Source organism: Myxococcales bacterium (assembly GCA_022563535.1).
GTDB lineage: Bacteria > Myxococcota_A > UBA9160 > UBA9160 > UBA4427 > DUBZ01.
This window is the reverse complement of record JADFNE010000021.1, coordinates 1-57,671: the sequence shown is the minus strand read 5'-3', so window position 1 is coordinate 57,671 and position 57,671 is coordinate 1. Positions and strand designations below refer to the sequence as shown.

The following is a 57,671-nucleotide window of genomic DNA, read 5'->3' as shown; positions in this document are numbered from 1 at the left end:
TGCAGGATGAAGTAAAGATCCGAGAGATCTACGGTCGCTCGGCCGACTACGTATCCCCTCGGCCCGTCTGGTATTCGACCGGCAGCAAGCTCGTCGAATCGATGAGTCTGTCGACCGAAACCGGCGTCGCGCGCACCGGGATCACGATCTACGACCTCGGCGAGGACGGCCTCCCCACGGCGCGCACCGACGCGAGTTCCGGGCTGCACGTGGGACGGGGTCGCTGGCGGTTGAGCGAGCCCCGGCGAATCAAGCTGGGATCCGACGGTATCCCCATTCGAGTCTCCGCATCGCCCTACGTCCAGCTCGGCGAGACGTTCGTCGCCGACGTCGACACCCACAACCTGACCCTGGGCGAGCTCACCAATGCAATCGACGACGCCCGCGCCGAAAAACTCGACTCGACCGAACTCGAAGTCGAGCACCAGACCCGGCTCGCCAAGCCGCTGGCCTGCTTCCTGTTGCCCCTCGTCGTGTTGCTCTACGCCGTTGGCGGCTCGCCCTTCCCACGTCCTTCCGCAACCCTTTCAGCGAGCGTTGCCATTGGCGTGGGCTACGTCCTGGTTACCGGATTCGCAACCTCCCTCGGCTACGGCCACACGCTATCCCCCGCGCTCGCGGCGTGGACGCCTACTTTGCTGTGCGGGGTACTGGCGGGCATTCTCGGTTGGCGGGTGTGGGTGCGTTCTTGAGGGGGGTGGTTTTGCAGATTGGTGAAGACCACGCGCGACGGGCCGCCAGCATGATGTTCGAGATGGAGCCCGGCGAGCTGGGGGAGGACGAGATCACCGACGCGATCGGCGAGCTCACGAACATGATTGGAGGCAACCTCAAGGCGTGTATGCCGCAGCCGACCAGCATTGGCCTGCCGAGCATAGTCGAAGGCAAGAACTATTCCCTGCGCATGCCCGGCAGCCGCGAAGTCACTCGTGTCGGCTTCGAATTCCAGGGCGCCTCGGTGATCGTCGCGCTCCTGGAAGTCGAGGAGTCGAATAAAACTTCGGCCTGCCAGAACACAGAGGCCAGCTGACAACTTTCGGGTGTCGGCAGAGGGGTAGTGGTCATGATCGATCTAGACGCACTCATTCGAGAATCGGGCGAACTCGAGCCGCTGCCGGAGACCGCTGCGCGACTCGCAAGGATCTTCTCGGACGAAGACTGGGATATCGATCAGGTCGTCTCCGGAATCTCACTTGATCCAGCCTTGACCGCGCGCCTGCTGCGCGTCGCCAACTCTGCTGCCAACTCCGGCGCTGAGCCGATTACGACGGTGGAACGAGCCGCCATGCGAACAGGGGCTGGCACCATTCTCTCGCTAACAGTCGGCACGGCCGTCGGGGCCTGCATGAAACAACCACTGCCTGCCTACGGTGCGCCCGCGGGCAGCTTGTGGCGTCACTCCGTGGCTGCTGCCCTCGCGGCCGAACTCGCAAGTCTCTTGTGCACGGAGACGATCCCCCCGAGGCGTTCACGGCTGCGCTTCTCCACGACATCGGTAGGCTGGTTCTCAGTCCGCATCTGGAGCCGGAGCTGCTCACCCTCCTCGCAAGATCGCGGGGCAAGGGAGGCCTCGATGAACGGCGCGCGGAAATCGAGATCCTCGGAGTGCATCACGGTGAGCTGGGCCAGCTCATCGCACAGCGTTGGGCGCTACACGAGGTCATCGCCATAGGGATTGCCTTTCATCACAATCCCGAGGAAGTGGTGGAACCCAAGGAGCGGCTGCTGTGTGACACCGTCTGCGTGGCCGACGCGGTGGCAAAGGCGATCGGTTTCGGTCTGGACACGTCAGAAGAGGAGATCTCGCATCATGCGGCGTCGCGCGAGCGGATCGGTCTGACTGACCAGGGCTTCGAAGAACTCTGCGGACTGACTGAGGAGCGCGTGGAATCGGTCCTCGCCTGGTATGAATAGTTCGATCAGTTATTCCAACACGCCCACATACCGCTGCACAATCTGATCAAAACCAAAATCCGCCGCCCGTCTCCGCAGTGTGTCAGCCTCCGGCGGCGCGTCGAGGGTATCGAGCATCGCCTGGGCCAATGCCTCGGCGTTTCCGACTTCAACCAGGCGGCCGATCTTGCCGCCTTGCAGGATTTCGGCGGGGCCACTTGGGCAATCAGTGCTGATCGCTGGGGTTCCGCAGGCGAGGGCCTCGATCAGCGCGCTCGGCATGCCCTCGGAAATCGATGAAAGCACGAAGAGGTCGGCTCGTGCGATGGCGGCGAAGGGGTTCGGCGTAAAGCCGGGGAGGGCGACGTGCTCTCCAATACCGAGCGCTGCGATCCGGTGTTCGAGGGTGCGACGCATCGGGCCCTCTCCGTAGACCAGCAACCGAGCTGGCCGATCGCGCACGACCTTGGCGAATGCGTCGAGCAGCGTGAGTTGATCCTTTTTTGCCACGAGTCGTCCGATTTGAATCAAAGTGGGTCGGTCGCGTTCCGCGAGCCATGGGTGATCCGGCTCCTCGCGAGCGCGTTGCGCCGCGAAGGCAATTTCGACCGCGTTCGGAATGACCTCGATGGGGGTTTCGATTCCCAGCGTAGAAAGATTGTCTGCGACTTCACTTGCCACTGCGATGATCACCTGCGCGCGGGAGTAGAACCGCGGCACGAGAAGATCGCGCGGTCGACGACGCAGTCCGCCGTAGCGAGCGTGATGGTCGATCCGCAGCGTGTTGCTCTGGCGCAGCACGACCTGTGGACTGTGCTGCGCCCAACGCGTGGCGGCGATACAAGCGAGATTGGGGGGCACCGAGGTTCCGAGCAGGACCGCTGGCCGGCACTCATCGATCCAGCGCGCGAGGCGAGGAATCGTCAGTGCAACGCGCAGCTTGTGAGGTGCGGGCCATCCGCGCGGAGCCAGATCGATCAGTCGCAAATTGGGCATTGGATCGGCGGCGAGTGCGTCGCGCAGGGTCGTTTCGGCCCCCGCAGCCAGGATGTCCACCTGGCCTCCGCGCGCGACCAGAGCCCGTGCAACGGCCAGCAAAAGTCGTTCCCGGCTGCCCATGTTGCGGGCGCTCAAATAGATGCCGTAGCGCGGCCGTTCCGTTCGCTGCTGAGACTCAGCGAGCGGGCTCATTTTGCTATCGGCTCATCCGCGAAACGCGCCAGGAACTCGCAGTCGCGTATGCGCGCACGAACGTCCCGCAGCAGATCGCTCGACCATTCATTGGCGGAGCTGGTTTTCCGCGACTTGGCAAAGACCCGTTCTGCACATGCATCGAGGTAGTCCGGGGGAGTGTCCGTAAGTCCCAGAGTTTCGACTAGCGAGCCCAGCACACCGCGCGGGTCTTTCGTCAGATCGTCGAGGTAGACGTCGATCACACGTTCGCCCTCCGTACGCCTGAGCGCGACGACGGCTTCGACGTGTCGAAAATAAACGTTGGCCGCAAAGCGCAGACTGGTGCGCGTGCGCCGCGCCTTGGTCGTGATGTTGTCGAAGGGGTTGCGGATCACGTGCATCCAGCGCACGGGTACGCCCAAATGCTCACGCAGCCGCTGTGGGAACTGGGGATCGCTGCGCAGCAACCGCGTCGTGCCGTTCGCCTTCTTGTCGCCGAGGATCTGCAGGCGACGAACGCGCCCCTGCATTTGCCCGGGCACTTCGTAGTTGTAGCCCGAATAGCCGCGGCCAAAGTGGTGAAAAAAATAGGCGTTGAGCGCGATGGCGCGCTGTACTCGGGCAAGTGATGCCCCCGCGGCCAGATGCTTCGCGGCGTGGAGTTCGTGGGAGATGATTGCGTTGGGGTGTGCGTCGATCAATGAGCCCACCAGCGAATGACCGCTGCGCGAATAGCCGACGAAGAGCAGCAGGGTTTCCGGTGCCTCGGTGGGCAATTCGAGATCGTCGGGAGGGGATGCTCCGTCGTCGAGCCATGTTGCGATCTGGTCGTAGCTGCCCAGGGATTCCCGCGCTCGTTGTACCTCGCGTATGAGGCGGCCATAGACGAGTACTGCTTCGCTCGCGCCGGCCGATTGCACGAGTGCGTTGGCTTGTCGTCGCGCCTTGTTGACGGCCGCCCAGTCGCGCAGGGATGCTGCGGTCGTATCCCAGGCGCGGTGACCGAGATCGCGCGCAGCCCTCATCCGGCGGGCGCAGCCAAGCCGCGACCCCTCCACAGGCGGGCGCGTAAGAAAGCGCTCACTCCCCAGTTGCGCTGGCGCAAATCGTCTTCGAGTGAATCGATATGGCGCAGCAAGGGGCGCATCGTTTCGAGCGACGTTTCGATCCCCGTCCACTCACTCAGCCACTGCTCGTGTGCTGCGTTTCCGGGCTCGACCTCATCCGATGCGAAGCGAAGCAGCCAGCGATAGCCCTCCCGGGTGGCTGCGTTTGTCTGCGGATCGTTCGCGAAGGCGTCGAAGCCCGTGGCGCTGTGCCGCAAGTCGGGGTTTAAAAACTCGTCAGCGTATTCGCGGATGCCGCGTTCGATGTCCTCGGTCACCTCGATCTCGAGCACCCGAGCCATGCGTCGTAACTCTCGCTGCGGATCGTCCAGCAGGCGGTCGAAGTCGACGACCACGCAGCGCCGGTCGAAAAGTCGGCGGTAGTAGGGCACCACCTGGGTGAGCCATTCGACGTCGCACTTCTCGCGCACGCCACGCAGAGCGTCGAGTTTGCGGCGCGAAGCTGCGACGTCGAGCGGGTTGCGGACAGCCATGACGTAGTAGACCTGTTGCTGCAGGGCTTCGAGCGTCTCTTCCCAGAAGGGCAGCATGCGAATGACTCCGCCGCACTTGAAGCCCCAACACTCGGCGTCGGCGAAACGATTGCGCACGATCTTTGCGAGTCGTTCGCGGAAGGGGGCCAGGTCGACGCGCTCCCAGTCTTCGGCCGCAAGCAACCGCACGCTCGAGCCGTTGCGTCGCAGGCCGAAGGCCTCGTGAAGCTCGTAGTTCAAATCGAGAATATCGAGGTCCTCAAAGAAGCCCTTCGGGTTTTTCGACGATCCCCGCTTCAGATTGCTGCCGAGATCCACCCCCAAAGCCGCGACCGCCCGGGTGAGGGCGCTCGTCCCGCTGCGCCCGGGCCCCACGACGACAATCGCTTTTTGCCGAGCGGTAGCTGTCTTTGTGTCTTCGATTGGAGATGTCATATTTACCACTAGATACCGGTCCGTGCGCGAAAGCGCTCGCGTATGCTGTCCTTGCGGTACTCGACGATGAAGACCTTGCGCATCTCGCCCTCTGGGCAGCGGAGTGGCTCGACGCCGTGCCACGAATGGTCGGTGCGCAAGAACAGAAGACTGCGGTTTCCCGTCGGTTCGCAATCGATGCGAGCGGGGAAGTCCTCGAACTTCGGAGCCGACGTGTAGCCAATTGCGCCACCGTCGTCGAGAATGACCGTCGCGCCGCCCCAGCTCGGATCCCACTTTGTTTTGTCGTTGAAGTAGAAGATGTGTGAGCCGAGCTTCCACGCTGCGTCGCAGTGCGGCGAAACAGAACATCCAGTCGGGGTGTAGTGCCAATGACAGGTGAGGAAAAAGTCTTCCCGCTTCAGCAGTTCCCTGACCTTCGTCATGTAGGGCTCGCTATGGAGTTCATCGATGAAATCCTGCCACAGCGGCGAGAGTGGGATGCCGGGCTTGTAGTCGAGGGAGAAGCGGTCGTGACTCGCCTGTCCGTAGCGCCGCCGCCTGCCCACGATCTTTCTGAAGATCTCCGGTTGTGGCAACTCGTCGAGCAAGCGCGAATACACCGACTCGCGGATCAACCGCTGTGGCTCGAACCAGGGATAAGGTTCGGCGGCAGCGACGACGTCCGCGCGGATCGTGGCGAGCGCAGCCGGGTCCATGCAGCCTGCGTCACTCACTCGGTCGCCCCCACGACTGGCCGTGGCCAGGGCTTGGCCGCGGGCTCGTCGGTTGGCTCGATGAGCGCGCGCACCCGAGCGAGCACCCGTTGATCGTCGGTGGGGCTGGCGGCGTCGCAGCCACCGGCCGCCTCTACTGTGAAGAGCCGCTCGTGAAACGCCTCGAGATCCCGCGGCGGCACCCACAGTCCGCGCAGGGTGAGGGCTCTCGTCAGCCCGCCGGCGAGTCGAGTCGCCGATCGATGCAGCCCCACGAGCAGTCTCGAGAGCCACCTGGGGTCGAGGGTCACGATCTCTACGCTGCGTCGCGTCTTCACCGCATCGGCAATCATCGAAGCGCTCTCACCGGTCACCACGAAGTGATCGGCGAGATCGAGGAACGCCGAATAGGGGTTCGAGGGATCGCCGGGCTCGTACGCATGGACAAAGTTTGGCGCGGGCAACGCTTCCCGAAGGGCGTCGGCGACGAAGCTGGGCGTGCGCGGACTGGTCGTCGCGAGGATCGAGCCGCCGCGCGACACGGCGCGGGTCGCGGTCTCGACGATTCGTTTGAAAGCCTCGTTGCCCAGCCGGTACGAGCCGCTATTCCCGCCGACGAGCAAGGCCGTCCAGGGCCGCGGCATCTTCGAAAGTTTCTTGCTCCAGAATGCCGTGTGCTCGGGATCTGACGTGGTAATCCCGAAGGGCAGCGTGGCATTCAACACATTGGGCGCCTCGGGCAGGCCGTACTGCGGAGTGGTCACCACGAGATCGAAGCAGCGCAGGGACGCGACGGGTCGCCCGAGCTGAACGCTGTGGGTGACCCCGCCTGAAACATGGACAACGCGACGCACTGTGCTGACGCTGCCGCCTGCGATCCCGATCACGAGGTCGGGCCATGCTTCGGGTGCGTCGGCGGGCAGCCGCAGGGGTTTCCGATCGAGGCCGAGGAAGTCTTCGATGCGATCGAGGATCATGCGCGGAACGGTGTTGCCCTCGAGCGCCAGCACGCGGAAAGGCAGCTCCAGCGCCCGTGCGAGGGCGATGACCTGGGCATTGTCGCCCGCTCGACCCTCCGTGAGGACCCAGATTCTCGCGTGCCCCGCACCGTGTTGCAGCTGCGTCATGAGCGCCTTCGACATGAGTGTTAATTCGTGATCTCGAAGCTATTGGGTCGAGGTCCACCCAAGGGCGGCCGGCATGAGCGTCGCAGAAGAGAGTGGAAAAATATAGCCCGTTTTGACGCTCGCGTGATGGTCGCCCGGTGGAATCGTCCGAGATGACGCAATGAAAGGCGAGTGAAGGCGCTTCGCAGGGCCCGGAGGGAAATGTTTGCTAGCCGTTGCTCGAGCGACCGTTCTTCGGCGTGAGCGGCACAGCAGGACTGCCAATGATGGAATCCAGTTCCCGTCGTGCCCAACGCCCGCCATCGTGGTCGAACTTCGCGAGAGTCTGGGTCGCGGCCGTGAATGCATGGCGCTGCCGATCGGCGTCCGACATGGCGATCGCTTTGAGCGCAACTGCGGGTCCGACAGCGGCGAGCCCGGCGAACCCCAGGGCGCGATGGAGCAGCCCCCGGCGGGTAACGCGCTCGTTCGATCGCAGCAGTACTGCGCCACCCGCCAGCATTGCCAAGTTTGCGACCACTCGATCGTTGGTGATCTCCTCTCGATCGATTTCGGCTTTGGCCTTCTCGAGCAATCGACGAGCGTTCGAGATGATATTGGGGCCTGCGGCTCTGCGCACTTCGACGGGTTGCACTGACGTCGTGGGCTGGAGTTCGAACGTGAGGGATATACCGAAGTGATCGGATATCGGTCGCGGTCGACCGCGGAGATCGAAGGTTTTGTCAAAGACTCGTCGCGATGCGATCGGTTCGAGAGCCAACGCCGATCCATTCTCAACGAAGACGTAGTCGATCCTTCGGTCATCGCTTTCGATGCCACGCTTGTAGAAATTTTCGCTCGAGATCGTGCTCGGAGGGTGATCAAAGGCGAGGGCCGCATCTCGCATGCCCGAGAGCCCCTGCCAAATGACGTACTCCGCATCGCCCTGATTGCAATTGAAGTCGCCTGCGACAATGACCGGCTCACCCGAGACTGGAAGCGAGTCGGCTAGCTGAAGCAATTGAGCCGTTCGCACGGCGCTGCTCATGAATTTCTGGTTGCTTCTATAGGAGGCGTGCAGATGAGTGTTCACGAGCCAGACCGGCCCCTGCTCGGTCTTGAGCCTGACGCTTGCGAAGCCCTTGCCACCCAGGTACTCACCGCGATTCAAGCGTCCGAGTGTCCCGGTCAAGTGAAACCGTTCGAAGCGCGGCTGATCGAAAGGCAGACGGGAGATGATGAGCAGACCTCCGCCCGCACCGTCAGCCGGATTCCAGTGGTGAGTGAATCCGGCTCTCCGGCCCCCATCCACCAGGATCTTGCGGATCTCCGCCGTCCAGGCCTCTTGGAATACCAGTACGTCTTCCGTGCATTCCATCAGCGACCGGGCCAGTTCTTGCATCCGCGGCAAGACGTGTTTGGCGAAGGGTTCTGGAAGACCCCAGACGTTCTGAGTCGCGATTTGAAGTCTCGTTGCCAAATGATGCTCCGGGCTCGCCGCGTCGATGAGGGCTGGGCAACATCACAACGCTGCGATCCCCCAGAAGGGGTGCAAGACACAAGCCAGTGCGTCGACAGCAGTGCGCAGGTGAAAAACGCTTGGTTTACATGCCGTCTGGGCGCAGATCCGCACGAGAGTTTCCGATTTGCGCCCTCGCGAGAAAGGGGCTCGGGGAGAAGGTGACTTCCCACATAGGCTGGTGCGGACCTCACCGCGCAAACCCGGGCTGGTCTAGTCCCGCGGTCAGGCAGTCGGTTTCAGGGCATGTACGCCTGGCCGCCGTCGACTGCAATGCTCTGACCGCTGATGTAGGACCCGGCCTTCGAACACAAGAAGGCAGCGACCTCGCCGATATCTTCCTCACATTCTCCGATGCGGCCCAACGGAATGGTCGCGACGAACGCGGCGGCTTCTTCGGGATTGTTGTCGATCCACCATTTGAGTCCCGGTGACTTGGCGTGTGGGAGAATGACGTTGGTTCGGATGTTGTCCGCTCCCCATTCGGAAGCAGCGGCCCGGCTGAACGCTCGGATCGCCTCCTTGACCGCCGCGTACGCGCCGTAGTTTGCGGTGTCCCAGCGCCGGGCCACCGTGCTGGCGAGATTGATGATCGAGCCATCGCCCTTCAAGTGTGGATAGCAGAGCTTCATCATGCGGAATGTCGCGAGGGGGCCGGACGACCAACCGTCATTGAGCGATTCTTCCGAGACCGAGTTGAGTGTTCCCAGCGGAACTTGCTGTGCGTTGTTGACCAGGATCTGGATTCCGCCGAGGGTGTCCACCGTTTGTTCGACGCATCGCGCGAGGTCTTCGAGGTTCTTGACGTCCCCTTCGACGGCTAGCGCCACGCCGCCCCGTTCCTCGATCAACTTTGCGCTCGCTTGAACCTTTGCGAGGGTTCGGCCGAACAGTGCGACCTGTGCGCCGTGTCGGGCGAGGGCCAGTGCGATTCCCTGGCCGACGCCCTGTCCAGCTCCGGTCACAATCGCGACCTTGTCAGCGAGCATATCCGTTTGTGCGTCGCTTCCCGTGCCGCCCATGAGAACTCTCCACTTGGCCTTACCCGATTGCGTTTGACGAGTATTCTAACCGCCTTTTACAGTCCGGCCGAGTGCGCGCTGCGAGGGAAAAGGCGTTGCAATGCCCCGCTCTACACGGCGGTCGAGATCGAGAATATCAGCGATTTCCTTTCGATCGGCGCCGCCGCGCTCGGCGCGGTGTGGAAGATCTCGGCGGAGCCGTCGCCAAGAAAAGAAGCTCGACCCGGACGCGATGTGCTGAAATCAAGTGGTTGTGATCGGGTCAATTCCGGTGCAAAATGGTCTGGTCAACGATCGTGCAGACACGCGCATCGGTGTTGCTCGGGCCCTTGGGATCACGGAGAATCGCGCAATGACAGAGACGGCAACGCTCCAGTTTGGTGACAAGACGGTGGAACTGCCCATCGTGGCCGGGGTGCACGGCGAAAAGGGTATCGACATCACGAAGCTGCGAGGACAGACCGGGCTCATTACTTTCGATCCCGGTTACGCAAACACCGGCTCCTGCACCAGCGCCATTACCTACATCGACCCCGTGCGCGGCGAGCTGCGCTACCGAGGCATTCCGATCGAAGAACTCGCAGAGCACAGCAATTTTATCGAGGTCGCATATCTGTTGATCTACGGGGACCTGCCCACTCGCGAGGCGCTCGCGCAATTCGACAATTCAATCCGTCATCACACCCTGCTGCACGAAGATATGAAGGACTTCTTTGGCGCGCTCCCGAAGGACGCCCATCCGATGGCGGCGCTGTCCGCCGCAGCGGGTGCGCTCTCGACCTTCTATCCAGACTCTCTGGAACCCCGGGATTCAGCTCAGGTCGAAATTTCGATGCACAGACTGATCGCCAAGATGCCGACCCTGGCCGCGTACGCGTACAAACACTCCATCGGCCAACCCTTCATGTATCCCCGGGACGAACTCAGCTACGTCGGGAGCTTTCTCCACATGATGTTCGCGAATCCATGCGAAGACTTCGATCCGGATCCAGTCGTGGAGCAAGCCATCGAATTGCTGCTGATCTTGCAGGCCGATCATGGACAGAACTGTTCGACCAGCTGTGTCCGCCTGGTGGGTTCGTCGATGTTGAACCTCTTCGGCACCATTTCGGCGGGGATCAACGCGCTTTGGGGCCCGCAGCACAGTGGTGACAACCGCGCGGTCATTCAGATGCTGGCGCAGATTCGCGACGAAGGGATCTCGTGTCGCGACTTCCTCGAGCAGGTCAAAAAGGACGGCGGCGGCGATGCATTGATGGGCTTCGGGCACCGCATCTACGAAAAGTACGATCCGCGTGCCGGCCTGATCAAGACCACGTGTTTTGACTTGATGGATCGGCTCGGGGTGCACAGCAAGCTGCTCGAGGTTGCGATCGAACTGGAAGAGGCGGTGACGAAGGACCCGTATTTCGAAGAGCACAATCTCTTTCCGAACATTGAGTTCTACTCGGCAATCACCTACAACGCGGTCGGATTCCCCTCTGACATGTTTACCGTGCTCTCGGCGATGGGTCGGCTGCCCGGCTGGATCGCCAACTGGATGGAACTCCACACGGATCCAAACTTCAAGATTGCGCGGCCGCGCCAGATCTATACCGGCCTTACCCAGCGGCCCTTCACTGGGATCGATCAGCGATCCTGATCGGCAGCCCGTCGCTCCAATACCTGCCGGACACGCTCCAGGTCTTCCGGGGTGTCCACCCCGATTGACTCGTCGGCTTCGAGCAGCGCCATCTGGATGCGATGGCCGTGCTCGAGTGCGCGAAGCTGTTCGAGCCTCTCGCAGCGCTCCAGTTCGGTGGGTTCGAGCTGGGTGAATTCGAGCAGGAAATCCCGCCGGTAGGCGTACAGCCCGATGTGTTTCATCCAGGGGCCCGGTGCGTCCGAGTCTTCCCGGGGCAGCGGGATCGGTGAGCGTGAGAAGTAGAGCGCGCGGCCCTGCAGGTCGGTGACGACTTTGACGACGTTGGGGTTTCGGGCCTCGCGCGGGTCGGGCAGGGGCGACATTGCGCTGCTCATCGAAAGCTTCGGGTCGAGCAAAAGGGGGGCAATGACGGCCTCGATTGCGTCGGGGGAAAGCAGAGGTTCGTCGCCCTGAATATTGACCACGATCGAAACATCTTCGAGCCCCCGGACTACCTCCGCGAGCCGATCCGTGCCTGTAGGGTGGGCGGGGTCGGTCATGACCGCCTCGCCGCCAAATTCCAGCACGGCGTCTCGAATGCGCTCATCGTCGGTGGCCACCAACAGCCGTTCCAGCGAGGGGGCCCGCAAAGCGCGTTCGTAGACGTGCTGTATCATGGGCTTGCCAGCCAATTTGGCCAGCGCCTTGCCAGGCAGGCGATGTGACGCGTAGCGCGCAGGGATGATTCCGACGATGGGGTGCATAAGTTGGCCCGACGGTACCGTCCCCGGTTGAGCGAATCCAGCGAGTGAACGATACTGCGAGATATATGAAGATCCGACCCAGCCAGCCAAAATTGTCGAGTGCCCCGGCACCCGCTAGCGACGAACCCCTGAATCAGGCCACCCGAGACGCCATTTTGGCTCGCGGTCGGGCGGTGCTCGATTCGGAGATCGATGCGGTCCGCGCCGCCCGCGGCCAGCTGGGCGAGGCCTTCGTGGACGCCGTGAATACGCTGTACCGGTGTCGCGGTCGCGTATGTGTGACGGGCATTGGCAAGGCACGCCTGATCGGTGAGAAAATCCAGGCCACCATGGCCAGCACCGGCACCCTCGCTTACAGCTTGCACCCGGTGGAAGCACTGCACGGTGATCTCGGAATGGTGCACGCCGACGACGTGGTGATTGGCTTGTCAAAGAGTGGCGGGTCGGAGTTGTCTGCACTGCTGCCGCTGCTCAAGCGCCAGGGCTGCAAAGTGATCCTGCTGACCGCCAACCTGGATTCCGAGGCAGCGAAGTACGCCGATCACGTTCTCGATATCGGTGACACCGCCGAGGCCTGTCCACTGGGATTGGCACCCAGTTCGTCGACCGCCTCCATGCTGGGGCTGGGAGATGCTCTGGCGCTCTCGGTGATGGAACTCCGTGCGATCAATCCCGAGCAGTACGCATTCTATCATCCGGGCGGGGCGCTGGGGCGCTCGCTGATGCGCGCCCACGAACTCATGCGCGTGGGTGTGGACTGTCCGGTCATCGATTCTGAAGCCAGCCTGGGAGAGTGCTACGAGGCAATCCTCAAAGCGCCCCGGCGAGCGGGTGCCGCCGCGGTGGTAGACGGTTCCAAGCAGTTGGTGGGAATCGTGACCCACGGTGACTTCTTTCGTCTGTTCAAAAAGCGAGACCTCGCCGCGCAACTGCCCGTCACCGAAGCGATGAGCCACAATCCGGTGCACGTTCAGCGCGACGACATGGTGATCGATGTGCTGAAGATCATGCGAAAACATGCGATCGACGAGATCCCGGTCGTGGACGAGGCAGGACACGTCGCCGGCATGATCGACGTGCAGGATCTGATCGCCCGGGGCTTCTCGGTGTTCGACACGAGATAGCCCTCACGCGCCGGCTCCCCGCCCCGAAGCTTCCAGTGGTTCCAGTTCGAAGCCACTGTCGAGCCGACCGTCTATCTGCAGCCGCAATCGCGGTGTCGCGAACGGTGTGCAGGGGAGCGGTGCCTCCCAACAGCGATCGCCCTTGCGAGGGATATTGAGAATCAATCCCGACCGGGTTCGGAATTCTTCCGTCTGGACTCTCTGTACGGGATAGCGTCCGTCGCTGGGGCCCGGTCGAATGTACGCACCGCCAACCCTCGAGCCCATGTAGCCGACAAACGCCAGGAATCCGAGGGTGCAGAGCGCCGCGCCGCCCCTCGCAATCATTCGTCCCAGATCGGATCCGTCTCCGGCGGTCCTTCGCCGGGGCATGGCTGCGAGCAAGCCCGCTGCGCAGGCCCATAACGAACTCCCGAGAAAACGCGGATCCGGTGCGACTGCAAACCAAACCAGTACCGCGAACGCGAAGGGCCCGATGAGCGGGGGCTTCAGACTCGACACGGTCGTGCGACGCAGGCCAAGCCACAAGAGCCCCCAGGCCGATAGCGCCAGGGGAAACAACAGCAGTGCAACCGAGTCCGAACTTCGAAGCCGGTCTTTGAACCAGGGAACGATCCAGTCGGCGTTTCCCATTACGTGATCGGGAGATTGTCCCGGCGCTCGTGCCCAACTGCGAATCCATCGGAGCTCGCTTTCGACCCGGGCTTCGGGCACCCGCCACGGCACATCGACCGCGAAGAGCGTGCTGGGGTAGGCGGGGTAACCGCTCATTTCGAAGCTGCGCAGGGACCAGGGAATGAGCAGCAGGAGCACCAGTAAAATTCCGGGCAGGAGATCTCGCAACGCGTTGCGTTGATGCTCCGAGTGGAGACGCAACACCTGAACCGTGGCGACCGCGAGAACTGCCCCGCCCAGGGCAGCAAAGCTCAACTTGACTGTTATGCCGGCAGCGCAGAGGGCCGCGATCGCGAGGAAGTTTCCGCTTGGATTGGCGTCCGTATCGAGGCCCATGAGATCGGCCAATTCGGATGCCAAGACGCCGCCGAGGATCAACACGATCCAGTCCGGATTGGTGCTCGATACGTGCATGACTGCAGCTGCGTAGAGCAGTGGTAGCAACAGTGCGGCGTGAAAGACGCGTGTGGCTTGCGGAGCTTCGGTGCCGGAGCTCCAGGCTTTGGTCCGAAGCGCCATTCGCGCGATCGCCGCCAGCAACAGGGGTCCGAGGGCGACGTTGAATGAGCGAAACATCGCCGGCCATGAGTCGAGGGAAGACAACCAGAGAAACGCTGCGCTGTTGAAGGCGAGTCGTCCGTGCAGGTTGCCGAGGCCCGTCACCAGCGGGTAGTCGCTGGCCCACTGGATCGAACTCAGGTGATAGAGACCGGCGTCCACCGCGAGCAGCGGACCGAGGCTGCGATTGGACAGCCAAAGGGCAAAGACCGCGAGGCCAAAGAGGATGAGGCTGTGCTCGCGCAGCGCGGTGCCGAGCCTCGCGCCGAGGGGACGTCGATTCCATATCGAGCCCATCCCGCCCAGGGTGATCAGCAGCGCTGACACCGCTGCCTCGCTCATGGGAATCCAGAAATGGAGCAGTTGGAGGATGCCGATCCAGACCGCCCAGCCAACGAAGAACGCCGACGATAAGTGCACGGGGGTCGATGCCCCGCACAATCGCCAGGTTGCGGCGCCCAGGCCGATCAGCAGTCCCGCCAACACGATCCAGCTGCCCGTGATCAAAAGCATGCTGGTGATCATGAGAAGCGGGCTTCGACGCTCTTCCGCAGCGAAATCGAGATTCGGGAGAACTCCGGGCGCAGCTTCAAGGCGCGCCTCCGCCCCGGGCCCAGACGATCGCGTCTCCCAGGCGATCATTGCCCCAGAAGATCTCGTCTCCCACGCTGAAGGTTGGCGCCCCGAAGATTCCGAGGTCGCTAGCCCGCTGGGTCTGCTCTCGCAGGCGTTTCTTGGTTTCGTCTCGATTGGCCTGGTCGATCACTTCTTCGGCCGGTTGTGCCACAGCGGCGAGAATATCCGCGATCAATTCCGGGTCCGAGATATCCCTGCCGTCGACAAAGTTGGCGTGGTACACGGCGCGAGTGAAATCTGGCAGCCAGAATTTTTCGCGCCCCACGCTTGCCACTCGGGCGGCAAGCAGGCTGTTTGCGGGAAAATTCTCGGGCTTCTTGAACGGGAGCCCATACCCCTCGCACAGCCGCTCGATATCTCTCCACATGTAGCGACCCTTTTGTGGATACAAATTGAAGGGAGAGTCTCGCCAGCCCTGCTCCTTGAAAATGGGACCCAACAAGAAGGGCTCCCAGACAATGTCGATGCCCGCAGCGTTTCCGATCTTTTCGATTCGAGAGGCGGCCAGATACGAATACGTGCTCGCGAACTCGAACCAAAAATGCACGCTCGAGGGTTTTGTTTCGGCTTCGGTCATGGGGTAAACATCGTACCGCGGATTGGCCGTTGCCTCCCGCCCCGAGGTCCCATCGTGCGTTGTACCGCATGCCGCAATGACAATCCCGAAGAGGCGCGCTTCTGCATGCACTGCGGCGGGCCCCTGGCGACGGGGGGAACGAGAAGTGAGCTGGTACCCGGCTCCTACACCCCCGCTCATCTGACTCGCAAGATCCTCACTTCGCGCAGCGCACTGCAAGGCGAACGCAAGCAGGTCACGGTGTTCTTTGCCGACGTCAAGGGTTCGGTGGCGCTCTCTCACCAGGTCGATCCCGAGCGCTGGCACGAGATCCTCGATCGCTTCTTCAGAATTTTGGCGGAGGGTATTCATCGCTTCGAAGGAACGGTCAACCAGTTCACCGGGGACGGGATCATGGCGCTGTTCGGCGCTCCGATCGCCCACGAAGACCACGCACAACGGGCTTGTTATGCCGCGCTTCATCTCAAGCAATCGTTGCGCCGCTACGCCGATGATTTGCGCCGGAACGAAGGACTCAACTTTTCGGTCCGCATGGGACTGAATTCTGGAGAAGTCGTGGTCGGCAAGATCGGCGACGACCTGCGCATGGATTACACCGCCCAGGGACACACAGTCGGCCTCGCTGCGCGCATTCAAGCGGTGGCTCCGCCCGACTGCATCTACCTCGGCGAGACTACGGCCGCAGCCGTTCGCGGGTACTTCGAACTCGAGGATCTCGGATCCTTCGACGTCAAAGGAGCCGTGGCTCCGATCGATCTCGCAGCACTTCGCGGAGTGGGAGAGTTTCGCTCGCGACTCGATCTGGCGAAGGCCCGGGGCTTCAGTCGCTTTCTCGGTCGCGACGAGTTCATGGGCGAGCTTTCCGCGGCCCTCGACGCGGCCCTCGAAGGCCGGGCGCAGCTGGTTGCGTTCGTCGGCGAGGCGGGGGTCGGGAAGAGTCGCCTGGCCTACGAATTTCTCGAGCAGTGTCGTGCTCGCGGCATCCCGTGTACCGAGACCCATGGTGTGGCTCACGGGCGATCGATTCCGCTGTTGCCGATCCTCGGACTCTATCGCGCGGCGCTCGGTGTAGAAGAACGCGACTCCCCCCAGCAAGCACGGGAAAAGATTGCCGGTCGGGTGGTGCTGCTCGATCCCGAGTTGGCCGCGAGTTTGCCGTTGGTCTTCGACTTTCTGGGTGTCGCCGATCCGGAGCGACCCGCACCCATACTTACGCCTGAAGTACGCCAGCGGCGGCTGGTCGATTTTGATGTGCGCTACTCGATCGCGCGCAGCAAGCGCGAACCGATGGTGACGTTGTACGAAGATCTTCAGTTCATGGACGAGGCAAGCCTGAGTTGGCTCGCCACCCTGGTGGAACGCGCTGCCGAGACCCGCACCCTCGTGATCGTCAATTTCCGTCCCGAATTTCTGCAGGACTGGAAGGCGATGTCTGCCGAACCCGCGAAGCGGCTGCTGCCATTGGGCGATCAGCTTGCACGAGAGTTGATGGATTCGATTCTGGGGACAGACCCTCAGCTTGCTGCGCTCAAGGACCGGATCAATTCCCGTACCCTGGGCAATCCGTTCTTCATCGAAGAGTCGGTGCGCGCGATGGTCGAAGCCGGAAGGCTCGTGGGTGAGACGGGAAACTACCGACTCGAAGGCAGTGGCCCCGATTTCGAGATTCCTTCGTCGGTGCAGAGCCTGCTGGCTTCTCGCGTCGACCAACTTCCCGATTGGGAAAAGTTGCTGTTGCAGACAGCGTCGGTGATCGGGCGTCGGGTTTCGCGACCGCTATTGGACGAACTCGCAGCTCCACACTGGGGAGATCTCGATTCGGCTCTCGAAACTCTGTGCACCAAGGAATTCCTGGTCGAGATTGCTCTCTACCCCGACGCCACCTACGAGTTCTTTCACCCTCTGACCCGCGAAGTCGCCTATGCATCACAGCTCGTGAGTCGCAGGACCCGTACCCATGAAGCCATTGCTCGGGCCATCGAACGCATCGATCAAGATCGCCTGGGCGAACGAGCGGCGCTTCTGGCACACCATTGGACCGAAGCGGGTCGCCCGCTCAACAGCGCCCACTGGCATCACCGGGCGGCGATGTGGATGAGCACCCAGAACCTGGCGGCGGCGATGAGTCATCTCTGCACTGCGCGGGAACAACTCATCGAAGCGGAGGCTCGTACGTTGCTCTCGGAAGAGCATCAGGAACTGGGGTTGAACGTGCGCCTGGGGCTGCTCGAAATCGGCGTGCGGCGGGGGCTCCCCCTTCGCGAAGCGCGGGAGTATCTGGCCGAAGGACGTTCACTGGCTGAAAGTGCCGGAGATCGAGATCGACTGTGTCTGCTGCTTGTAGCGTTTGGGAAGTGCTGCATCTTCGGCGCTGACTTCGAGTGCGGATTGGCGGCGCTGCGCGAAGCCGAAGAGGTTGCCGAGTCGTGTGGATCGCCAGAACTCCTCGCGTCGGTAAATCTGACTGCGGCCTGGAGCGTGATGGCGCGTGGCCATCTCCAGGAAGCCTTGCATCTGAACCGCCGCGCCCTCGAAAACCTCGTCCGGGACGCTTCGGCAGCGGAACCCACGGAAGACGCTTCCACCCATGCTTCGCTGCTCGCCATGCGAACCGGAATTCTGCGGTACCTCGGTCGCACGAAAGAAGCGATGGAGGTTGCGGCGCTGGTCGAAGCGATGGACGCCAGTCCCGAACGCGCTGAGTGGGTCGGTGTGGTGCACGGCATTCGGAGCGCGTGGGAGGTCGAAGGCGGGCGCTTCGATTCGGCGCTGATGCAGGCTCACCGGTTCCGAGAGATCGGGAAGGTGTTGGACAACAAGGGCACGCTAATACACGGCCAGCAGGCGGTATCGCGGGTGCACTCCGCTCGAGGTGAATGGAACGAAGCCCTGCGCGCGGGCATCGCAAGCCTCGAGGATGTTCGAGAATCCGGCATCCTCGGCGCCGAAATTGGCGCTCTGTGCTGCATCGCCCTGGCGCATCTGGGAGGGGACTCCGCCGACCGGGCCCTCGACGTGGCGCAAGAGGCAGTTCGACTCGCGCCAGCCCGCGACACCCTTCACGAAATCGAGGGGCTGTTGCTCACCGCGCGAGCGCTGAGAGTGCTGCGTGGCAAAGGGGTCGTCGGCGAAATCGAAGACCTCCTGGTCCGCGCGGCAGAACTGATCGACGAGACCGGCGCGGAGTATTTCCAAGCTGACCTCCATCTCGAAGCCGCGGAGATCGCCAACTTGCGCGGAGACCGGGCAATCGCGGAGCGGGAGTTTGGGCGAGCGAGCGAGGCATTCGCCGAGAGGGGTGCTCAGTTGCAGGCGGATCGAGCGGCGGCATTGGCGAGTTGAGTCAAGGGGGGGGGAGTTTTTAGCCGGGTATTGCGGAGAGGTTGATTAGGCCGCGTCTGCGCCAGCCTTTGCTGAGGAGCCAGCTTGCTGCCTTTGCGCGGCCCGCCATGCCCAGAGGTCATGCGCTTCTGCAAGACATAGTCAGCGAGTTCGAGCTGCTTGATTACTGCCATGCCTCTACCGTAGCAGGAACGATCGCCCTTATCAACCCAATAATGCGTCAGATAAACAAAATAAACACAACTACAATTCGTGAACTTTCATCCACCCCCTGTCCGCGCCACCGCAATGCCCATCAATAACTACCACCCCCCTCCTCACCCCCCACCCGGCAACGCAAACGCCACCACCGAATCTCCCAGCTTCGTCTGCATCAATGCGTGACCGCCCGCGGCAATGACCACGAACTGCCTGGCAGCCTCGCTCGTGCGATAGGTCAAAGGCGTAGCTTGACCCCCGGCCGGGAGTCGACCCTTCCAGAGTTCTTCGCCAGTTTCGCTGTCGAACGCGCGCAGGTAGTTGTCCATGGCGGCGGCGATGAACACGAGACCAGCGGCTGTCACGATCGGACCCCCTTGATTGGGGGTGCCCAGCTTCCAGGGGATCGGCACGGGGGCGATATCCTCGGTCGTGCCGAGCGTAACTTCCCAGCGCACGTCACCACTCGCGTAGTCGATGCCGACAAGCGTGCCCCAGGGAGGAGGACTGCAGGGGAGGCCGAGAGGGGAAACAAGAATGTCTCTGCGCACGGCATAGGGAGTCCCGGCCTGGGGTTCGTTGTCGGGGCCCTTTCTCGTTCTGGGTTCCTGGGCCAACTCGGCGTCGGCTTCCTCGCGCGGCACCAGGATCAATTCGGCTGCGATCCGGCTCGTGTTCACGACCATGAGTTCGCGGTGCGCGTCAACCGCGAGGCTTCCCCAGTTGGTCCCGCCGAGAAAACTCGGGTACTGGAGCCAACCTTTAGTCGACGGCGGCGTAAAGGGACCGCTGAAATCCAGGGCTTCGATTTTTTCGCGACACTTCCCCCGGTCCCAAGGTGTGAGCCCCCAGGCGTCGCCGGGGGTGAGGTTGTGTGGATGAAGGGGCGGTGGGCTCGTGGGAATCGGTTGCGTCGGAGCGAGCACTTCGGATGCGACTCCACTGACCGAAACGGGACGTTCCTCTACCGGGAAGAGAGGCTCGCCGGTTTTCCGATTCAGATAGAAGATGTGGCCCAACTTCGTCGCCTGGGCGAGTGCCGGGATCATCTTCCCATGCCTCGGAAAATCGAAGAGAACCGGCTGCGCGGGTACGTCGTAATCCCAGACATCGTGGTGCACGGTCTGGAAGTGCCAGCGAACCTCGCCGCTGTCGGCGTCGAGCGCGACGACCGAACTCGAGTAGTAGTCGAGGCCGTTGCGGGAGCCGCCGTAGTAATCGGGTGCGGTATTGCCTGTCGGAACGAATACCAGATTCAATTCCGGGTCTACCGACAGGACCGACCAGGCGTTGGTCGTACCCCGGCGGTAGCGGACGAGGTTGCCGGCTTCATCGGTCGTCTCGATGAAACTCTCGCCGGGGGGCATCGGATCCCAACTCCAGCGCAACTCGCCGTTGTGAGCGTCGTAGCCTCGGATCACGCCGCCGGGGGCGTCCACGCGAATATTATCGAGCACCATGGCTCCGGTGACGAGCATGCCGTTGATCAGTGCCGGAGGTGAGGTCACGCCGTACTCGCCCGGATGGCGATCGCCAATGCCTTCCGAGAGATCAATGATTCCATTGTCGCCGAACCCCCGACACAGCTTGCCCGTCTTCGCGTCGATCGCGATCATGCGCGCGTCGAGGGTCCCCATGTAGATCTTTTCGCGACACGGCTCGCCGCTTGCGAGCTGAGTGTCCAGCCAATGCGAAACACCGCGACATGTCACGATGTACATCCCGGTGGTATCCACCTCCGAATCGAATACCCAGCGTTCTTCGCCGGTGTTCGGGTCGAGGGCCACAACGCGGTTGCGGGGCGTACAGACGTAGAGGGTGTCGCCGACCAGGATCGGGGTATTTTGAAAGGCCGTACCCAACAAGGTTTCTGCGCCGTCGTCGATATCACCGGTGTGGTACTCCCAGGCGATCTCGAGGGCGGCCACGTTTTTCTTTGTGATCTGGGTCAGTGGCGAGTAGCGCGAACCGCCGCCATTTCCCCCGTACGCGGCCCACTGGGCAGTGGGCCCCGAATAGTCGATCTCGATGGGGTCGCTACATCCCACGACCAGAAGCAGGAGCGCCGCGGTCGAAAGCGTGCGTGTCAGAAACCGAATACCGCGTCGAGGGTCGGGTGTGGTTCTCATCTTCAAGAACGGTATCGCCTGACTACGGCCAGGGCCATCGCCGGGTTTCAGTCGTCGGCCAACCGAACCAGGCCGCGGTCCGCGTCGAGTACGATACGATCGCCAGATTTGAACAACTGGGTGGCGAAGCGGGTATTGACCACGGCGGGCAGGCCGAATTCCCGCGCGACGACGGCGCCGTGAGACACGGCGCTTCCAACATCCGTCACCAATCCCGAGATCATGCTGAAGTATGGCGTCCAGCCGACATCGGTTATGGGTGCGATCAAGATTTCACCGCTCTCCAGTGACTCGGCTTCGGCGGGTGTATGGACCACCCGAGCGATTCCCACGACCACGCCACGGCTAACCGACGTTCCAGTGACGAAGTGGCCCTCGAGATCGTCCGGCAGTTCTGGAACGATCGGTACCGGCTCGCCCACAAAGACATCGGCAAATTGCAGGGCAGCCTGGGCGTCGAAAACGCTGCGTCGATCAACCGCCGCACGGGCGAGCCCCGATGCGTCTCCCGAAAACAGCGCTCCGAGTTCTTCGTGAAACAAGAAAAAGACCGCATCTTCGTCGGGTAAGAGACCTTCGGCCACCAATCTGCGCGCAAGTTCGCGGTACCCCTGTTTGAAGCGCGCGGTGACGGCGACCAAACCCGACTTGGTTTCTTCCCGCGAGCGCACGGTCTGGTGTGCCAGACGAACCAATGGCCCCAGTAACAAACGAAGAAATAGACCTTTGTCGCTGCCCTCTTCTCGCGCAGTCCGGTCCGGCTGATGCGCGCGGCTTCGGATTGCAAGTGGTTTTTGTGCATCTCGATCCAGCAACCTCGCGCGGCAGCTGACCCTGAGCGCCGTCACCAAGGGCAGCGGGTCTTCGCGCCATTCGGGTTGTCGCAGTTCGAGTTCCTTGATCGCGCGATGTCCATGACGATCGAGGTAGCGGCGGAATTCGCGACCCACTGCTGCGGACTCGCTGCCCATCAACCACGCAAGCGCAGCGTGATCGTCCAGCCCGGCCAATTGTTCGGCAGCGCCGGGTTGAGCGAGGGCTGCGTCCTGAATGCGAACCGCGCCTTCGGCGATATCGACACTTTCGACGCCCTCGGCTCCGGCGAGCAGAGCTGCGACTTCGCTGTGATGATCCGGACCGGGCTCGTCTCCCTGGGCGACGATTCCCAAGAGTATCGGCGCCATGATGCCCGAGGTCGCCGACGAAACCAGATGCCAATCCATCGCATCGAAGATTGCGTCAAACTTGTCGTCGATCGCGCGCCACATCGCCGCGGCACTCCCATCGGCGGGAGCAAAGTGCAGCTCGGCAATCAACGCCTTGAGTGATCGTCGCGCTCGGCGTTGCCCGAGCATGTATACGAAGTAGCCCGCGAGGTTCTTGAGCCTGCGCGGCCAGGGCGGCGGCGGCTTCATGACGATTTCAGGATCGGTGATGATGCGGCCACAAAGCGAAAGCGTGAGGCTGCTCGAATCTCCGCCGAACGTCTGGCTCGACGCATCACTCAAAGTGGTGAGGTTGAGAAAGAGATGCCCATAGGACATCGCGATGAACTTGAAATCTTTCACCAGTTCGTCCTGCACCCCCACCCGAATGTGCATACGCTGCATGCCCACGTCGATGCCCCGTGCCGTAAACGAATAGGAGAGCGGGGTACAGACGCCCGGGAACATCTCTCCGATGTTGCAACGGGTATAGACGTGGCTGGCGTCGATCCTCTCGGTATCGAGTTCGTTCAGATCCGGTCCGAGGGTTGTAATGGGGCGAGCTTGAAGCCACCAGATCTGGTCGTCGGCGTCGATGGCCCATTCGAGATCGAGAGGAGTGCCTCGCCGTGCCTCCGCTCGAATCGCTTCGGCGAGTAGTTTGCGCAGACTCTCGGGTTCAAGGATCGCCCGATCGCCCACCAGATCGGCGCGCAGCACCTCGCCTCTGCGATCGAGCACGTAGTGGTCGGGGGTTTCCAAGCCGCTGACCAACGCTTCCCCCAACCCCGGCACGACGTCAATCACCGCGTGTGCCCGGCGGTGACTCACAGGGTCGACGGTAAAGAGCACCCCAGCCGCGCGCGCTTCGATCATTCTTTGAACCACCACACACATATTCGCTTGCCCAGCGTCGTCCCCACCCAGGCGTGCGCGATAGGCACCCGCCCGCGCGGCGGAAAGCGACTCCAGGCATTGAACCACGGCGCGAGCCACGGCCTCATCGCCTTCGACGTTGAGCAGGGTCTCGTACTGCCCGGCGAAGGATGCCTCACCGCCGTCTTCGTCGAGCGCCGACGAACGCACCGCGACCTTGCCCCCGCCGAGTTCTCGGTAGTGATGCGCCAGATCGCTCGGCAGGTTGTCCGGAGTCGCGCCCAGGATTGCGAAGCCCGCGGGTACGCAAAGCCCCATGCCGTGCAGCTGCGCGAGGCCGGCGGCCTTGCCGCCGACGAGTTCGTCGCGAATGTCTTCCAGTCGAAAAATGACGGGATTCATGATTGGAAATTCATCACCGAGGCGTTGAAACCGCGGTCTGCGCGACTCCTGGAGATAGGCAACACATCGGTCGGAACCTTGCACCGTTCGAGGGCATATGACAACCCGGGACACTGCGAGCCCGGGCCGAAATCCATCTTCGCGCTTGACCGGAAGGGTTTAGGTGTTCAGACTAGGTCGGTGGCTACGGTCCGCCCGCCCAGCGTCGCAGGCTTCTTTTATCCGGACGACCCCCGGTCGCTCGAGCGTGAGGTGCGCGGATTTCTCGACGATGCCGAAACTGCGGCCAAAACTGCGGCCAAAACAGACTCCGAGACCGAGCAAGCCCCAACGACCCTCTCTCCCAAAGCGTTGATCGTGCCTCATGCGGGCTTTCGCTTTTCGGGGCCCATCGCTGCGTCGGCGTACCGTCACCTGGTTCCGCGACGCAAAGAGATCAAACGGGTCGTCCTGCTCGGTCCCTCTCATCGGGTTCCCCTCGAAGGCCTGGGTGCGAGTTCAGCCGAAGCGTTCGAAACCCCGCTCGGCAAGATTCCGCTGGATCGTGAGGCGACACTGCGATCGTTGAAGCTTCCCCAGGTGTCGATCAACGACGAAGCCCACGCCGATGAACACAGCTTGGAAGTTCAACTTCCCTTCCTCCAGATCTTGCTCGAGAGCTTCACCCTCGTCCCATTCTCAGTCGGCGATGCCAAAGGCAAAGATGTCGCCGAGGTGCTCGAAGAACTCTGGGGAGGAGACGAGACCCTTGTCGTGATCAGCTCCGACTTGAGTCACTACCTTTCGTACGCCGAAGCTCGTGCGCGCGACGCCGAGACCACCCGCGCGATCGAAACCCTGCAACCCGACCTGCTCGATTGGGAATCCGCCTGCGGTCGCGTGGCGGCCAGGGGTCTTCTGCTGACCGCCAGGGAAAAGAAACTTACAGTTCATACTCTCGACGTCAGAAATTCGGGTGACACCCAGGGCGGTCACGACCGAGTCGTGGGCTACGGAGCTTGGGCGTTCGTCCAAGCATTGGGCGAAAGGTAACCAGTACCGTTGCAGAGTGAGCGTTACGATCAACCGCAGCGCGAGATATTGCTCGAACTCGCGCACCGCTCGATCGAATGCGGTGTTTCACACGGCGCGCCCGCGTCGGTCGCGGTGAGCGACTATTCCGCCGCCCTCACCGCGGATCGAGCCTGCTTCGTCACCTTGCATCTCGATGGCGAGCTGCGCGGCTGCATCGGCAGTGTGGAGAGTTCTCGGCCGTTGGTGATCGACGTCGCCGAGCGCGCCTTTGCCGCAGCCAACAAGGATCCCCGCTTTTCGCCACTGCAAGCTCATGAACTCGATACCCTCGAGATCGAAATCTCGGTGCTCAGCCCGCCCGAGTTGCTCGACGTCGAATCGGAACAAGATCTCTTGAACCAGCTCCGACCCGGGATCGATGGTCTGATCCTGCAGGATGCCAGCGCTCGCGGTGTGTTTCTGCCAGCGGTATGGGAGAAGCTCCCGGATCCGGTCGATTTCTTGAAGCACTTGCGCAAAAAAGCGTACCTGCCGGAGGACTACTGGGCGAGTTCCCAACAGTTCTGGAAATTTCAGACGGAATCGTTTGGGAACCGCCACGGCAAGTGACTCGGGAATCGCGCAGGCGTTGGCTGTGCTACGCACCGCCTGGATGCAAACTGAAGCCAACGAACCCGCCGCGCACGACCGCGCGATCGCGTGCTGGCTCGGGTGTCTCTTTGCGACCCTGTTTGCCCTGGTGCTCGTCGGGGGCATCACCCGGCTCACGGGTTCCGGACTCTCGATGGTGGATTGGCGACCCCTCATGGGAGTGCTGCCACCGATCGGCGAAGCCCAGTGGCGCGAGGTCTTCGCTGCCTACAAGACTTCCCCGCAATACCTCGAAGTCAATCAATGGATGCAGCTCGACGACTTCAAGCGCATCTTCTTCTGGGAATACTTCCATCGCTTGATGGGTCGAACGATCGGCCTCGTGGCCTTCGTACCCTGGCTCTATTTTTCGCTGGGCAAACGACTCGCAAGCTGGCTCTCCTTTCGGGTAGTCGTTGCCATCGCACTCGGAGGCGTCCAGGGTCTACTCGGTTGGTACATGGTTCGCAGCGGCCTGGTCGACCGGCCCGAGGTCAGTCATCTGCGTCTGGCGGCACACTTGTTGTTGGCGTTCTTCATTGCGCAGTGGATTCTCTGGACCTTGTTGGACCTGCGTTGGGGTCGTGTGCCCATGACATCTGCCTTGACGAACATCCCAGTCCTTGGACTGCTGAGCATGGTCGCAGTCCAGATTCTCTACGGCGCGTTCATGGCGGGCACTCGGGCCGGCGTTCTCTTCCCGACATTTCCGGACATGAACGGCCTCTACGCTCCGGGACCGTTCTTTCCACACGCCTCGCTCACCCAGAACCTGCTCTACAGCCCGGTCGCCATTCACTACATCCACCGGGCCATAGGCTTTGCTCTGCTGGCCTACGCGACGGGATTGCTATTTGCACAACGTCGAAGTCAGCTCTCTCCAAACTGGGTCCAGTACCAGTTTGGACTGGTGCTGCTGCTTCAGTTTGTCCTGGGGGCCGCGACTGCGCTGTATCGGGCCCCCCTGCCCTTCGCAATCGCCCACCAGGCCGGTGCTTTCGCTTTGGCCTGCAGCGCGACTCTGCTCGCCCACCGCACGGTCGCCACCCGATCGGGCTATTCCTTGTAGTGGAAGAAGCCGCGCTCTTTGATGAGATCAGAAACTTCCTCGGGGACGGAGTCTTCCCAGGAATGGTCACCGGTGCTGATCTTCTTGAGCAACTCCCGGGAGAAGATGCTCAGACACTCTGAGTTGTAGCTCTCGAGTTGTGAGATCATTCCCCGCTCGACCAGATACTTGAACAGGTGATTCAGCTTGTTGGGAATCTTCAGATTCTTGACCTTGAGCAACTTCAGCGTGTCGGGATCCAAAAAGGGATAGACATAGATCCGCAGTTTGTTTTGAAAGAGTCGCCCGAATGACTCCAAGATGCCCCCATCGAGTTCCTGGTAGTGCCTCTCTTCAAACAGCTGCAAAACGCTTCCCGCTCCCATCGTGACCCCGATCGGGGCATTGGTATAACGACGGAAGTAACTACCGAGGCGGTAGTACTCGAAATAGTCCGAGACCATCACCACCTTCCCGACCGCACTGAGAAGGTCTACGCGCTGGAGAAAGTCGCGGATATCGATGTCGCCCTCGGACATCAAGTTGTTCATGGTGATTTCCATCAACTCGACAACGTCTCCTTCCTCGACATCATCTGCTGCAGAAAATTCTTCCCGCGCGGCACGAATCATGTCCAGGTTCACGTTCGAAACCGGACGAAAACTGCCCCGCTCGACCAGGATCGGTTTTTTGCGCAGGACCGCGGCGGGCTGGACCACCTTGCCGTCCGGACCAAACATCGCGGCCCGACTGAGGCCGAGTTGCACCAGTCGCAAGCTCATCGAGCGTTGTTCGACTTTCCGAAACTCGATCCCCGTGAATTCGATCATATCGATCTCGATACGCTCAGTACTCAGGGCGTCGAGCAGCGATTGGAGCAAGACTTCGGGTTCCGGAAACAGAAAACATGCGCCGTAGACCAGGTTGACGCCGACGATCCCGAGCGCCTCCTGCTGCAGCGTCGCTTCACTGTCCTTCATCAAGACATGGATGACGATCTGATTGTCAACGTCTCGGGGACGGCTCTGGAAGCGAATCCCCAACCAACCGTGGCATTGATTCGTGCCCTTGTAGTTTTGGGCCACCACGGTGTTGGCGAAGGCAAAGAAGGCAGTTTGATCGCCTCGCACAGCGCCCAGGCGTTCTATGCACAGGTTGTGTTCGCGCTCCAACATCGCTTCGAGTCTCTCGCGGGACACGTAGCGGTCACACGCGCCGTAGATCGCATCGCTGATTTTCATGTCGTAGGCGGAGATCGACTTGGCGATCGTTCCCGCCGCACCGCCCACGCGGAAAAACCACCGCGCGACTTCCTGGCCGGCGCCAATTTCTGCAAAAGTTCCGTAGCGCTGTGGGTCGAGATTGACCTGCAGTGCTTTTTGGTGTGTGTCAGTGACTTGTTGCTTGAGAATCACGGAGCTGACTCCAGAGTTGTCGCCTGCCCGCAGTAGTCTTGTCGCCCGGGGAGGTCTGGTTTCTCACAATCCAGTTAGCGGCCCAACGCGAGCTCGACTCGATCCGGATAAACCCTGAGAAAAGCTGAAAATGCGGCTATTCGGCGCCGATCAGAAGTTCGGACCCGGGATCTGAGCACCGCTCTGCACCGCGGCCTCGTCGATCGCAACTTCTTCGACCGAGTCTCCTGCGCGAATCTGGTACCGCGCAGCGGTGCGCGTCGATTCGGGCCGACCCCGGGTCGAATAAGGGAGCTGCAGCCGATAGCGCCCCAAGGCGTCGGCCTCGGTCACCATTTCAAAGCGGGTTTCGCGCCCGAGATTGGTCACGAGTTCGAGTTCAGCCACCACAAGACTGCGCGGGGGAGCGCTTCCCGTGAGTTCCACTCCCTTCACAAACTCGAAGATTTTGTACGCAGGCACCTGGGTGCCAGAAAGCGCGCGAACCTCGTAAAGCAGGCGGTAGCGACCCAATCGCGATCCATCTCCGTTGAACAGGGCGGTCGCCATGCTGCGCGACTCCGACATCGAACGGATCACCACGTAGCGAACCTTCAGGGATTCGAGAATTTCGAAAGAGCGCTCGGGTTCGGCGTCAAAAAAACTGCGGGCCAGCAAGAAATGATCGCGTCCAAGATCGTCGCCAAAATTTCCCATCACCGTGGGTCGGCGCGCCACGTACTTGATGAAGTGCCCCTCCCCCCAGCGTGCCAGCACGCCGTATTCGGGCTCGCCCTGAGAATCCAGGTAGCCCGCAGTGTCGGGGGTGTGGTGACGCAGCCAGGTCGTCATGTCTCGTCGCGCCAGATTTACTTCAGTTCGATAGTTGGGCTCGGGCGACACGCCGCCGATCGCACTCGCAATCCCGACCACGGCACCGCGATAGACCGCGAGACTGGGAGTGAGGAGACCGATGGCAACCAGGGTCATGCATCCGATGCGCAGGTTCCGACCGAGGGTGAACCGCTCGCCCAGTACGTCGTAGAGCTTCACCAGGGTGGCGCCCAGGGTGAGGGCCAATGCGATTGAGAACGTATTGAAGAAGCGCTTTTGCAACAGCGTGAACACGAACAAAACCAGTGCCCATCCCACGAACCCAAAGAGCGCCGGACGGTTGCCCTGGGTGTGCCACTCGAAACAGAGCCAGGCGATCGCGGCCGGAAACAAATATATGAAGTAAGAAAGCCGCGACGAGGCGATCTCGCCGGTGAACTTACCGTGCAGGACGAACAACGGAACCGACTCGCCCACCATGGACTGGAATGCGTCGGTGCGGCCGAGCCATTGCAGCGAATCTCGCACACTCGTCTCGAGTTCGGGAATGAACGCGACACTCGCTGCCAGCAATGCAACGCCGATCGGCAGCATTGCGGCGACTCGCAACGACGCGGATCCCGTGGACACCCTGTGAAACAGCAGCGAACCCGCTCCCGCGAACAATGCCAGCACCGCGAAGAACCAGGGTTGAAAGTTCGAGAGCACAACCGCGCTGTACCTGCCCCACGCGGACCATTGGTTGCCGAAACTGAACGGCGCAATCAACACGAAGGCGGTGAGATTTGCGACCAACAGACAATCGACGGCGCGCCTGCGCGTCTCGACCGTCGGCGACGCGACCCATAGAGACAGCATCGCAGCTTCGCCGAGTGCGACGTAGAGAAGCGCTCCGGGCCAAATTGCCAAGTTTGCGACGAGCAACGCGCCCAGGGCAGCCGCCGGGACCACCAGCGTGTCGCGCGCGCCACAACGACGCACCAGATCCATGGTCGCGCCGAGCAGCAGGGTCGCACCTAAAGCCACAACCACATGATGATCGAGGAAACCAATTTGCGAGTACCAGAAGTGGGCAGGAAGAACACTCAAAACCAGTGCTGAAACAAGCGCGACTCGCGCGCCAAAGTGACGCAGCGCAATTCGGTAGAGAAGCCACACCGTAAGCGCGCCGAGGATCGGTGGAAGCCATACCAGAACACGCTCGAAGTCTTGTTGGCGCCCAGCGCCCAGAGCGCCGCCTCCAAAAATGTAGAAGGGCCGAAGCAACAGCGCGAGAATCCAGTCCAGGGTTTGCGGCCAGATGGCTTGCGCGCCGGCCGGAAAGTTCAGATAAGGATCGTGTTCGAGTGTCTCGGGAAAGGAGGCGAGGTTGTATGCGATGCGCCGCAGGTGATAGTACGAATCGCTGTCCGTAAAGAGTGTCTGTCCGTCGACGAATACGTTGCGAATGGGCAGGCACCGCACCGCAAACGCCAACAGCACAATGCCCCACTGCACACGGGCGCGGGAAATCCGAGAATCTCGTTTGTCGCCTGTGCTGTCGTCATTCACTTGAGGATCGCTGTCCTTGCACCTGGCAAATGGCGGTAGATGGCATTCGCGCTCGGGTTCGATGGTATCCTCGAATTCGGTAGACGTAGACACTCCAAAGCAATCTACCGAAGCCAACCGTCACAAGATCGCCTACCCCTTGTCTCAGCGTACAAACCATTGGTTAATTCGTAGCATTACTAATCAGTATAAATTTGCCGATTCCCATAGGTGGAAATCGCATAAAAGTATGTAACAATTCATTTCGTAGATAGTTTTTACAAGCATCGAAAAGGCGACACCATGGCGGGAAAAAAGAAGGCCAGCAAGAAAGACTTTTGGGACAAGATGCTCTCTGCTCACAAGGTGAAGCGAATCCTCGAAAAGCGTGGTTTCGATGCCGAGGCGTTTCGGCGCGACTATGAAACCGACTCCAACCGGGGCCCGCGAAAGGCGTCGCGCCCATCGGATCGCGAGATCAGCGCCGTCGAAGCTTTTCTCAAGTCGGGAAACTATCCGGGCCTGCTGTCTTCATTGGGAACCGGGAGCCGACCCAAAGCCGACGCCGCGATCCGCCGGGTCGTCACCTGGAAGGGACAGGGCGGCGTGAAGACCGCTCGCCGCAAATCCGGCAGCTGATCCGATCCCAACAGACTCGTAAATCAATTGCGCGCGAAGTGTTCCCGCAAGTATTCGATGATGTCGCCGGATTCGTGCACCCACTGCGCTTCGCCGTCGCACGATTCGATTCGCAGGCAGGGCACCATCTGGCTGCCCGTCGCGCGGACGAGCTCCTCGAGATGCGAGCGATCGGTGGAGACATCTCGCAGCTCTACGGTCTCGCCCAATCCGGCGAGAAAGCTTCGTACCCGGATGCAGTAGGGGCAGCCGGAAAACTCATAGATCGAGAGACTTTTTTCTGCATGATTTTCTTGTTCAGACATTGGGCACGTCGTCCTTATCGTCCAGTAATCACTCGACTGTCTACCAATTCGGAGACAGCTTGGGCGTCGACAATTGGGCGGGAGCGACGTATTCCCGACTCTCCAGCGCCGAAACGCCGCCCTCGGCTGCGCATCCTCCTCCTGCAACCACCTGAATGTAAAGGATCTTGTAATTTTTGACCGAAATCGTCTCGATCGGCACGGCGGGTGCATTCGAAGATCCCCATGTCTATCGAAAACAACGCGTATTGTGGAGCAACGGAGCTAGATCTCCTGCTGCCCTCGAATCCGGCCCAGGAACTGGGCGAATTTGAACCCACATCTTTCGTGGAACTCATTCTCATGGCCTCTGAATTCAGCGAAGACGAGGGCGAAGTGCGCGATTTGGTCGACTCGCTGTTCCACAACGAACAATTCGAGTTGACGGACATACGCGAAGACCAACTTTCCAGCCTCTAGCAGGTTGTTGTCCCCTGGGGACTCGTGACCTACTCTCCGCGCGATTTATCTCGACCGGAGGGAGTTACAGACGTGCGGATCGCTTCAATCGAAATTGGCGGAGGAGCGCCGCTAGCCCTGATCGCGGGGCTCAATGTCCTGGAAGACGAGTCGAGCGCGCTGGCTTCGGCTCGTACGATCGCCGAAATTGCCTCGCGTCACGACTTGCCACTCATCTTCAAGGCTTCCTTCGACAAGGCCAATCGCTCCCAGGTCACTGCCTTCCGCGGTCCTGGGATCGAAGCGGGACTCGAAATGCTGGCCGCGGTCAAGCGCGAAACCAAGCTGCCTGTGCTGACCGACATCCACGAACCGAACCAGGCAGAGATCGTCGCGCAAGTCGTCGACTGTATTCAAGTACCCGCTTTTTTGTGTCGCCAGACGGACTTGCTGGCTGCATGTGCGGCCACGGGACTTCCCGTGAACGTCAAAAAGGGACAGTTCATCGCGCCATCGAACATGAACGTCCTGGTGGAGAAGCTCAAGCATTTCGGTTGCGAAAATGTTCTGCTCACCGATCGCGGTACTCAATTCGGTTACAACAACCTGGTCGCGGACATGACCGCCCTGATCGAGATGCGAGCGTTTGCGCCGGTTTGTTTCGATGCCACTCACTCCGTTCAAAAACCCGGATCACTGGGTGGCGCTTCGGGGGGAAGCCGCGAATTCGTGGCGCCGCTGGCCCGGGCCGCGGTCGCGGTCGGCATCGACGTGCTCTTCGTCGAAGCACATCCCGACCCGGAGAACGCCTTGTGTGATGGACCCAGTCAGATCACGTTTGCCGCGCTCGATCAAATGTTGGGCGAAGTTCGGGCGCTAGACCGCGTGAGGCGAGAAGCGTAGAGTGTCGAGCCCGTGCTTTGATGTTCTGGTACTCGCCGGACGCAGAGACGAAAACGACGAACTCGCTCGCGCAGCCGGCGCCACCCATCGTGCACTGCTCGACATCGCGGGCATACCCATGTTGGTTCGCGTGCTCGAAATCCTGGTCTCCCATGAGCGTATTGGCGCGATCCTGCTGTGCAGCGACTCCCTGGATCTGATGACGAGCGTGCCCCGGGTCGCCGAACTGGTTTCGCGATCCCAGCTGCGGCTGCTTCCCGCCGAATCGTCGCCGAGCCGCAGTGTGCTGGCGGGAATTGAGGCGATCGAGGCCGAAAATCCGGCGGGCCAGACCCGCAATCCCGTGCTCGTCACCACCGCCGACCACGCCCTGCTCGACCACGCGATGCTCGACCACTTCTTTGATGCCGCCTGCGCAGGGGGCGCCGACATGGTGGCGGGGCTGGTCTCAGAAACGCTGATCGTCCGGCGCTTTCCCGACGCAAAGCGAACCTACTTGCCCTTCCGCGGCGAGCGTTACAGCGGAGCCAATCTATTTGCCTTCATGACCCCCGCAGCACGCAAGATCTTGGACTTCTGGCTCCGCGCCGAGCAGCACCGAAAGCAGCCCTGGCGGATGGTCAGCACGTTTGGCTTCGTTTCACTGCTGTTGTTCATCTCGCGGCGACTCGACCTGGCGGCGGCCTTTCGCCGAGTTTCTGATGTCGTGGGGATTGTCGTTGCGGCGGTGGAGATGCCGACCGCCGAAGCCGCGGTCGATGTCGACAAGCTGAGCGATTGGGAGCTCGTCAAGAACATCTTTGCCGAGCGCGAGCGAAGCTCAACCCCTTCACAGCGGTAGCGTTCGCTCCTGCCCGATTTCGACGAACGTCCGCGACCCCGCATCCCATTCTCGAACGCGCAGCGACACCCGAAAGCGCGAGCCTTCGGGATCCGTCGCGCGCTCGAACTGATAGATGTGATACTGCGCAGTCTTGTCTGGATTGGTACCGCCGTACGACGCGGAGCGAACGCCGACGACCGGAATGGCGCCGTCCTTTCCAGCGAGTGTCTTGAACTCACTTCGATGATTGTGTCCGTGGATCACCAGCTCGGCGCCCGCGCGCTCGAGAACACGACGCAGCTCGGCCGAATCCCTCAGCCGACGTCGCTTCGAAACGTGCGCATCGACCACCGGGTGATGCACCAGGACGACGCGACAAAGATCGCGCGCACGCAGGGCTTCGAGGGTCGTTTCCAGCTGCTCGAGCTGCCTGGCTCCCACCTTTCCCGCCGCCACGAAGAGCTTTGTCGGCAGTGCCGTGCAGACGCCGACAAGCGCAAGATCGCCGCGAATACGCACACTTGGCAACCTGCCCGGAAATGAGAACATGTTCGAATGGTCATCGGTATCCGCTGAATTGGACACATTGTCGGACTCCGCGGGGTCTGACTCGAGGTAGCGCAACCAATGTGCCCACCCGCGTTCGAAGGGCATCTTCACATAGGCGTCGTGATTGCCCGGCACGACCGAAACCCAGTCGGGACTTCCAAGGGTGCGCAACATACGCCCTGCAGCTTCGAACTCGTGAGGAAGTGAAATGTTGATCAGGTCACCGGTCACCGCCACATGATCCGGAGACTCGCGTTTGAGATCGTCGAACATGGCCGTGGCAATCTCTCGTTTGTAGTTGCGACTGCGTCGGAGATTCCACGAGAGCCAGCCAAAGAAACGCTTGTTCGACAGCGCGGCGAGACTGGCCCGACTCGGATCGGTGGCGTGGAGATCGGAAAGATGTCCCAGAGTGATCAAAGGTTTGACTTCGATTCGATTCCGGTGAGAACGCGAGCTTCGCGAGCACATCTCAAAACCGAGTGCGCACCGAGTCCCATCGCGCTCCGCCCGAGGGCAAGTGGTTGTTGGGCAGGCTATCTCAGCATCAATCCCTGTGATAGCCTGAAACAGTTGCGGGCTGCAGCCGTCCCAACGAACTGCGATGCGAAGTTCATCTCGCCGCTGACCGAGGATGCGTGACGATGTCAGCAAGCGGCGACAACTCGGCAGGCGAACCTCGTGCGATCGAGCCGCAAAGGTGATTGGGCTGACTACCGCGCTCGGGGTTCTCAAAACCTCAAGACCGAGGGTATTTAGACCCAATTCAGACCGGAAATGGGTCCGAAATCTGGCCATGGGCGCGCTTCTCGCGCTGGCCACCGCGGCGCCCCTCGCGCTGGCCGACGGCCCTCCGCCGCGAGACCTCGCATCTCCTGCCGCGCGCAGGCTCAGCCACGGCAGCGCCTCTGAGTATTGGGATCTCACGATCGAACTCGAGCAAGGCTACATCGTCGTGGCGCGGTTTCTCATTACGAACCAGGGTCCGGGTAGCCGGAACGGTGTCGCGGTCGGCCACGTGATTTCGCCCGGCGGCGAAATTGCGAAGTTCCGCAACGGCAAGCTGGAGAAGAGCTGGACGCTTTCCGAAGACGGACGGCGTCTGGATATCAAGAAGTGCCATCTCGACATGCATTCCCCCCATTACACCCTGCAAGTGGACAAATCCAGCTCGAGGCTTGATCTCAGCTTTGCGCCCAACACCTTGTACCCCCTGCCGCAGCAGCTCCTGGGGAGGAAGTACCGAGTGGATCTGCTGGCGCTGGGCGCTGAGGTGCGCGGCTCCATCAAGCTCGCGGGCATGACGGAGCCGGCGCGTGTCAACGGCTGGGCGACCCTCACCCACACGATCTCGAAAGGCGCGGAAACCGACCTGGGTCTGCGGCGCATCGAACTGTTGTCACAGCGGGGCGACAATCCGTTTTATCTCGCTGACTTTCTGAGCCCCTCGGGGAAGCGGTCTCGCTGGCTCGGATACCTCGAACCGGGCTGTGAGGCGGCTAGAGCACCGGGGCAACTAACCCAGCGCGGACCAAACCACCCGACTTCTGTTCAGAAACTTTTCGAGTCTTCCGACCTACCGTGTCTGAGAAGATTGGTTGCGAGAACTGCGTTTGACCTGACTCTTGGAGATGCTATTCAACCGCCGCCCAGTCATGACGGGAAGGACCCGTATTGGATTCCACACGTCATTACCCTCAATGGGCTAGGGCCCGGCGGGACTGGGTCGAAAGGCGGTGGCGGTCGGATTCTTCTGAAGGAACGTCTCCTTCAGCATGACCCACTAAAGGACCTCCCGGGACCGATTCGCTTCCTCGCGGGGCTGAGTACCAAGCCTAAGCGAGTGTGGTCGGTGGCGAATTTTGAGGTTACGATTCCGCCGAGTTCGAACTCGAAACCAATCCAAATCCAGGGCCAGGGCGTCGCAACCGTCAGCTTCTTGAATCCAGTGACACGCCCATGAGTAAGGCAGTACCACCCACCCGTACGCCTCGAACCCCCTCGGAGTAAAAACTTTTGCGGATCGGATTACTGAACAACCTCTATGCGGGGAGGAACGACGCGCAGGTCGAACGCCTGCTCGGGTTTCTTCGACGCCATCCGGATGTTTTGCACGTCGAGACCAATTCTGCCGACGTCGTGCCGGAAGCACTGGCGGATCTCGCGCGTCAGGAAGTCGATCTGCTCGTCATCAACGGTGGCGACGGCACCGTGCAGTTCGCCCTCACCGAAATCCTCGGCAACAACGCCTTCGAGGGTCGAATTCCAATGATCGCTCCGCTGCGTGGAGGCCGGACCAACATGAGCGCCAGCGATCTCGGGGCGCTGAAGGATCCCGTCCGCGGATTCGCCGCGCTGATCGACGACATAGAAAACGGCAGGCTGAGCGAGCGGATTTCGCCCCGCCAGGTTCTCTGTGTACGCCACACGATCGATCGGCAGGCACAGTATGGAATGTTCTTCGGTCTGGGCGTCATCCACCGCGCGATCGGCCTGAACCACGAACTGTTTGAAAACGACCACGCTCCGGGGATCCAAGGCGCGGTGGGCGCGACCATGATCACCGCGAGCCTGCTCGGCAGACTCGCGGCGGGCGACAACAACGGCATTCTGCAGCCCGACAAGGTTCAGGTGCTGATCAACGGCCAGCTGCAAGACCGCGGCGAGTACTTCCTGTTGATCGCGAGCACCCTCGATCGATTGTTTTCGAGAATGAAGCCGTTCTGGGGAAGCGGTCCCGGCGGCGTCCAAATCACATCTGTCGCGAGTAATGCCCAACGCATTCCGCGCTCTTTGCTCGGAATCTTGCGCGGCAAGCCGCTGCCCTTCGTTACCGAAGAAAACGGCTACACCAGCCGCAACGCCAACCGGGTCGAACTGCGCCTCGACTGTGGCTTTACGGTAGACGGCGAACTATTCGATCCGGTACCCGGGCGGCAGATCGAAATCTCGGCGGACCACACGATCCAATTCGTTCGCGCGTGAATCGGGAACACCCCGTTTCTCATACCCGTTCATGATCGACCTGAACTCATCTCTGGCCGAACTCGTAGCCAAGGAACTATCCGAAGAAGCACCGCCGACCGCCCTCGCACTTGCAGACGCCATTCGCGAGCAGCGAAAAAACGTCGCGTGCATCCTCTTCTACGGTTCGTGTCTGCGCAAGAAGTCCGATGAGGGCGTCTTCGATTTCTACGTACTCGTCGATCGCTACAGCGACACCTACGACTCGAGTCTGCTGGCACTCAGTAACACCGCGTTGCCGCCGAACGTCTTCTACATCGAAACCCAGTACGAGTCGCAAACCCTGCGCGCAAAGTATGCGGTCCTCACCATGCAAGATTTTGCAAGCGCCGTGCGACCCGAATGTGTGCACCCGTACATCTGGGCGCGCTTCGCCCAGCCTGCGATGCTCGTCTATCAGCGCGACGAAGCGGCCCGGGATCACGCGATCCGCTGTGCGGCCCAGGCGGTGGTGACCCTGGCACAACGTCTGGTGGTCTTCTTGCCGTCAGACGGTCGGGTTCAAAGATTTTCGCTCGCCGCGTTCTGGCAGCAGGCGATCGCAAGAACCTATGGCGCCGAACGTCGGGCGGAATCGCGCGAGACCATTGCGACCATCTATGAAAGTGCCAGGGAACGCTACGACCGCGCGGCCGAGAGCGCATTTGGGATACTGGAAGAACTGGGGTGGATCGAACGCGCGACGGTGCGCGGCGGTGGATCTGCTTGCGAGATCGAGATGGCGCCCCTGCGCAGGACTGCGATGCGCTGGCGTTGGCACATCTCTCTTCCGGTGGCTCGCACCTTGGCCATCGGCCGCCTGCTCAAGACGGCCTTTACGTTTGGCGACTGGGTTCCGTACGCGATCTGGAAAATGGAACGACATACCGGCGAGGCCATCGAACTCACGAAACGACAGCGAGAACATCCTTTGATCTTCGGCTGGCCCGTGATCTGGAAGGTCTACTTGCGTCGTTGAGCAGCGGCAGGAGGCGCCGAGGGCGATGGAACGCGTTGGACAAGTAGGCCGGACGGGAGATGAAGAGCGGGGCGACCGTTCCCTGCCCAACCCGTTCTCGCCGCTCTTCACCGCGCTCTATGTAGCGGCCTGGACCCTGGTGATGTTTCAGGGTTGGGGATCGCGCATCGACAGCAGTCCCACGGCATGGCTCTCCGATCCGGCCAATACGGCACAGCGAGTCATTGTTCGCGACCTGGAACTCGCCGAAGCCAATGAGAGCCCAGGTCTGCTTCAGCCGGTTCGTCGCGCCCTGTTCGGATCCTTCGAAGAGGTGCTCGACGTCTCGGTCGCAATCCAGCGCGATGCGACTGAATCCATTGCGGCCCGAGTGGGGATCGAAGGCGACGGCGAAGATGAAGGCTTCGAAGATCTCTTACAGTCGAACGCCGGCCTGAGCGTCTTGCTCGCCGAGGCGGGCGAACTGCAAAAAGCCTTCGAACGCGCGGAACAGACTCTCGACCCCGAGATTGAATCTGCCATCCGAACGATCTACGGAGCGAGGGTCGGGGATAAACCCACGACGCCGAAGGTCAATCGTCGAGCCCTCGAAAGTCTGGCCGAGGCGGGGCTTTCGGATTGGCTGCTCGAACGACCCGCAGTCCGCCTGCTTGCGCGCGCGGGCAAGACCGAGCCTGCTGCGAATATTTCGCGCCGCATTGAACGACGCGGAGCACGTTGGCAGCGTCGGGTCGAGGCCTTGACCGCGGCCAATTATCTGCTGATCGCCGCCGGAGCCGTGCTGCTCGCCGCGATGGCGCGAGGCGCAGCGCAAAGAAAATTCCCCCCGCACAACTCATCCGCAAACAACGTCGTTCCCTGGTCGATGGCCCTGGGTTTTGCCGTGCTCGTTCGCGCCGACTTCTGGAACCGCTTCTACTTCGTCACCCTCAACCAACTGGCGATTCAGTTTTCTCAACCCGAATGGCTGGACCCCTTCTATACCTGGGGAACGCTGATTGCGTCGCTGCCTCTGCTTTGGCTCATCCATCGCTACCTGCTGGTGTCGTCGCCCGTCGGGTTCTTCAAAACGTTCGGCTTGAGTCCGACACAGCTGCGCGCTTCCGCGGTTTTTTCCATCGCCGCCGCCGCCTTGGCGATCGATCTGCTGGGCACGACGGCCCTCGCATGGGGAAGTTGGGGACTGGGGTTCGAAGGGCACTGGGCCGAAGGGCTCGATGAGACGTTGATCTGGGGATCAACCCGGGAGGTGATCGAAAGCTGTATCGACTACATGCTCTGGACTCCCATCTTCGAGGAACTCGTGTTCCGCGGCCTGCTCTTTTACACCCTGCGCAACCGCTTTGGAGCATGGGAAGCTGCGGCAATGAGTGCTGTGTTGTTCAGTGCGATTCACTTCTATTCCCTGCCGGGGTTTCTGATGACTTTTTGGAGCGGCTTCGTCTGGGCGATCGCGTTTGAACGCGCGCGCAGTCTGCTGCCCGGAATCCTGGCGCACTCGGTCTACAATTTGTTCTTCGTGTTGGGCATCTTGTTGGTCTATCGCTAACAGGTACGCGCTGAACCATTGGGACGCTGTGATATCGTCTGCTTCAACTTGCAACCAGGAGCCAGCATGGGTTCGGTACTCATAACCGGCGGAACATCCGGCATTGGCCTGGCAACTTGTCGGGCACTCGCGGCAGACGGCTACCGAGTTTTTGCGACCAGTCGAAACGAGCCGGCGGATTCTCTCGGCGAGCACATCGACTGGATCGCGATGGATGTCTGCAGCGATGAATCCGTCGACAAAGCGGTGACCCAGGTGCTCGCTGCCTGTGGTTCCCTCGACGCGCTGGTTTGCAACGCGGGCTTTGGAATCTTCGGCAGCATCGAAGAAGTCTCCATGGAAGCGTACCAGCGACAACTCGACACCAACCTGGGGGGGGTGCTCAGGGTATTGAAGCGAGTGCTTCCGCAAATGCGCGAAGCGCGCAGTGGACGCATCGCGCTGGTGGGATCGATCGGTGGCCGCGCTCCGATCCCGTTTCAAGCCCACTACTCCGCAAGCAAGGCCGCCGTCGAAGCCATCGCGGGTGCGCTCTACAACGAAGTGCGTCCCTTTGGAATTGGCGTGAGCTTGATCGAGCCGGGGGACATCAACACTCCATTCAATGCCGCCATGGAATGGAACGAAGGCAGCAACTCCCACTACGCCGAACGCATACGCAGCTGCGAGCAAGTCATTCTCGAATCGCTCCCGAAAGCTCCCGGCCCCGAAGTCGTCGCGAACGCTATCGTAAAAGCCCTGACCGCGAAGCGACCGCGCTTTCGCTACACGATCGGTCCAGACTCTCTGATGATGCCCCTTGGTAAGCGATTGCTGCCGGACTGGTTGGTGCTGCGCCTCATCCGCGATCACTTCAAGATCTAGCCGTCGAGGGGACCAACGCGCGGCGGCTCCTAGCCTGCTAGACGGCCGATCCCAGTTCCAGACCCTCGAGGACGGCTTCTTCGGCGGTCCTCGGGCAGACGCAGTCGCCTAGCGCCATGATGTTTCCCGAGTAGTCGCTGGCTTGGAGTTCCCGTTCGAGCGCATTGACCGAAACGTGCCCCAGGGAGTGCACGAGCGTGTCGACCTCCTCGCACATGAGAGGCTCGCCGCTCAAGGTGTGCTCGAAGTAGACCGTGTCTGAATCAACGCCGGCCAGGCGCACCAGGGGAATGACTTCGACCCCCAGTTTGTGCATCGTGCCCAGCCAGGGGTCGCGCACGTATTGCTGGATCGTCTCCCCCGGCATCATTCCGTTCACGCAGAGCCTCACGCGACAGCCATCGCGCGCGAGTAGCTCGGCGAGCCCGAGTCCGATCCAGTCGCAGCGCCAGTCGGCGACCACGACGGAGGTGCCTGGGCGCGCCTGTCCCGAGATGACCTCCCAGGCCCCCAGCACATGGGCGTCGTCTGCCTGCTCGATCTCGGGGGTTCGGGGCCTTGCACCGGTTGCCAGGATGACGGCGTCGGGGCTCTCTTTTCGAATCCTCTCCACGTCGACGCCAAGCTTGGTGATTACGCGAACTCCGGCTTGTTCGAGTTCGCGATTCAAATTTGTGATGAGTCCGCCGAAGTCGCCGCGTCCCGGCAGTTGTTGCGCCAATAGCGCCTGCCCGCCGAGCTGCTCGGTCGCTTCGTAGAGTGTCACGTCGTGACCGCGTTCCGCCGCAACCGCCGCGGCCTTCATGCCACCGGGCCCTCCACCTACGACCATGATGCGGCGTCTTTTCTTCGCTGGCTTTCGCTCACCGTAGATGAGCTCCCGCCCGGATTCGGGGTGTTGAATGCACGAGATCGGCGCACCGACGTGCATGTGCCCAATGCATGCCTGATTGCAGCCGATGCACTCGCGGATCTCGTCGGCACGATCTTCCAATGCCTTGTTCGCGAGTTGTTCGTCGCAGATCATCGCGCGGGTCATGCCGCAGATGTCTCCCTCGCCACGACTGATGATCTGCTCGGCCACCCCGGGTGTCGTAATGCGACCGGTAACCATGACGGGCTTGGAAACGACTGCCTTGAGGGCCTTGCCGTCCGGCGCCACGTAGGCGCTTTCGTACGAACCCATCGGCGGCGCAATGTGAATGGAGCCCATGATGCTCGCAGAGGAGCCCGCCGTTACGCTGTAGTAGTCGATCTCGCCGTCACCATCCAAGGCCGCGCACATCTCGAGGATCTCGTCGCGCTGCAGTCCGTCGGAATCCCACGAGCTTCCCGAGATACGCAAGCCGATGGCGCGGTCGCCGATGTTGGCGCGAATGGATTCGATGCACTCGCGCAGGAAGCGAAGGCGGTTGTCCAAACTCCCACCGTACTCGTCTGTTCGCTGATTGACTCGCGGATTCATGAACTGATCGGGCAGGTATCCGTGGCTGGCAACGATCTCCACGCCATCCAGACCGGCCCGAACGAGCCGGGCCGCGCTCTGGCCAAAGCCCTGGACGATTTCCTGAATCACATTTTTCGGGACAGCCCTGGGGGTGACGTGGAAGCGCTCGTTGGGAACATCCGACGACGAGTAGGCGACGGGAGCCGTGCCGCTCGGCGAAGACAGGATCTCGCGACCCGGATGGAATAGCTGACCGATTACGACGCAATCGTACTCGTGAACTGCTTCGGCAATTCTCCGGAAGCCTGGAATGCAGTCGTCGTGGGTCGCGAGCATCATCTCCGCGGTATAACGCGCAGACTCGTGCACTCCAGAGACTTCGAGAACGATCAGTCCAGCTCCGCCCTTCGCTCGCGCGCGGTGGTAGGCGACCATTGCATCGCCGGGAAGCGTGTGATCCGCCAGGCAGGTGTCGTGGCCTGAAGAGCCGATTCGATTCTTGAGCGTGAGGTTCCGGATGCGAAGCGGGGAAAATAGATTGGGAAAACGAAGTGCCATGGAAGTTCCTCGATGAGCAGAAGCACACGTATGCGCGGATCCTGCAGCCTGATTCTACCCGAGCCGGAACGAATTGGGCGAACCCAGCGAGGCTGTTGTTTTGCCTGCTCGCGTCTCCGACTCGGCGGGCGGCAGCGTGCTAAATTGACCCGCCAAACCTCGAAAGACTCAAGCGCGCAGATGGAGACACGACCATGGGACGCAAGACATTCATAATCGGCGTCGGGATGACCAAGTTTGAGAAGCCCGGATCAAAAGACTGGTGCTACCCCGACATGGCGCGCGAAGCGGGCAACAAGGCGATCGAAGACGCGGGCATCAAGTTCGAAGAAATCGAGCAGGCCGCTGTCGGTTACTGCTATGGCGACTCGACCGCGGGAGAGCGCGCGTTCTACGAACTCGGGCACTCTGGCATTCCCATCTACAACGTGAACAACAACTGCTCCACGGGCAGCACTGCCCTCCACATGGCCAAGCAGTTCGTCGAGGGCGGAATTGCGGATTGCGTGATGGCGCTGGGTTTCGAAAAGATGGAGAAGGGTTCCCTCGGCATCAAGTACACCGACCGCACGATGGCACTCGACAAACACTTTGCCGTAATGAACGAGCAGTGCGGCTTCGACGCCAAGGCACCCGCAGCCGCCCAGATGTTCGGCAACGCGGGCCGCGAGCATATGCAGCGCTACGGAACGAAGCCCGAACACTTCGCCAAGATCGGGTACAAGAACCACAAGCACTCGGTCAACAACCCCTACTCCCAGTTCCAGGACGAGTACACCCTGGAAGAAATCCTGGCTGCACCCAAAATCTACGATCCGTTGACCAAGTTGCAGTGCTGCCCCACCAGCGATGGTTCAGCCGCGGCAATCGTGGCGAGTGAAGATTTCGTCAACTCACATGGTCTGCGCGGCCAGGCGGTCGAGATTCTCGCCATGAACATGACCACGGACTTCGCGAGTTCCTTCGAAGGAAGCATGATCAAAATGGTCGGCAGTGACATGACGAAGGCTGGCGCCGCCAAACTCTACGAAGCGTCGGGTTTCGGGCCGGAAGACGTGGACGTGATCGAACTTCACGACTGCTTTTCCGCCAATGAACTCATCACCTATGAAGCCCTGGGGCTGTGCCCCGAAGGCAAGGCGGGTGAGTTCATCGACTCGGGCGCACAGACCTATGGTGGCCAGGTGGTGGTGAACCCGTCGGGCGGGTTGATCTCGAAGGGGCATCCGCTTGGGGCGACTGGGTTGGCTCAGTGTTCGGAGCTTACTTGGCAATTGCGGGGCACGGCAGACAAGCGACAGGTTGCCGATGCGAAGATTGCGTTGCAGCACAACCTCGGGTTGGGTGGGGCGGCGGTGTTGGCGCTTTATCGGATGGCGAGTTAGAGAGACGGTTGGATCAGGGTTCTGGATAGAAGTTGTTTGACGTTGTCGTCGAAGAAGAAGGTCAGGTGGGAGCCTTGGTACCAGGTGGTGGGGTGGTTCCAGTGGCGGGCCAGATCGCGGACTTGTTTGGGGGAGACGAGTCGATCGCCTACGGCGCCGAAGATGGCGCGACCTTCGGCAGGGACCTTTGGAGTCAGTCTGATCGGCGACACCACCTGTGTGATGAGGTCGAGTTTCTCTCGGGTCAGACCGACATCGAGAAATTGGCGAATGACCTGGTCGGGTAGATGTCGCCAGTACGTTGCGGACAGATCCGTCATCGGAATGCCGGCAATTGCAAAGTCCAGGCTGGGCTCCAGGCCACTCAAGAGCGACGCGTTGAATCCCCCGAGCGAAAGTCCGTAGACTCCAACGCTCGGCGCGTCTTGTGCGCGCACCCAGGTAATCAACCGGCGGATGTCCCAAATGCCCTGACTTGTCGCGTGGATGCTGTCGAGCACGTCGCCACTCAAGTAGCCGTCCCCACTGAAGCGACCGGCTTTTCGGGGGCCGTGAAGCGGCAGGGTGGGGAGCAACATGTTGAAACCGAACTTTTGGTGGAAGATACGAGGATCGAAGGCAGTGAAGTCCGCGACCGGTCTGCCCATCTGGTAGCCGTGAATGCATACAATCCAGGGACGCGGCGCCCCGGGGTGGCGCAGAACGTGGGCATGGGCGGTGCGATTGGACACGTATCCTTGCCAGCGATCGCGGCCGGGTTCGTCGGCCATGGGTTCGTACTCGCTGTCGAAACTCAGGGACTCAAAATCGATCCGGCCCGCCAAGGTGCGGACACTCGCCTGCTTAATGCTCGGGACATCCAGCGGCAGGGGTATGCGGTGATAGTCTTCCGGCTTTTCGAGCCAACCCTGGGCTTCGAACAATTCGATCGCTGCTGAAACTTCGCGCTCGATTCGCACCCCGTCTTCGAGACTCGGCACCGGAACCATTAGCGTTATGGCACCCAGCAGGGCTTCGTCGAGAGCCACCTGCGCAGAGAAAACCGGGCTCAGTTCGGCCGCAGGTACATCTTCGAGGGGTTCGAAGCTGTTGGCCGCGCCGTTTCCAGCGTCGATAAAGGTCCAGGCAGATAGTGCGATCAACATCACGCCCAGGCCCAGGCCGTAAAAGACCAGGGCCGGGATCCCAAACACGACCCCGATTGCGCCACCGAGTGCCGCGAGGGTGGTTGAGTTCTTTCCTCCCACAGCCGTCATGCCCATGTATGCAGCCGAGAAGCAGAGGAAAGCCGGGGGCAGCGAATACACGAGCGACAGGAATCCGCCCGCCTCCCCGGAAAGAATCCACCCCAATCCCGTTGCGAGTGGGAGCCAGAAACTTCGAGAAAACTTGATCGCTTCGAGCATCGATCGACCTCCGTTCCATTCACATGCCATGGGTCACGTGTCGCCGGCGGGCGCCGCGGGTCCAGCAAGGGAAGCACCGCGGGCGGGCGACCGCCACTCCATTACGTAGATCCCCACTACTGCAATCGCGATTGGGGTATCTTCGAGCGGGGGAGGGAAACCGTGAAGCTTTTCTGGCAACGAGTTGTGCCCAACGGGTCCGAGAATACAGCGAACCAACACACACAAAGTCGCTCCATGGGCCGGCTAGCGCAGAGCTGGATGCTCGTGGGCTGCCTCGTCGGCCTGGGCTTCTCAGCGCTTGCATGCAGCGAAGAACCTGCATCCGACGGCGAAAGCCCGCTCACATCGCGGGTCGACAGCGCCCCGCCAATCGGCGAGTTGGGTGGCACACACAATCCGACGAGAGCGGCCGCACGCAACCGCAAGGCGCGCGAGGCCTTCGATCGCTGGGCCCCCTTGCTGTCGTCTGGCGCGACCGAAGGGGCGCGGGCCCTGTGCGAAGCCTGGCTGGGCGAGTCCGACGACGGTCACCACGGAGAAGCACATAAATGTCTGGCGAACGTCGAGATCGCCACCGCGCGCTCACAGCCCAGTGGCGACAAAGGTAACGGTGCACCCGGGAACCGATCACGCATCTCTCGCGCGCGCACGAACGCCGCCGTCGAACACTACGGCGCGGCAATTGCGGCGGTACCCCTCGACTCGGACGCCCATATCGGACGCGTCGACGTGCTGATTCTGGCGGGTCGCCACCGCGAGGCGAACATCGCCCTCGACAGTTCTCTCGAGTTTTTCTCTTCGCGCATGCATCTCGACAAATGGTTTCGACTCCTGGGGCGCTTTCAGCGGTCCGGCGATATCGATGAGGGGCTTACCTTCTTGAAGGTCATCGAAAAGCACCATCCCCTGGACCATCGGGTGATATCGAATCTCGGAGCCTTCTACGCAATGACCGGAAACGGCGAAAAGGCACTCGAGTATTCGGAACGCGCGGTCGCGATCAACCCCGACGACCCGATCAACAAGTGGAACCTGGCGCGAATCTACGACAAGCAGGGCCGACTCGAGGAAGCCGACCGTCATTACCTGGAAGCGCTCGCCGTCTTCGGCGACGAAGACCCCAAGGCGCGTTGTGACTACGCCAAATTCATCGGCACTCGTCTCGGCGATGTCGCAAGAGCCTGCAACTTCGCCGAAACGAATTGCGAAAAACAATTCGATGAACATTGTAAGGACATAAGCGGCATCGGCGGTGCAGGCGGTGCGGCCGACGAACCAGATCCGCGCACGGGATGAATCGGACTCGAGCGACCCTCGAAAGCGAATGTCACCGCCTCGAGGGTCGCGGTTACCCCGCGTTGAAAGATTTGCGCGGAGCCTACGCCTTTGATGGCTTCACCTTGTATATCGACCACGTGCAAGGCGATCCGTTTGCTGCACCTTCGAAACTCCGCGTGCGGGTTCCGATGGAGGTCGCCGGATTTCCAGCCGAGTTGATCGAAGGTCCCGTCCGGCGCCTGGCCCTCGCCGACTTCGTCGCGCGATCAATTCACAGTGCAATTGGAAAATCTGCAGCGGAAGAAGGAACCCGGTCAGAAGGCAGCGGCAAGAGCGGACTGATCCGGATCGACGCAGGCGGCCAGGAAGTGCTCGAGCGAACCGCCGTGCGGATCAGTCGCGACGGCGACTGGATCGAGGCTCGGCTCGAAGTCGGGCTGCCCGCGGCGGGACGGCGAATCCTCGGCAAGCGAGCAGGCGAACTCCTATGCGATGCGGTGCCGCGCGCATCACTTATGGGGCTTCGCTTCGACTCCCTCGACGCTGATCGCGTCACGGCGTTTGTTCACTGCATTGAAAACCAGGAAGCGATTCGCGAAGCACTCGCGGGGCGGGGATTGATCGCGTTTGTCGGCAACGGCGCAATCCTTCCGAGAGAGTCCGGGGCGAATGATCGGCCGCTACAAGGAGCCGACGTGGTTCCCTTCGAATCGCCGCCGGAATTTGAAGTCTGCATCGATGTCCCCAATCAAGTCAACAGCCGTATCTCGAGCGCGGGTTCTCATCAGTGGGTCGGCATGGGGATCCCGAAGGGAGTCAACTTGATCGTGGGCGGCGGCTACCACGGCAAGTCGACTTTGCTGCAGGCGCTCGAACGCTGTGTCTACCCTCACATCCCGGGCGACGGACGCGAGACTGTCGTGGCGGACCGCGGCCTGGTCAAGATTCGCGCCGAAGACGGCCGTCGCATCGAACGGGTAGACATCCACGCTTTCATCGACCAACTCCCCGGCGATCGGAGTACCCGGGCTTTCTGCAGCGACGACGCCAGCGGAAGCACGAGTCAGGCGGCCAGTATCGTCGAAGCCATCGAAGCAGGGTGCAGCGGCCTGTTGCTCGACGAAGATACTTGCGCGACCAACTTCATGGTCCGGGACGCGCGCATGCAGGAGCTGGTTCACAAGCGCTACGAACCCATCACACCCTATGTTGATCGCGTTCGCGACCTGCACGACGTACTCGGCATTTCGACCGTGCTCGTCATGGGCGGAAGCGGCGACTACTTCGAAGCCGCGGATCGCGTGATCATGCTGCGAGATTACAAAGTGCACGACGCAACCGCGGCGGCAAAGCAGATCGCACAAGCGAACCCGGGCAAGCGACAGCGAGAAGGTCGGGGCGCCATCGAATCCCCCCCACCGCGAATTCCCATTTCGCAAAGCTTCGATGCATCGCGCGGAAAAAAGGGAGTCAAGATCGAGGCCCGGGAACCCAACGTCATCCGCTATGGCCGATGCGATCTCGATCTGCGGGGCGTTTCGCAACTCGTGGACACCAGCCAGGCCCGAGCTGCCGGGCTCTCGATCCATTGGGCGAGCAAGCACGCGATGAAAAATGGCGCGACCCTCACAGTGATTCTCGACGAACTCGACGCACTGCTCGACCGCGAAGGCCTGGAGGCCCTCGACCCGTACGGGAGCGGAGAACACCATCCGGGAAACCTTGCCCGCCCTCGTCGTCACGAAATCGCGGCAGCAATCAACCGACTGCGCAGCCTGCGAATGGAGTAGGCGGGATGATTCGCAGCCAACGCACACCTGTAACAAACTACGGATTCCAAGTTCAGATGCCCGCTAGAACAGCCGACCCACTCATCGGGCAATTCACAATGATGCAAACCTGGGAGATCCGCGCACATGTCAGGACTGCTCAAGTTGCGTCCCGAGGAATTTGCCGAGCAACTGCTCGCAGGTGCGCATTCTCGTGTGATGATACTCGGAGGCAGTGGCGACGAAGGCCCTCGCGCGTCGACGCCCGAGTTTGATGCCCTCGCCGAGTTCTTCGCCGGCGATCGACGAGACTATCAAGATCACGAAGCGGTGTTTCTAGGCGTCGGGCCCGAAAGCCATGCGTTATTTGGTGTCTTCATCCACAAGACATACCGGGGTCAGGCCCAGGGCGGTGTCCGCCACTGGCCGTACGACACCCTCGAACACTTCCTGCGCGACGGCCTGCGTCTCGCAGTGGGGATGGGTCGCAAGTGCGCGTTGGCCGACCTCTGGTGGGCGGGGGGCAAGGCGATCATCGCGGCGCCAGGTGATGCCGCTGGAAACCAACCGCGCGATCCCGCCCTGCGCGAGTGCATATTTCGCGAGTTCGGCGAATTCATCACTTCACTCCGGGGGGTGTACGTCACCGCCGAAGATGCCGGCACCACATCCCACGACATGGAGGTGATCTTTCGCTACACGCGATTCGCGACCTGCATACCCGAACGCCTCGGCGGCTCGGGCAATCCCTCCGCGATGACCGCAAAGGGCGTGATCCGCGCCATGGAGGCGGCTCTCGACTTCCGCGGCCTGGGCGGACTCGAAGGGAAACAAATCGCCATGCAGGGGGCTGGCAATGTCGGCACTCACATGATCGAGAATCTGTTCGAGTTGGGCGCAGCCCGGGTTGTGGTTTCGGAACTCAATGAAGAACGCTGCACCCAGTTGGCATCTCGCTTCCCTTCACACTTTCTCGACGTCCGGCAGGTCGGCTGCGACGGCTACAGTGACAACAGCATTCTCGCCGAGGCATCGGACATCCTCTGCCCGAACGCGCTGGGTGGTGTGCTGGATACGAAAACGATCGAGGTGATCAACGCCCCGATCGTCTGCGGCGCGGCAAACAACTGTCTGGTCGAAGAACACCGCGACGGCCGCCACCTCTACGAACGCGGAATCACCTACGTGCCCGACTATGTGGCCAATCGGATGGGCATCGTGGCCTGCAGCAACGAGCAAGCCGGCAACCTGATCGAAGATCCGTTCATATTGCGTCACCTCGAGGGCAAGGGGGGTTGGGAGAACTCGATCTACAACGTGACCCAACGAATCTTGCAACGCGCGGCGGAGGCAGGCACTTCGAGCGTCAAGGCCGCCGAAGAACTCGCGGAAGAACGAACCGGTGAGCCGCATCCGGTCTGGGGGCGGCGCACTCGAGACATCATTTTGTCTCTATGGGAAGGCGGCTGGGCCCGTAAGCGCTAGTCGAGCCCATCGAAGGCCGCCTGAACCAACGCAGCCTGTTGCAGGCCATGGAGCCGAGTCGATCCCACGGCTGTACTCGCCGACGGCACACGCCCCGCATACGCGAGTTTGGCGGACGGAGAGAGCAGGTCTTGAATTCGCTCGCGCACAAATGTCCAGGCACCCATGTTTGCGGGTTCTTCTTGAACCCAGACTACGCGCTCGGTGCGCGGATACTGTGCGATCAAGTCGTTCAGCCGGATGCTGGGCCATGGGTAGAGTTGTTCGAGCCGCAGGATCGCAACACTGCCGGGTCCATTGGCTGAGCGCTTCTCTCGCTCTGCGACTAGGTCGTAGTAGACCTTGCCGCTGCACAGAAGCACCCGGCGCACAGCCTGCGCGTCGTGTACCGCTCGTTCATCGTCGATCACGTGTTGGAAGCGGCCGTTGCTGAAGTCGTCAATGCTGGAAGTCGCGGCGGGGAGCCGCAGCAGGCTCTTGGGCGTCAAGATGACCAATGGCGCGCGATAGGTCCTTCGCATTTGCCGTCGCAACACGTGGAAGTACTGGGCGGGGTTCGTACAGTTGACGACCTGAATCGCATCCTCGGCGCAGGTCTGCAGGTAGCGCTCGATCCGCGCACTCGAGTGTTCGGGTCCCTGGCCTTCGTAGCCGTGGGGCAAGAGCATGACGAGTCCGCTCATGCGTCCCCATTTCACGTGGGCCGAGCAGATGAACTGATCGATGATCACCTGGGCGCCGTTTGCGAAGTCGCCGAACTGGGCTTCCCACAAGGTGAGGGTTCCGGGGTCGGCCAGGCTGTAGCCGTACTCGAAGCCCAGTACCGCTGCCTCCGAGAGCAGGCTGTCATAGATATCGATGCGCCCCTGCCGCTCTGCAATATGATCGAGCGGGGTGTACTCCTCGCCGCTGTCCTGGTCGACCAGCACAGCATGTCGATGACTGAAGGTGCCTCGCGATGTGTCTTGCCCCGAGAGCCGCACCCGGTCTCCTTCGAGCAAGAGGCTCCCGAAGGCGAGTGCTTCGCCCATCCCCCAATCGATGGGCGCGCGATCGGCGACGGATTGGCGCCGACTGTCCAACAGGTTTCGCAGCTTGGCGTGGGGCCTGAAGTAGTCGGGTACGCTGCCGACACCTTCGGCGATTCTGGCCAGGGTCTCGATCGGAACTGCCGTTTCGACATTGTCGTCGGGAGCCACGCGTGCGAAACCGACCCACGGACCTTGGGGATCGTTCGGCTCGGCGGGATCGACCGAGCCGACGTTTGCGTTCAGGAGCGCGGCATCCAGGTCTGCTCTCACGGCGATCCCGATCTGTTCCGCTTCTGAGGCAGCAAGTTCTTCGCGCTCGGCGAGTGCCTCTCCAAACAGTTGGCGCACCGAGCGGCGACTGCGAATCTTTGCGTAGAGTTGTGGTTGGGTGAAGGCCGGTTCGTCGCCCTCGTTGTGTCCGTGGCGGCGATAGCCAATGACGTCGATCACGACGTCGTCCCCGAAACGGGCTCGGTACTGCATGGCCAATTCGGCGCAGCGGAGAACCGCCTCTGGATCGTCTCCGTTCACGTGGAAGATCGGGATCTGAATCATCTTCGCAACGTCTGTACAGTAGAGCGTAGAGCGCGCCTCGGCGGGGGTCGTGGTAAAGCCGATCTGGTTGTTGATGATGATGTGAAGGGTTCCGCCGGTTGAATAGCCCTTGAGCTGCGCGAGGTTCAAGGTCTCCGCGACAATTCCCTGGCCCGCAAACGCGGCATCGCCGTGCAGAATGATGGGCACGATCTTTTTGCCCTCCAAGTCTCCCATGCGGACCTGCTTGGCCTTGGTGCGTCCCTCGACGACCGGATTCACCGCTTCGAGGTGCGAGGGATTGGAGGTCAGGGTGAGGTGAATGCGTTCGCCCGTTTCGACTCGGCGATCTTTCGAATAGCCCTTGTGGTACTTCACGTCCCCCGAACCGAAGGGCAGATCGAGCAGCGGACTGTCCTGAAACTCAGAGAAGAGGAGATCGAGGGGCTTCTGCAAGACGTTCGCGAGCACGTTCAGGCGCCCGCGGTGACTCATGCCCAGAACGAACTCGACGATCCCGTAGCGGGGAGCTTGCTCGATGATGTAATCGAGCAAGGGGATCACGACCTCGCCGCCTTCCAACGAGAAACGTTTCTGTCCCAGAAATTTTTTGTGGAGAAAATGTTCGAAGATCTCCGCTCTGCACAACTTCTCGTAAATTCGCCGCAGCTGGTCGGGCTCGCAGCGGAAGCGGTTCTCGTCGCGCTCCATTTGTTGCTGAAGCCAGAGCTTGCGACCCGGGTCCTGAACGTGGGTGTACTCGACGCCGATGCTGTTGCAGTAGGTGGACTTCAAGCGTTGCAGAATGTCGCGCAACGTCTGAACCGAACCCCCGGGCAGATCCCCGGTGCTGAACGGATAGTCGAGATCATGATTGCCAAGCCCGTAATGAGCTGGATCGAGTTCGGGGAAGTACTTGGTCTGGCTGCTCAGCGGATCACTGTTGGCGATGCGATGACCGCGAGCGCGATACGAGTGAATCAACCGCAGCACCCGGGCATTCTTGTCCGCCGCGAGCAAATGGGATTCGAGGTGGTCGCTTCGCCGGTTTGGGCGGACGGGCCAGTTTGGATTGGGCTGGGGTTGAGATTCTTGTTGGGGCTGCGGTGCGGACAGGCCCGGGGGCGATGTCGCGACCGCGTGATGTGTCGCCGAACCGTTGACCTTGGTCACCCGAGTGGTCGCCGGTCTCGATCCGTTGTCCAAATGCCCGTCGTCGAATTCTTCGGACCAGCTTTCATCAACCGCGCCCGGGTCGACCTGGAATGTCTCGTGAATTTCTTCCACCACGCCGGCGTTGATTCCGAAACACGCGAAGGGCGATTGCGGAGCCATGGGTTCTTCGAAACTCTCGGAGCTGCCGCCCTCGCCGGTCCGCGTGGGTTGTTTCGCCTTGCCTGAGCCCGTGTCTTTATTGGGGATCTGGGTGGGGTCTTCGTTGCTATCTTGAGTCATGTCGCCAATCGAATCTGCCATCGTATTGCGGCCAGCTACTCCCGAATTTCTGCTCGCCCCGGGGTCGACTCGGCCGGGGGGCATCCTCCTACATATCGGCGAAGACGTACGCAACCTCAAGTTTCATGAAGGATTTATCAGTCCGTTGTACGCTGGAACCGGTGAAATTCGGTTCGTACATCGGGCGAGACTTCTTCGAGCGCTCGTGTCTCGAGGTCGCGGCCGCAATGGTCGGGTTGATTCTCGTAAGACGCACAACGGACGGCCGGCTTCTCGCCGGACAAATCGTCGAGGTCGAGGCCTACCTGGGCAGGGGTCAGGACCCCGCCTCACATGCCCATCGCGGCGAAACAGCCCGAAACCGGAACATGTTCGGCCCCCCAGGCCATCTCTACGTCTATCGCTCCTACGGAATCCACGCCTGTGCGAATTTGGTCTGCGAACCAAAAGGAACGGCGGCCGCTGTCCTGCTTCGCGCGATCCAGCCGTTGGTGGGCATCGAGCAGATGCGACGAAATCGATCGCTGAAGGCAGACTCTTCCCTCAGGCTGATCGCTGCCGGCCCCGGTCGCCTCACGCAGGCATTCGAGATCCTGCCGGAGCACGATGGGCAATCGATCGCCCGAGGCCAACCCATCGCGCTGCGCCACCCGCCAAAACAACTCGAAGTACTGACTCTCGCCACTTGCCCCCGAATCGGCATCTCCAAAGCCATAAACCGGCCCTACCGCTTCTGTGCAGACGCCAGTCAATACCTGAGCAAGCCGATCCCTACTCGTCGATCAGGTGGATGACACCTTCCTCTTCGCCGAGAACCGGAGCAAAATCTGCCGGGGCGTCGTAATCGACTCCTTCTACTTCCCAACCATAGAGTCGCATGAACTCCTGCTTGAACAGTTCCAGACCCCGCGCCGTAAGCGCCGGAACTTCGCCCTCCTTGCCCGACTCCCAGAGATCGCGAAGTTTTCCTTGAAGCTCTGGATCGAGTTCGTTGTCGTCGAGACGCAGCCGACCCTCGGCGTCCAACTTCTCACGCCAGGGCTCTCCGTCCCCGTAGAGTGCTCGCGCAAAGTTGAGCCCTACTTCCAGGGGATCGTCATAGGTGCCTGTGCCGCTGTCGACCACACCGAGGTAGTCGACGATGTACTTGAGCATGGCCGGAATTGAGACCGAAGCTCCTGTCACGACCGCGGGGTTCATGCTGGTAAACGCAACACCGCCGAGACGTGCCGCGATCCGATCATTGAGGCAGCGGGTCGTCGAGTCGATGTGTTGCTTGGCCGCACCCAGTGCACCGTCCCAGTAGATGCGGCGCAAGGGTTCGAAGTCGGGACCGATATAGCTCAGCGCAGCAACCTTGAAACCCGGATTGGCGAGGTCTGCGTAGAGCAGGGCATTGGTCCATAGGTTCAGGTCGTCGCCGCCCATCACGCGCCGGGTGTGTTCAATTTCGATTTCACTGGCGGGTTCGAGTTGCATCGCCTTGTGCTCGCCACTTTTGTAGTCGAGGCCCAGCACGTCGTACGGCTCGCCGATGACCTTGAGCGCCGATCCCCAGGTCTCCCCCAGGTGACTGCGGCGCGGCGCTGCAACGCTGTACAGGAGCAGGTCGATTCGTTCGCCTCGCGCCCGCAGATCGTCGATCACCCGGTCTCGGGTCTGGTCGCTGAAGCCGTCGGCGAAGTAGGTTCGCTGCTCGGGATAAGCGCCGTGCAACGCCGAGGTGAGGTACCAGCCCGCCGAAGCGATCGCGACCTTGTCCTTGCGGAAGGCGGGTGGGGTTTCGAAACCCAGGCCGATGATCTTCGCAAAGCCCGCCTGTTTGAGAGCGATGGCCGTTGAACTTCCATAACCGAAAGTGGTGCTACCCAGGATCAGCGCCGTCTTGCCTTCGGCCGCTGCCAATGGCTTGGGGAATGCAGCCCGGGCGCGCGCTATCTGACGACCGGCGAGAACCCGGCAACCCTCGGGATGGGCGGTCAAGACCATGAGTCCCCGGGCGCGGGGAGTATTGAGTGTCAGAACCGTCATAAGCTCTCCCAGCGGAAACAGAGCGTTTGCCCGAAGGACCTTCAGGAAGTCCACTGAGTTGAGCTCAGGGGGCGAGAAGACTAACCGATTCCACGCTAAGGGGAAATTTGAGGACTCAACGGAGCACGTCCAGTCGCGTGGTGACCGCGAAATTTTCGGTTCAAATCCGCACGGATCGAAGATGTTTGCAGGGAGAAAACTCACGAGAACGTGTGTGTCGGTCGATGAAGCAGCGGTAGAAGTCCCGCAAAACTGACCTCCGAGCGAACCCAAACTTGCTGAGAGACGATTCCTCACATTTCGATCCGCTTTACCAACTCGCAGACCTGTTTGTCTGCGCTGGGGTTCTCCTCGCGACAATTTTGCTTCCGGGGATGCTCGATAAAGAATTGATGGACGGCAGTGCGAGCTTTCGGCTGATCGCCTTTGGATTCGGCTGCACACTCATCTGGCCGGTAGCCTTTCAACTCCTCGATCTCTACGCAAATCAGCGCAGCTCCGGGCTCCGGGATATTCAGCACCGGGTCCTCACCCTGAGTGCGGGCGTCGGCATTGCTCAGTTGGCGATGGTCGTCATTTTTGCGCCACCTATCTCTTTAGTATTTCCCATCGTCTGCACTGCGCTTCAGCTCGCCGCGCTGTGCATTGTTCGCGCGATCGTATTCCGCATCTCGCGCTGGATTCGAGAATCGAATCGCTACGATCGCAACGTGGTCATCGTAGGAACGGGTCCCCGGGCCGCCTACGTCCAGAGCGTGATCGAGCAGAATCCGGATTGGGGTCTGCACATCATCGGCTTCGTGGACAACGACACACCGCCCGACGGTTCATGCGTTGCGCCGAATCTGATTTTCAAGATCACCGACATGAAGGGCCTGATTGCCGATCAGGTGATCGATGAGGTGATCATCGCCTGCCCGAGGTCCATGCTCGCCAGCATCATCGAAGTGGTGGATTCGTGCGCGGCCGCGGGGGTACCCATCACCCTGCTATCAGACCTCTTCGGCGACTACCTGCCTCCGCCCCGGGCGGCGCAGTTCGGCAGTCTTACGGCCCTGAGCTTTGCACCGGTGCACCACAATGTGATCAAACTAGCGATCAAACGGGGAATCGACGTTGTCGGCGCGGCGCTGGGCTTGTTGATCTCGGGACCGGCAATCGCCATCGCGGCAGCGTTGATCAAATTGACGGGCCCGGGCCCCGTATTCTTTCGTCAGGTCCGCTGCGGGCTCAACGGTCGACACTTCGTAATGTACAAATTGCGGACGATGAGTGTCGACGCCGAAGCGAATCGCCATGCACTCAGCGAGTTGAACGAAATGGACGGACCGGTGTTCAAGATTTCCCGGGATCCGCGCATCACCAAGATCGGGCGCATTCTGAGGCGATACTCTCTCGACGAAGCGCCACAGTTTTTCAACGTATTGATCGGAGACATGAGCCTGGTCGGGCCTCGACCCCCTGTCCCGGTCGAGGTCGCGGAGTACGAGACCTTCGAGCGACGACGCCTTTCGATGCGTCCGGGCATCACCTGCCTGTGGCAGGTCTCGGGGCGAAACGCGATCGGATTTGATGGCTGGGTGCGACTCGACCTCGAGTACATCGATACTTGGTCGCTGACCAACGACCTGAGCATCATGCTCCGTACCTTGCCCGCCATCGCGTCCGGTAACGGCGCGAGCTAGCGCCAGCAGTCGGCCTCCAGTTTTTTCCCGGCGCTCTTCTGGTCACTTTCATCCATCACCGGCTCTAAGACCCCTAAGCGGTGAGAATTGCGCTCCCATGCGGTCGGCCCCAACCCGGAATCAACCGATTGAGAATCGGAATGACCGGGAAACAAATTATGAGTATTGGAAAACCGCAATCGAGAATCGCCGCACTGATCGCCTGCGCACTGTTGGGGACGCTTGGCCCGGGCTGTCGACAGGACTTCGAAGAGCATCTGCCCACGGTTTACGGCGGACATCTCGAAATCGATCTCGAAGCGGGGGACATCACCGTTCGCACCCACCGACTCGACGCCGTGCGTCTTGACGCTCATGCGTGGGGCATCAACGCCAGGGCGGTCCGGTTCGAGCTCGATTCTCAATCCGAACGCATCATTTTGCGCGGCGCCCAACGCGGCTGGCGCTCGGGTTTGCTCCAGACCCCGAGCATCGAAGTAATCGCCTGGGTTCCCGAGCACTACTCCCTCGACCTCCACACGGGGCGCGGCGACGTGCGCGTTGCCAACACCCGGGGAAACTTGACGATTGAAACTGACCGCGGCCAGATCCTCGCCAACCACATCGAGGGCTCGACGCGACTGATCGGACACCGCGGCGAAATCACCATCGACGACGTCTCCGGAACAATCCGCGTTCGAAACTCCCAAGGTGCAATTCGGGTGCGACGCGCCGCAGCTCGGGTCAACGCCATCTCCGATTCTGGAAACATCTCGGTCGCCTTCTCGGGCGCACCCACAGGCCATCTGGCGGCACCACGCGGCGCGGTATCGGTCGCGGTACCGGAAAGCGAGGCCGCGATGTTCGAGGCATTCGCGCATTCGAGCTATGTGGAGGTTCGGGAACGGGGAGCAGCGAAGAGCAACCAAAGCCTGGTATCGAGCGAGCCGAGCCTACTGGTGGAAGGACGGCGGGCGGGGATACGACTTGGAAGTGCAGATCAATTGTTGACGGTGCTGGATGCTGGGGTTGGGCGGTAGGCGGGGGGTGCGGGACTTTGCGGTTGCGAGGCTTTGGGGATAGGCCTCGGGGGCATCCTTCTTCCTGGCTTGGTTGCCCGTTGGGCGGTTAGGGAAAAGGGCGGTTTGGTAGGCGGGACGGGTTGGGCGTCGGCGAGAGCGCTGGGTGGGGGAGAGTTTTTAGCCAGGTATTGCCGAGAGGTTGATTAGGCCGCGTCTGCGCCAGCCTTTGCTGAGGAGCCAGCCCACCGCCTTGGCGACTCCTACATCTTCCTGGGTGGATGCCTTCACGCGCAAGCTCTCAGAGCTTGCGCGCCAACCGTCAAACTGGCTGCCCGAAGAGGCTTCGTCAATCTTCACCGGCGGCGGATGGCCGTTCCGCTGTTTGAAGTGCTTTCGAATATTGAGAAGCACGTAACGAAGCGCGTTGCGCACCTGTTGGGGCGACGTGAGAAGCTGAACGTGATAGCGGCCTGCAATCACCTTACCTGTGCGCTTGAAGACACGATTCACCGCCAATGCAAACCGAGCAGCAATCGACTTCATGCCCC

46 protein-coding genes (1 of these 46 running past the window's edge) are annotated in these 57,671 nt (G+C 61.3%); 25 read left to right on the top strand and 21 right to left on the bottom strand.

Annotated features, from left to right (window positions below; all coding sequences use genetic code 11):
• The 3 genes in view from IH881_08930 to IH881_08920 are tightly spaced (at most 33 nt apart) and all read left to right on the top strand, a layout consistent with a single transcriptional unit that may run on beyond the window.
• Positions 1-692, top strand: partial view of an LptF/LptG family permease gene (locus tag IH881_08930; protein MCH7867812.1) — the 3' end only. Its footprint begins 1,588 nt before the window's first position; 692 of the gene's 2,280 nt are visible here — the last part of the coding sequence; the start codon falls outside the window, past its left edge; it ends in the stop codon at positions 690-692.
• A gap of 11 nt (positions 693-703) precedes the next feature.
• On the top strand, positions 704-1,030 hold the full coding sequence (locus IH881_08925) for a chemotaxis protein CheX (protein ID MCH7867811.1): 327 nt from the start codon (positions 704-706) through the stop codon (positions 1,028-1,030).
• A 33-nt stretch (positions 1,031-1,063) separates the two neighbouring features.
• Entirely contained in the window at positions 1,064-1,672 is a 609-nt protein-coding gene (locus IH881_08920; GenBank protein ID MCH7867810.1) for an HDOD domain-containing protein, read from the top strand.
• A gap of 251 nt (positions 1,673-1,923) precedes the next feature.
• On the opposite strand, the gene IH881_08915 is transcribed toward IH881_08920, so the two are convergent.
• The 7 genes from IH881_08915 to IH881_08885 form a co-directional block, all read right to left on the bottom strand.
• Positions 1,924-3,084, bottom strand: coding sequence for a glycosyltransferase (locus tag IH881_08915; protein ID MCH7867809.1), 1,161 nt, complete (start codon positions 3,082-3,084; stop codon positions 1,924-1,926).
• Positions 3,081-4,091 carry a hypothetical protein gene (locus IH881_08910; GenBank protein MCH7867808.1) on the bottom strand — a complete coding sequence of 337 codons (1,011 nt, stop codon included), beginning with the start codon at positions 4,089-4,091 and terminating at the stop codon, positions 3,081-3,083. The genes IH881_08915 and IH881_08910 overlap by 4 nt, the downstream gene beginning before the upstream one ends.
• Positions 4,088-5,101 carry a sulfotransferase gene (locus tag IH881_08905; GenBank protein MCH7867807.1) on the bottom strand — a complete coding sequence of 338 codons (1,014 nt, stop codon included), beginning with the start codon at positions 5,099-5,101 and terminating at the stop codon, positions 4,088-4,090. Before IH881_08905 ends, IH881_08910 begins: the two co-directional genes overlap by 4 nt.
• Positions 5,102-5,109: 8 nt before the next feature.
• Positions 5,110-5,817: a 2OG-Fe(II) oxygenase gene (locus IH881_08900; GenBank protein MCH7867806.1), complete on the bottom strand. Its 708-nt coding sequence runs from the start codon at positions 5,815-5,817 to the stop codon at positions 5,110-5,112.
• On the bottom strand, positions 5,814-6,938 hold the full coding sequence (locus IH881_08895) for a mitochondrial fission ELM1 family protein (GenBank protein ID MCH7867805.1): 1,125 nt from the start codon (positions 6,936-6,938) through the stop codon (positions 5,814-5,816). The genes IH881_08900 and IH881_08895 overlap by 4 nt, the downstream gene beginning before the upstream one ends.
• A gap of 193 nt (positions 6,939-7,131) precedes the next feature.
• Complete coding sequence (locus tag IH881_08890) at positions 7,132-8,382, bottom strand: endonuclease/exonuclease/phosphatase family protein (protein ID MCH7867804.1); 1,251 nt, start codon at positions 8,380-8,382, stop codon at positions 7,132-7,134.
• 278 nt (positions 8,383-8,660) lie between these two features.
• Positions 8,661-9,410: an SDR family oxidoreductase gene (locus tag IH881_08885; protein MCH7867803.1), complete on the bottom strand. Its 750-nt coding sequence runs from the start codon at positions 9,408-9,410 to the stop codon at positions 8,661-8,663.
• A gap of 385 nt (positions 9,411-9,795) precedes the next feature.
• Between IH881_08885 and IH881_08880 the strand changes: the two genes are divergently transcribed.
• Complete coding sequence (locus tag IH881_08880; protein MCH7867802.1) at positions 9,796-11,085, top strand: citrate synthase; 1,290 nt, start codon at positions 9,796-9,798, stop codon at positions 11,083-11,085.
• On the opposite strand, the gene kdsB is transcribed toward IH881_08880, so the two are convergent.
• A complete protein-coding gene (gene kdsB, locus IH881_08875; protein ID MCH7867801.1) occupies positions 11,073-11,831 on the bottom strand; it encodes a 3-deoxy-manno-octulosonate cytidylyltransferase in 759 nt (252 codons plus the stop codon). The genes IH881_08880 and kdsB overlap by 13 nt on opposite strands.
• Positions 11,832-11,896: 65 nt before the next feature.
• Here kdsB and IH881_08870 point away from each other — a divergent pair, with 65 nt between their 5' ends.
• Positions 11,897-12,955, top strand: coding sequence for a KpsF/GutQ family sugar-phosphate isomerase (locus IH881_08870; GenBank protein ID MCH7867800.1), 1,059 nt, complete (start codon positions 11,897-11,899; stop codon positions 12,953-12,955).
• Between the two features lie 3 nt (positions 12,956-12,958).
• Here IH881_08870 and IH881_08865 read toward each other — a convergent pair whose 3' ends face one another.
• Positions 12,959-14,713 carry a hypothetical protein gene (locus IH881_08865; GenBank protein ID MCH7867799.1) on the bottom strand — a complete coding sequence of 585 codons (1,755 nt, stop codon included), beginning with the start codon at positions 14,711-14,713 and terminating at the stop codon, positions 12,959-12,961.
• Positions 14,714-14,777: 64 nt separating this feature from the next.
• Positions 14,778-15,401, bottom strand: a complete 624-nt coding sequence (locus IH881_08860) for a 2-hydroxychromene-2-carboxylate isomerase (protein MCH7867798.1) — start codon at positions 15,399-15,401, stop codon at positions 14,778-14,780.
• 54 nt (positions 15,402-15,455) lie between these two features.
• Here IH881_08860 and IH881_08855 point away from each other — a divergent pair, with 54 nt between their 5' ends.
• Positions 15,456-18,743 carry an AAA family ATPase gene (locus tag IH881_08855; protein MCH7867797.1) on the top strand — a complete coding sequence of 1,096 codons (3,288 nt, stop codon included), beginning with the start codon at positions 15,456-15,458 and terminating at the stop codon, positions 18,741-18,743.
• 317 nt (positions 18,744-19,060) lie between these two features.
• Here IH881_08855 and IH881_08850 read toward each other — a convergent pair whose 3' ends face one another.
• Positions 19,061-21,070 (bottom strand): pyrroloquinoline quinone-dependent dehydrogenase, encoded by a 2,010-nt coding sequence (locus tag IH881_08850; GenBank protein ID MCH7867796.1) that lies wholly within the window; start codon positions 21,068-21,070, stop codon positions 19,061-19,063.
• A 47-nt stretch (positions 21,071-21,117) separates the two neighbouring features.
• Positions 21,118-23,553: a pyruvate, water dikinase gene (locus IH881_08845; GenBank protein MCH7867795.1), complete on the bottom strand. Its 2,436-nt coding sequence runs from the start codon at positions 23,551-23,553 to the stop codon at positions 21,118-21,120.
• Positions 23,554-23,733: 180 nt separating this feature from the next.
• Between IH881_08845 and amrB the strand changes: the two genes are divergently transcribed.
• Genes amrB through IH881_08830 form a run of 3 tightly spaced genes read left to right on the top strand, consistent with a single transcriptional unit; the run spans position 23,734 to position 26,266 of the window.
• Positions 23,734-24,585: an AmmeMemoRadiSam system protein B gene (gene amrB, locus IH881_08840; GenBank protein ID MCH7867794.1), complete on the top strand. Its 852-nt coding sequence runs from the start codon at positions 23,734-23,736 to the stop codon at positions 24,583-24,585.
• A gap of 45 nt (positions 24,586-24,630) precedes the next feature.
• Positions 24,631-25,176, top strand: a complete 546-nt coding sequence (gene amrA / locus IH881_08835; protein MCH7867793.1) for an AmmeMemoRadiSam system protein A — start codon at positions 24,631-24,633, stop codon at positions 25,174-25,176.
• Between the two features lie 19 nt (positions 25,177-25,195).
• Positions 25,196-26,266 (top strand): COX15/CtaA family protein, encoded by a 1,071-nt coding sequence (locus tag IH881_08830; protein ID MCH7867792.1) that lies wholly within the window; start codon positions 25,196-25,198, stop codon positions 26,264-26,266.
• On the opposite strand, the gene IH881_08825 is transcribed toward IH881_08830, so the two are convergent.
• Both IH881_08825 and IH881_08820 read right to left on the bottom strand, forming a co-directional pair.
• Positions 26,254-27,660 (bottom strand): TonB-dependent receptor, encoded by a 1,407-nt coding sequence (locus IH881_08825; GenBank protein MCH7867791.1) that lies wholly within the window; start codon positions 27,658-27,660, stop codon positions 26,254-26,256. The two genes, IH881_08830 and IH881_08825, sit on opposite strands and share 13 nt — an antisense overlap.
• 150 nt (positions 27,661-27,810) lie before the next feature.
• Positions 27,811-30,117 (bottom strand): hypothetical protein, encoded by a 2,307-nt coding sequence (locus IH881_08820; protein ID MCH7867790.1) that lies wholly within the window; start codon positions 30,115-30,117, stop codon positions 27,811-27,813.
• Positions 30,118-30,306: 189 nt separating this feature from the next.
• On the opposite strand from IH881_08820, the gene IH881_08815 reads away from it, so the two are divergent.
• Positions 30,307-30,642 (top strand): hypothetical protein, encoded by a 336-nt coding sequence (locus tag IH881_08815; protein MCH7867789.1) that lies wholly within the window; start codon positions 30,307-30,309, stop codon positions 30,640-30,642.
• Positions 30,643-30,665: 23 nt separating this feature from the next.
• Here IH881_08815 and IH881_08810 read toward each other — a convergent pair whose 3' ends face one another.
• Entirely contained in the window at positions 30,666-30,947 is a 282-nt protein-coding gene (locus IH881_08810) for a glutathione S-transferase family protein (protein MCH7867788.1), read from the bottom strand.
• Between the two features lie 225 nt (positions 30,948-31,172).
• Here IH881_08810 and IH881_08805 point away from each other — a divergent pair, with 225 nt between their 5' ends.
• From IH881_08805 to IH881_08795, 3 genes are all read left to right on the top strand, one after another.
• Complete coding sequence (locus IH881_08805; GenBank protein MCH7867787.1) at positions 31,173-31,406, top strand: hypothetical protein; 234 nt, start codon at positions 31,173-31,175, stop codon at positions 31,404-31,406.
• A 72-nt stretch (positions 31,407-31,478) separates the two neighbouring features.
• Positions 31,479-32,288, top strand: a complete 810-nt coding sequence (gene kdsA, locus IH881_08800; GenBank protein ID MCH7867786.1) for a 3-deoxy-8-phosphooctulonate synthase — start codon at positions 31,479-31,481, stop codon at positions 32,286-32,288.
• A gap of 1 nt (position 32,289) precedes the next feature.
• Positions 32,290-33,129: a nucleotidyltransferase family protein gene (locus IH881_08795; protein ID MCH7867785.1), complete on the top strand. Its 840-nt coding sequence runs from the start codon at positions 32,290-32,292 to the stop codon at positions 33,127-33,129.
• On the opposite strand, the gene IH881_08790 is transcribed toward IH881_08795, so the two are convergent.
• Entirely contained in the window at positions 33,118-34,080 is a 963-nt protein-coding gene (locus IH881_08790; GenBank protein MCH7867784.1) for a metallophosphoesterase, read from the bottom strand. The genes IH881_08795 and IH881_08790 overlap by 12 nt on opposite strands.
• A gap of 376 nt (positions 34,081-34,456) precedes the next feature.
• Between IH881_08790 and IH881_08785 the strand changes: the two genes are divergently transcribed.
• From IH881_08785 to IH881_08765, 5 genes are all read left to right on the top strand, one after another.
• Positions 34,457-35,623 (top strand): hypothetical protein, encoded by a 1,167-nt coding sequence (locus IH881_08785; protein ID MCH7867783.1) that lies wholly within the window; start codon positions 34,457-34,459, stop codon positions 35,621-35,623.
• A gap of 53 nt (positions 35,624-35,676) precedes the next feature.
• Positions 35,677-36,645 (top strand): hypothetical protein, encoded by a 969-nt coding sequence (locus tag IH881_08780; GenBank protein ID MCH7867782.1) that lies wholly within the window; start codon positions 35,677-35,679, stop codon positions 36,643-36,645.
• A 31-nt stretch (positions 36,646-36,676) separates the two neighbouring features.
• The gene (locus IH881_08775; protein ID MCH7867781.1) at positions 36,677-37,642 is read left to right on the top strand and encodes a hypothetical protein; all 966 of its coding nucleotides are present in this window, start codon (positions 36,677-36,679) and stop codon (positions 37,640-37,642) included.
• Between the two features lie 25 nt (positions 37,643-37,667).
• Positions 37,668-39,191: a CPBP family intramembrane metalloprotease gene (locus tag IH881_08770; GenBank protein ID MCH7867780.1), complete on the top strand. Its 1,524-nt coding sequence runs from the start codon at positions 37,668-37,670 to the stop codon at positions 39,189-39,191.
• A 66-nt stretch (positions 39,192-39,257) separates the two neighbouring features.
• Positions 39,258-40,055 (top strand): SDR family oxidoreductase, encoded by a 798-nt coding sequence (locus IH881_08765; protein ID MCH7867779.1) that lies wholly within the window; start codon positions 39,258-39,260, stop codon positions 40,053-40,055.
• A 37-nt stretch (positions 40,056-40,092) separates the two neighbouring features.
• On the opposite strand, the gene IH881_08760 is transcribed toward IH881_08765, so the two are convergent.
• Positions 40,093-42,060 (bottom strand): FAD-dependent oxidoreductase, encoded by a 1,968-nt coding sequence (locus tag IH881_08760; GenBank protein ID MCH7867778.1) that lies wholly within the window; start codon positions 42,058-42,060, stop codon positions 40,093-40,095.
• 194 nt (positions 42,061-42,254) lie between these two features.
• Here IH881_08760 and IH881_08755 point away from each other — a divergent pair, with 194 nt between their 5' ends.
• Positions 42,255-43,445 (top strand): lipid-transfer protein, encoded by a 1,191-nt coding sequence (locus tag IH881_08755; protein MCH7867777.1) that lies wholly within the window; start codon positions 42,255-42,257, stop codon positions 43,443-43,445.
• Here IH881_08755 and IH881_08750 read toward each other — a convergent pair.
• The gene (locus IH881_08750) at positions 43,442-44,851 is read right to left on the bottom strand and encodes an alpha/beta hydrolase (GenBank protein ID MCH7867776.1); all 1,410 of its coding nucleotides are present in this window, start codon (positions 44,849-44,851) and stop codon (positions 43,442-43,444) included. The genes IH881_08755 and IH881_08750 overlap by 4 nt on opposite strands.
• Before the next feature lie 237 nt (positions 44,852-45,088).
• On the opposite strand from IH881_08750, the gene IH881_08745 reads away from it, so the two are divergent.
• The 3 genes from IH881_08745 (at position 45,089) to IH881_08735 (ending at position 49,386) form a co-directional block, all read left to right on the top strand.
• Positions 45,089-46,150, top strand: a complete 1,062-nt coding sequence (locus tag IH881_08745) for a tetratricopeptide repeat protein (protein MCH7867775.1) — start codon at positions 45,089-45,091, stop codon at positions 46,148-46,150.
• Positions 46,147-47,922, top strand: coding sequence for an ABC-ATPase domain-containing protein (locus IH881_08740; protein ID MCH7867774.1), 1,776 nt, complete (start codon positions 46,147-46,149; stop codon positions 47,920-47,922). The genes IH881_08745 and IH881_08740 overlap by 4 nt, the downstream gene beginning before the upstream one ends.
• A 126-nt stretch (positions 47,923-48,048) precedes the next feature.
• Positions 48,049-49,386: a Glu/Leu/Phe/Val dehydrogenase gene (locus tag IH881_08735; GenBank protein ID MCH7867773.1), complete on the top strand. Its 1,338-nt coding sequence runs from the start codon at positions 48,049-48,051 to the stop codon at positions 49,384-49,386.
• Here IH881_08735 and IH881_08730 read toward each other — a convergent pair.
• Positions 49,383-52,286: a 2-oxoglutarate dehydrogenase E1 component gene (locus IH881_08730; GenBank protein ID MCH7867772.1), complete on the bottom strand. Its 2,904-nt coding sequence runs from the start codon at positions 52,284-52,286 to the stop codon at positions 49,383-49,385. The two genes, IH881_08735 and IH881_08730, sit on opposite strands and share 4 nt — an antisense overlap.
• Positions 52,287-52,531: 245 nt before the next feature.
• On the opposite strand from IH881_08730, the gene IH881_08725 reads away from it, so the two are divergent.
• Entirely contained in the window at positions 52,532-53,200 is a 669-nt protein-coding gene (locus IH881_08725) for a DNA-3-methyladenine glycosylase (GenBank protein ID MCH7867771.1), read from the top strand.
• Here the strand turns inward: IH881_08725 and IH881_08720 are convergent.
• Positions 53,178-54,437: a hypothetical protein gene (locus IH881_08720; protein ID MCH7867770.1), complete on the bottom strand. Its 1,260-nt coding sequence runs from the start codon at positions 54,435-54,437 to the stop codon at positions 53,178-53,180. The genes IH881_08725 and IH881_08720 overlap by 23 nt on opposite strands.
• Positions 54,438-54,712: 275 nt before the next feature.
• On the opposite strand from IH881_08720, the gene IH881_08715 reads away from it, so the two are divergent.
• A complete protein-coding gene (locus IH881_08715) occupies positions 54,713-56,122 on the top strand; it encodes a sugar transferase (protein MCH7867769.1) in 1,410 nt (469 codons plus the stop codon).
• Positions 56,123-56,280: 158 nt separating this feature from the next.
• On the top strand, positions 56,281-57,141 hold the full coding sequence (locus tag IH881_08710; protein ID MCH7867768.1) for a DUF4097 family beta strand repeat protein: 861 nt from the start codon (positions 56,281-56,283) through the stop codon (positions 57,139-57,141).
• A 159-nt stretch (positions 57,142-57,300) separates the two neighbouring features.
• Here the strand turns inward: IH881_08710 and IH881_08705 are convergent.
• Positions 57,301-57,671 (bottom strand): hypothetical protein (locus tag IH881_08705; protein ID MCH7867767.1); only part of this gene is annotated, 371 nt, incomplete at its 5' end.

Coding starts and splice junctions, on each gene's coding strand:
- IH881_08920 (MCH7867810.1), top strand. CDS start 1,064: ATGATCGATCTAGACGCACTCATTCGAGAATCGGGCGAACTCGAGCCG.
- IH881_08915 (MCH7867809.1), bottom strand. CDS start 3,084: ATGAGCCCGCTCGCTGAGTCTCAGCAGCGAACGGAACGGCCGCGCTAC.
- IH881_08910 (MCH7867808.1), bottom strand. CDS start 4,091: ATGAGGGCTGCGCGCGATCTCGGTCACCGCGCCTGGGATACGACCGCA.
- IH881_08905 (MCH7867807.1), bottom strand. CDS start 5,101: ATGACATCTCCAATCGAAGACACAAAGACAGCTACCGCTCGGCAAAAA.
- IH881_08895 (MCH7867805.1), bottom strand. CDS start 6,938: ATGTCGAAGGCGCTCATGACGCAGCTGCAACACGGTGCGGGGCACGCG.
- IH881_08885 (MCH7867803.1), bottom strand. CDS start 9,410: ATGCTCGCTGACAAGGTCGCGATTGTGACCGGAGCTGGACAGGGCGTC.
- IH881_08880 (MCH7867802.1), top strand. CDS start 9,796: ATGACAGAGACGGCAACGCTCCAGTTTGGTGACAAGACGGTGGAACTG.
- kdsB (MCH7867801.1), bottom strand. CDS start 11,831: ATGCACCCCATCGTCGGAATCATCCCTGCGCGCTACGCGTCACATCGC.
- IH881_08870 (MCH7867800.1), top strand. CDS start 11,897: ATGAAGATCCGACCCAGCCAGCCAAAATTGTCGAGTGCCCCGGCACCC.
- IH881_08865 (MCH7867799.1), bottom strand. CDS start 14,713: ATGATCACCAGCATGCTTTTGATCACGGGCAGCTGGATCGTGTTGGCG.
- IH881_08860 (MCH7867798.1), bottom strand. CDS start 15,401: ATGACCGAAGCCGAAACAAAACCCTCGAGCGTGCATTTTTGGTTCGAG.
- IH881_08850 (MCH7867796.1), bottom strand. CDS start 21,070: ATGAGAACCACACCCGACCCTCGACGCGGTATTCGGTTTCTGACACGC.
- IH881_08845 (MCH7867795.1), bottom strand. CDS start 23,553: ATGAATCCCGTCATTTTTCGACTGGAAGACATTCGCGACGAACTCGTC.
- IH881_08815 (MCH7867789.1), top strand. CDS start 30,307: ATGGCGGGAAAAAAGAAGGCCAGCAAGAAAGACTTTTGGGACAAGATG.
- IH881_08810 (MCH7867788.1), bottom strand. CDS start 30,947: ATGTCTGAACAAGAAAATCATGCAGAAAAAAGTCTCTCGATCTATGAG.
- IH881_08805 (MCH7867787.1), top strand. CDS start 31,173: ATGTCTATCGAAAACAACGCGTATTGTGGAGCAACGGAGCTAGATCTC.
- IH881_08785 (MCH7867783.1), top strand. CDS start 34,457: ATGGGCGCGCTTCTCGCGCTGGCCACCGCGGCGCCCCTCGCGCTGGCC.
- IH881_08775 (MCH7867781.1), top strand. CDS start 36,677: ATGATCGACCTGAACTCATCTCTGGCCGAACTCGTAGCCAAGGAACTA.
- IH881_08770 (MCH7867780.1), top strand. CDS start 37,668: ATGGAACGCGTTGGACAAGTAGGCCGGACGGGAGATGAAGAGCGGGGC.
- IH881_08765 (MCH7867779.1), top strand. CDS start 39,258: ATGGGTTCGGTACTCATAACCGGCGGAACATCCGGCATTGGCCTGGCA.
- IH881_08760 (MCH7867778.1), bottom strand. CDS start 42,060: ATGGCACTTCGTTTTCCCAATCTATTTTCCCCGCTTCGCATCCGGAAC.
- IH881_08755 (MCH7867777.1), top strand. CDS start 42,255: ATGGGACGCAAGACATTCATAATCGGCGTCGGGATGACCAAGTTTGAG.
- IH881_08750 (MCH7867776.1), bottom strand. CDS start 44,851: ATGCTCGAAGCGATCAAGTTTTCTCGAAGTTTCTGGCTCCCACTCGCA.
- IH881_08745 (MCH7867775.1), top strand. CDS start 45,089: ATGGGCCGGCTAGCGCAGAGCTGGATGCTCGTGGGCTGCCTCGTCGGC.
- IH881_08740 (MCH7867774.1), top strand. CDS start 46,147: ATGAATCGGACTCGAGCGACCCTCGAAAGCGAATGTCACCGCCTCGAG.
- IH881_08735 (MCH7867773.1), top strand. CDS start 48,049: ATGTCAGGACTGCTCAAGTTGCGTCCCGAGGAATTTGCCGAGCAACTG.
- IH881_08730 (MCH7867772.1), bottom strand. CDS start 52,286: ATGGCTCCGCAATCGCCCTTCGCGTGTTTCGGAATCAACGCCGGCGTG.
- IH881_08725 (MCH7867771.1), top strand. CDS start 52,532: ATGAAGGATTTATCAGTCCGTTGTACGCTGGAACCGGTGAAATTCGGT.
- IH881_08720 (MCH7867770.1), bottom strand. CDS start 54,437: ATGACGGTTCTGACACTCAATACTCCCCGCGCCCGGGGACTCATGGTC.
- IH881_08710 (MCH7867768.1), top strand. CDS start 56,281: ATGAGTATTGGAAAACCGCAATCGAGAATCGCCGCACTGATCGCCTGC.